This is a genomic window from Rhodanobacter sp. L36 (genome assembly GCF_009765755.1).
In the GTDB taxonomy this organism is placed as follows: Bacteria; Pseudomonadota; Gammaproteobacteria; order Xanthomonadales; family Rhodanobacteraceae; genus Rhodanobacter.
This window is the reverse complement of sequence record NZ_LMUV01000003.1, coordinates 258,402-316,072: the sequence shown is the minus strand read 5'-3', so window position 1 is coordinate 316,072 and position 57,671 is coordinate 258,402. Positions and strand designations below refer to the sequence as shown.

At 62.6% G+C, this 57,671-nt stretch carries 47 protein-coding genes (1 of these 47 only partly in view); 34 read left to right on the top strand and 13 right to left on the bottom strand.

From position 1 onward, the window contains the following. Window positions 1–2,476, bottom strand: the 5' portion of a protein-coding gene (glnD, locus tag GSQ73_RS06570) for a [protein-PII] uridylyltransferase (protein ID WP_158882252.1). The gene continues 197 nt to the left of window position 1, outside the view; 2,476 of the gene's 2,673 nt are visible here — the first part of the coding sequence; it begins with the start codon at window positions 2,474–2,476; the stop codon falls past the left edge of the window. 205 nt (window positions 2,477–2,681) lie between these two features. Between glnD and GSQ73_RS06565 the strand changes: the two genes are divergently transcribed. Next, entirely contained in the window at window positions 2,682–5,174 is a 2,493-nt protein-coding gene (locus GSQ73_RS06565) for a prolyl oligopeptidase family serine peptidase (protein WP_158882250.1), read from the top strand. 71 nt (window positions 5,175–5,245) lie between these two features. Here GSQ73_RS06565 and map read toward each other — a convergent pair whose 3' ends face one another. After that, window positions 5,246–6,010 (bottom strand): type I methionyl aminopeptidase, encoded by a 765-nt coding sequence (gene map / locus GSQ73_RS06560; RefSeq protein WP_158882248.1) that lies wholly within the window; start codon window positions 6,008–6,010, stop codon window positions 5,246–5,248. A 322-nt stretch (window positions 6,011–6,332) separates the two neighbouring features. On the opposite strand from map, the gene rpsB reads away from it, so the two are divergent. The 16 genes from rpsB (at window position 6,333) to dnaE (ending at window position 25,123) form a co-directional block, all read left to right on the top strand. After that, entirely contained in the window at window positions 6,333–7,208 is an 876-nt protein-coding gene (gene rpsB, locus GSQ73_RS06555) for a 30S ribosomal protein S2 (RefSeq protein ID WP_158882246.1), read from the top strand. A gap of 96 nt (window positions 7,209–7,304) precedes the next feature. Beyond that, window positions 7,305–8,183, top strand: a complete 879-nt coding sequence (tsf, locus tag GSQ73_RS06550) for a translation elongation factor Ts (protein WP_158882244.1) — start codon at window positions 7,305–7,307, stop codon at window positions 8,181–8,183. A 156-nt stretch (window positions 8,184–8,339) separates the two neighbouring features. Then, window positions 8,340–9,062, top strand: a complete 723-nt coding sequence (gene pyrH / locus GSQ73_RS06545) for a UMP kinase (RefSeq protein ID WP_158882242.1) — start codon at window positions 8,340–8,342, stop codon at window positions 9,060–9,062. A 68-nt stretch (window positions 9,063–9,130) separates the two neighbouring features. Beyond that, the gene (frr, locus tag GSQ73_RS06540; protein ID WP_158882240.1) at window positions 9,131–9,688 is read left to right on the top strand and encodes a ribosome recycling factor; all 558 of its coding nucleotides are present in this window, start codon (window positions 9,131–9,133) and stop codon (window positions 9,686–9,688) included. A 17-nt stretch (window positions 9,689–9,705) separates the two neighbouring features. Next, window positions 9,706–10,446 carry a polyprenyl diphosphate synthase gene (gene uppS, locus GSQ73_RS06535; RefSeq protein ID WP_158882238.1) on the top strand — a complete coding sequence of 247 codons (741 nt, stop codon included), beginning with the start codon at window positions 9,706–9,708 and terminating at the stop codon, window positions 10,444–10,446. Between the two features lie 8 nt (window positions 10,447–10,454). Continuing rightward, on the top strand, window positions 10,455–11,273 hold the full coding sequence (locus tag GSQ73_RS06530; protein WP_158882236.1) for a phosphatidate cytidylyltransferase: 819 nt from the start codon (window positions 10,455–10,457) through the stop codon (window positions 11,271–11,273). A gap of 1 nt (window position 11,274) precedes the next feature. Continuing rightward, window positions 11,275–12,450 (top strand): 1-deoxy-D-xylulose-5-phosphate reductoisomerase, encoded by a 1,176-nt coding sequence (locus GSQ73_RS06525; RefSeq protein WP_158882234.1) that lies wholly within the window; start codon window positions 11,275–11,277, stop codon window positions 12,448–12,450. 36 nt (window positions 12,451–12,486) lie between these two features. Next, on the top strand, window positions 12,487–13,833 hold the full coding sequence (gene rseP, locus GSQ73_RS06520) for an RIP metalloprotease RseP (protein WP_158882232.1): 1,347 nt from the start codon (window positions 12,487–12,489) through the stop codon (window positions 13,831–13,833). Between the two features lie 192 nt (window positions 13,834–14,025). Further along, window positions 14,026–16,491, top strand: a complete 2,466-nt coding sequence (gene bamA / locus GSQ73_RS06515) for an outer membrane protein assembly factor BamA (RefSeq protein WP_158882230.1) — start codon at window positions 14,026–14,028, stop codon at window positions 16,489–16,491. A gap of 160 nt (window positions 16,492–16,651) precedes the next feature. Beyond that, window positions 16,652–17,695: a UDP-3-O-(3-hydroxymyristoyl)glucosamine N-acyltransferase gene (gene lpxD, locus GSQ73_RS06510; RefSeq protein WP_158882228.1), complete on the top strand. Its 1,044-nt coding sequence runs from the start codon at window positions 16,652–16,654 to the stop codon at window positions 17,693–17,695. After that, window positions 17,688–18,161 carry a 3-hydroxyacyl-ACP dehydratase FabZ gene (gene fabZ / locus GSQ73_RS06505; RefSeq protein WP_158882226.1) on the top strand — a complete coding sequence of 158 codons (474 nt, stop codon included), beginning with the start codon at window positions 17,688–17,690 and terminating at the stop codon, window positions 18,159–18,161. The genes lpxD and fabZ overlap by 8 nt, the downstream gene beginning before the upstream one ends. Then, entirely contained in the window at window positions 18,158–18,946 is a 789-nt protein-coding gene (gene lpxA / locus GSQ73_RS06500) for an acyl-ACP--UDP-N-acetylglucosamine O-acyltransferase (protein WP_158882224.1), read from the top strand. The genes fabZ and lpxA overlap by 4 nt, the downstream gene beginning before the upstream one ends. Window positions 18,947–19,014: 68 nt before the next feature. Further along, window positions 19,015–20,220 (top strand): lipid-A-disaccharide synthase, encoded by a 1,206-nt coding sequence (gene lpxB / locus GSQ73_RS06495; protein ID WP_158882222.1) that lies wholly within the window; start codon window positions 19,015–19,017, stop codon window positions 20,218–20,220. Next, entirely contained in the window at window positions 20,210–20,857 is a 648-nt protein-coding gene (gene rnhB / locus GSQ73_RS06490) for a ribonuclease HII (RefSeq protein ID WP_216844735.1), read from the top strand. Before lpxB ends, rnhB begins: the two co-directional genes overlap by 11 nt. A gap of 68 nt (window positions 20,858–20,925) precedes the next feature. Further along, a complete protein-coding gene (locus tag GSQ73_RS06485) occupies window positions 20,926–21,462 on the top strand; it encodes a TlpA disulfide reductase family protein (RefSeq protein ID WP_158882217.1) in 537 nt (178 codons plus the stop codon). A 118-nt stretch (window positions 21,463–21,580) separates the two neighbouring features. Then, entirely contained in the window at window positions 21,581–25,123 is a 3,543-nt protein-coding gene (gene dnaE, locus GSQ73_RS06480) for a DNA polymerase III subunit alpha (RefSeq protein WP_158882215.1), read from the top strand. Between the two features lie 70 nt (window positions 25,124–25,193). On the opposite strand, the gene GSQ73_RS06475 is transcribed toward dnaE, so the two are convergent. Then, the gene (locus GSQ73_RS06475) at window positions 25,194–25,568 is read right to left on the bottom strand and encodes a YajD family HNH nuclease (RefSeq protein WP_158882214.1); all 375 of its coding nucleotides are present in this window, start codon (window positions 25,566–25,568) and stop codon (window positions 25,194–25,196) included. A 143-nt stretch (window positions 25,569–25,711) separates the two neighbouring features. Between GSQ73_RS06475 and GSQ73_RS06470 the strand changes: the two genes are divergently transcribed. The 6 genes from GSQ73_RS06470 to GSQ73_RS06445 are packed head-to-tail and all read left to right on the top strand — an operon-like array spanning window position 25,712 to window position 30,374. Then, window positions 25,712–26,668, top strand: coding sequence for an acetyl-CoA carboxylase carboxyltransferase subunit alpha (locus GSQ73_RS06470; protein ID WP_158882212.1), 957 nt, complete (start codon window positions 25,712–25,714; stop codon window positions 26,666–26,668). Window positions 26,669–26,686: 18 nt separating this feature from the next. Next, entirely contained in the window at window positions 26,687–27,082 is a 396-nt protein-coding gene (locus tag GSQ73_RS06465; protein ID WP_158882210.1) for a VOC family protein, read from the top strand. A gap of 46 nt (window positions 27,083–27,128) precedes the next feature. After that, a complete protein-coding gene (locus GSQ73_RS06460; RefSeq protein WP_158882208.1) occupies window positions 27,129–27,863 on the top strand; it encodes an NYN domain-containing protein in 735 nt (244 codons plus the stop codon). Between the two features lie 5 nt (window positions 27,864–27,868). After that, complete coding sequence (gene tilS / locus GSQ73_RS06455; protein ID WP_343160831.1) at window positions 27,869–29,203, top strand: tRNA lysidine(34) synthetase TilS; 1,335 nt, start codon at window positions 27,869–27,871, stop codon at window positions 29,201–29,203. A gap of 33 nt (window positions 29,204–29,236) precedes the next feature. Beyond that, entirely contained in the window at window positions 29,237–29,494 is a 258-nt protein-coding gene (locus GSQ73_RS06450; protein ID WP_158882204.1) for an exodeoxyribonuclease VII small subunit, read from the top strand. After that, window positions 29,478–30,374: a farnesyl diphosphate synthase gene (locus GSQ73_RS06445; protein ID WP_158882202.1), complete on the top strand. Its 897-nt coding sequence runs from the start codon at window positions 29,478–29,480 to the stop codon at window positions 30,372–30,374. Before GSQ73_RS06450 ends, GSQ73_RS06445 begins: the two co-directional genes overlap by 17 nt. Before the next feature lie 58 nt (window positions 30,375–30,432). Here GSQ73_RS06445 and GSQ73_RS06440 read toward each other — a convergent pair whose 3' ends face one another. The 3 genes from GSQ73_RS06440 to pmbA form a co-directional block, all read right to left on the bottom strand. Next, on the bottom strand, window positions 30,433–30,765 hold the full coding sequence (locus GSQ73_RS06440) for a DUF4870 domain-containing protein (RefSeq protein ID WP_254063303.1): 333 nt from the start codon (window positions 30,763–30,765) through the stop codon (window positions 30,433–30,435). 165 nt (window positions 30,766–30,930) lie between these two features. Beyond that, window positions 30,931–31,320 (bottom strand): DUF4870 domain-containing protein, encoded by a 390-nt coding sequence (locus GSQ73_RS06435; RefSeq protein ID WP_158882198.1) that lies wholly within the window; start codon window positions 31,318–31,320, stop codon window positions 30,931–30,933. Between the two features lie 87 nt (window positions 31,321–31,407). Next, window positions 31,408–32,790 (bottom strand): metalloprotease PmbA, encoded by a 1,383-nt coding sequence (pmbA, locus tag GSQ73_RS06430; RefSeq protein ID WP_158882196.1) that lies wholly within the window; start codon window positions 32,788–32,790, stop codon window positions 31,408–31,410. A gap of 106 nt (window positions 32,791–32,896) precedes the next feature. On the opposite strand from pmbA, the gene GSQ73_RS06425 reads away from it, so the two are divergent. From GSQ73_RS06425 to GSQ73_RS06395, 7 genes are all read left to right on the top strand, one after another. Continuing rightward, window positions 32,897–33,133, top strand: a complete 237-nt coding sequence (locus tag GSQ73_RS06425) for a DUF1653 domain-containing protein (protein WP_158882194.1) — start codon at window positions 32,897–32,899, stop codon at window positions 33,131–33,133. A 27-nt stretch (window positions 33,134–33,160) separates the two neighbouring features. After that, entirely contained in the window at window positions 33,161–33,754 is a 594-nt protein-coding gene (gene yjgA / locus GSQ73_RS06420; RefSeq protein WP_158882192.1) for a ribosome biogenesis factor YjgA, read from the top strand. A gap of 396 nt (window positions 33,755–34,150) precedes the next feature. Then, entirely contained in the window at window positions 34,151–35,917 is a 1,767-nt protein-coding gene (locus GSQ73_RS06415) for a tetratricopeptide repeat protein (RefSeq protein WP_158882190.1), read from the top strand. Then, the gene (locus GSQ73_RS06410; RefSeq protein WP_158882188.1) at window positions 35,914–38,031 is read left to right on the top strand and encodes a hypothetical protein; all 2,118 of its coding nucleotides are present in this window, start codon (window positions 35,914–35,916) and stop codon (window positions 38,029–38,031) included. Before GSQ73_RS06415 ends, GSQ73_RS06410 begins: the two co-directional genes overlap by 4 nt. 43 nt (window positions 38,032–38,074) lie before the next feature. After that, complete coding sequence (locus tag GSQ73_RS17910; protein ID WP_158882186.1) at window positions 38,075–40,114, top strand: hypothetical protein; 2,040 nt, start codon at window positions 38,075–38,077, stop codon at window positions 40,112–40,114. Between the two features lie 225 nt (window positions 40,115–40,339). Next, window positions 40,340–40,909 carry a YkvA family protein gene (locus GSQ73_RS06400; protein ID WP_158882185.1) on the top strand — a complete coding sequence of 190 codons (570 nt, stop codon included), beginning with the start codon at window positions 40,340–40,342 and terminating at the stop codon, window positions 40,907–40,909. A 292-nt stretch (window positions 40,910–41,201) separates the two neighbouring features. Further along, window positions 41,202–41,864: a hypothetical protein gene (locus GSQ73_RS06395; protein ID WP_216844733.1), complete on the top strand. Its 663-nt coding sequence runs from the start codon at window positions 41,202–41,204 to the stop codon at window positions 41,862–41,864. Between the two features lie 185 nt (window positions 41,865–42,049). Here GSQ73_RS06395 and tldD read toward each other — a convergent pair whose 3' ends face one another. Further along, window positions 42,050–43,489, bottom strand: a complete 1,440-nt coding sequence (gene tldD, locus GSQ73_RS06390; RefSeq protein ID WP_158882181.1) for a metalloprotease TldD — start codon at window positions 43,487–43,489, stop codon at window positions 42,050–42,052. Between the two features lie 122 nt (window positions 43,490–43,611). On the opposite strand from tldD, the gene GSQ73_RS06385 reads away from it, so the two are divergent. Next, window positions 43,612–44,823 carry a sterol desaturase family protein gene (locus GSQ73_RS06385; RefSeq protein WP_158882179.1) on the top strand — a complete coding sequence of 404 codons (1,212 nt, stop codon included), beginning with the start codon at window positions 43,612–43,614 and terminating at the stop codon, window positions 44,821–44,823. Here GSQ73_RS06385 and GSQ73_RS06380 read toward each other — a convergent pair whose 3' ends face one another. Further along, window positions 44,824–48,771, bottom strand: coding sequence for a YhdP family protein (locus tag GSQ73_RS06380; protein ID WP_158882177.1), 3,948 nt, complete (start codon window positions 48,769–48,771; stop codon window positions 44,824–44,826). It lies immediately after the preceding gene. 21 nt (window positions 48,772–48,792) lie between these two features. Continuing rightward, the gene (gene rng, locus GSQ73_RS06375; protein ID WP_158882175.1) at window positions 48,793–50,289 is read right to left on the bottom strand and encodes a ribonuclease G; all 1,497 of its coding nucleotides are present in this window, start codon (window positions 50,287–50,289) and stop codon (window positions 48,793–48,795) included. 162 nt (window positions 50,290–50,451) lie between these two features. Here rng and GSQ73_RS06370 point away from each other — a divergent pair, with 162 nt between their 5' ends. Both GSQ73_RS06370 and GSQ73_RS06365 read left to right on the top strand, forming a co-directional pair. Then, window positions 50,452–51,141 (top strand): ATP-binding protein, encoded by a 690-nt coding sequence (locus GSQ73_RS06370; RefSeq protein ID WP_158882173.1) that lies wholly within the window; start codon window positions 50,452–50,454, stop codon window positions 51,139–51,141. A gap of 11 nt (window positions 51,142–51,152) precedes the next feature. Next, the gene (locus GSQ73_RS06365) at window positions 51,153–51,659 is read left to right on the top strand and encodes a mismatch-specific DNA-glycosylase (protein ID WP_158882171.1); all 507 of its coding nucleotides are present in this window, start codon (window positions 51,153–51,155) and stop codon (window positions 51,657–51,659) included. A gap of 1 nt (window position 51,660) precedes the next feature. On the opposite strand, the gene GSQ73_RS06360 is transcribed toward GSQ73_RS06365, so the two are convergent. The 3 genes from GSQ73_RS06360 to GSQ73_RS06350 are packed head-to-tail and all read right to left on the bottom strand — an operon-like array spanning window position 51,661 to window position 54,438. Further along, window positions 51,661–52,386: a methyltransferase domain-containing protein gene (locus GSQ73_RS06360; RefSeq protein WP_254063302.1), complete on the bottom strand. Its 726-nt coding sequence runs from the start codon at window positions 52,384–52,386 to the stop codon at window positions 51,661–51,663. Window positions 52,387–52,405: 19 nt separating this feature from the next. Continuing rightward, window positions 52,406–53,692: a cytochrome c gene (locus tag GSQ73_RS06355; protein ID WP_158882169.1), complete on the bottom strand. Its 1,287-nt coding sequence runs from the start codon at window positions 53,690–53,692 to the stop codon at window positions 52,406–52,408. Further along, a complete protein-coding gene (locus GSQ73_RS06350) occupies window positions 53,689–54,438 on the bottom strand; it encodes a c-type cytochrome (RefSeq protein WP_158882167.1) in 750 nt (249 codons plus the stop codon). The genes GSQ73_RS06355 and GSQ73_RS06350 overlap by 4 nt, the downstream gene beginning before the upstream one ends. A gap of 100 nt (window positions 54,439–54,538) precedes the next feature. Here GSQ73_RS06350 and GSQ73_RS06345 point away from each other — a divergent pair, with 100 nt between their 5' ends. Further along, window positions 54,539–56,170, top strand: coding sequence for an amidase (locus GSQ73_RS06345; RefSeq protein ID WP_158882165.1), 1,632 nt, complete (start codon window positions 54,539–54,541; stop codon window positions 56,168–56,170). An 87-nt stretch (window positions 56,171–56,257) separates the two neighbouring features. Here the strand turns inward: GSQ73_RS06345 and GSQ73_RS06340 are convergent, their stop codons facing one another. Further along, entirely contained in the window at window positions 56,258–57,634 is a 1,377-nt protein-coding gene (locus tag GSQ73_RS06340) for a 3-deoxy-7-phosphoheptulonate synthase class II (RefSeq protein ID WP_158882162.1), read from the bottom strand. Window positions 57,635–57,671 lie beyond the last annotated feature (37 nt).

The window sequence follows — 57,671 nt, the reverse complement described above, 5'->3', positions numbered from 1 at the left end:
GATCGGTGCCGATCAATGCGAGCTGCGTGCGATCGCCCGCTGCGTGGAAACTGATTTGCGGCGCCATCTGGAAATGTTTCTGATGGCGCGACATGCCACGTCGACTCGGCTGCACGCCGGTGGACTGGGTCAGTGCGCGCTGCAGGCGTAGCTGCAATTCATCGGCGCGCTGCGCGGTGGCCGGCAATTGGGTGTCGGCTTCGAGCAACAGGAACGTATCCAGCGCCATGGCGGTCGGCGAACTCAGCACGCGCGATTCCATCACCGAGAAACGAAGCCGATCCAGCACGGCGGTCACAGTGGCAAACAAGCCATCACGATCGGGCGCGTAGATAAAGAGTTCGGTACTGCCGCGCACCGACAGCGGATGCACCGCGACCAGCGGCACCGCACCTTTGGCTTCGAGGATCGCAGCTGTCTGCCAGGCGATCTGTTCCGGTCGGTGACGTAGAAAACTGAGTTGCGGGAAATCGACCCAGGTGCGAACTATGTCGGTTTCGGCGAAGCCTTCGTTCATCAACAATGCCAATGCGTGTTCGGAACATTCGCGCACGCGGACGCCAGCATCCCGCGGCAGATCCACATCGCTGCGCAAGGCGTAGCGCGTCGCGGTGTAGAGATCGGCGAGCAGGCGATCTTTCCAGCTATTCCACAGACGCGGACTGGTGCCAATGATGTCCGCGATGGTCAGCAAATAGAGCTGGCCGAGTCGTTCGCGATCACCGACGACTTCAGCGAAACGATGCACCACGTCAGGATCGGTGATGTCCTGCCTCTGTGCTGTGGTGCTCATCAGCAAGTGCCAGCGCACCAGCCAGGCCACGCGCTCGATGTCGGCCGGCGGCAAGCCAATGCGCGTGCAGAATGCACGCGCATCTTCTTCGCCAAGCACCGAGTGATCTCCGCCGCGCCCCTTGGCGATGTCATGGAACAACGCTGCCAGCAGCATGATTTCCGGCGTCGGCAGCGAGCGCCATATTTCGCAGCCGAGCGAAAATTCGCGTTGTGCCGATGGGTCCGCGAACCGCGCCATGTTGCGCAGCACGCGCAGTGTGTGTTCGTCGACGGTATAGACGTGAAACAGGTCGTATTGCATGCGACCAAACACCTTGCCGAACGCAGGCAGGATCGCCGCGAGCAGGCCGTGTCGATTCATCCGCCACAGTGCTTCCACCGCCGGCGCGCCGCGCCGGAGCAGGTGCAGAAAAGCCGCCAGCACATCGGGATTTCCCGCCAGTGCATCGCCGTGCACCGCCGTGGCCTGATGCATGCGACGCATGGTGTCGGCACTAAAACCCAGCACGCCGGGCTGATCCAGACGCGCCATGAAAATTTCCACCAGCGCCGACGGACGCCGCATGAAAAGCTCCGGATCGCGCGTAGCCAAACGCGATCCATAGCGCAGAAATTCGTCGCCTACCGGTTCGGCACCACTCAGCGGTTCCAGCATTTCCTCGAAGCGTTCGGCGACCTGCACGCCTAACCGCTCGACCTGGCTGGCGGCACGGTAGTAGCCCTGCATGAACTGTTCGACGCCGAGATTTTTTGCGTGTTCATCCTCGAAACCCAGCCGCGCCGCGAGCGCGCGCTGGTAATCGAAAAGAAGCCGCTCTTCCGGTCGCCCAGCTTCCAGGTGCAACGCGTAGCGATATCGCCGCAGCGTGGCTTCGGACTGCTCCAGCGTGGCCTGTTCGGCGGGATCGAGCAGGCCTTCCACCACCATCTCGGACAGGTCGTTGGCGTGCGCGAGTCGTCGTCCGATCCAGCGCAGCGAGTCGAGCGTTCGCAATCCGCCGGGGCCGTCCTTAAGATTGGGTTCGAGGTTATATGCGGTGTCGTCGTAGCGGGCGTGGCGCGCATCACGCTCGGCCAGGCGTGCGGCGAGATACGCCTGTGGCGGCCACAGTTGCGGATCGTCGACGATGGCTCGCAGGCTCGCGTCCAGCGCGGGATCACCGGCCAGCCGACGCGCATCCAGCAGGCTGGTAAATACGCTGGCTTCCTGTGCAGCCAATGCCCGGCATTGCGCTGGATCGCGAACGGCATGACCGACTTTCAGACCGATGTCCCACAGCGTGGTGAAGAACTGTTCCAGCGCGCGCAGGCGCGGCGGCTGCGGTGCGATCACCAGTGCGAGCAGATCGACGTCGGAATACGGAAACAACAGTCCGCGACCAAAACCGCCGACCGCGAACAGGGTGGTGTCAGTGACCTCGCCCAGACAGGCCATCCACACGTGCGCCACGACGCGTTCAACCGATTCGCCGCGACGCCGTGCCAGCGCACTGGCATCGACACCATCGCGGAACGCCGTGGCCAGCGAGCGATCCACGTCGCCCAGCAATTGCCGCAACGCACGGCGCGCCTCGGTGGACACGCCGGAACGCGGCACCGCCACCGGCAAACGTGGAAGCGAGGGAAGGCTGGAGTTGGCGGTCACGGAAGACTGCGCCGCTTGCTGGGTCGGAATCGACATACCCCATTGTGGCCCAACCCATCGTGGCGCTGCATGCATGGAAGCGTCGGCATACCGGGGCCATCGCCAACATGCGCAGCTCGACTGCCTGCGTCGTCACCTGACGTCTGGCCCGGTTCGTCGCCGATCGCAACTGCTAGAGTTTGGCGACGCATGGCTTCGGGTGCCTGTGCGCGCCAGCCACATCGAACGCAAGGGGAACAACATGCAGCTTCGTCGAAACTTCCACTCGTTGGCCTTCGTCGCGGCCGCCGCATTTTCACTGGTGAGTGCATCGGCGTTCGCCGCCTACGCCGTTCCACCGGCGAACTTGCTGAAGGTGCTGAAGGCACCGCCTCCGCCGGTGCCCAGCGTGGACCCGACTGGCCAATACCTGTTGCTCACGACGAGCCAGACCTATCCATCGATCGATCGCGTGGCGCAGCCTTATCTGAAACTGGCTGGCGTGCGACTGGAGCCGAAGAACCGCAGCCGTCACGACACCACCGGCGGTTACGGCATTCCTGCCTGCGTGAATGATTTCACTCTGGTGGACATCACTAGCGGCAAGGAAACAAGGGTGCAGCTGCCGGCCGGTGCTTGCCCGGGCATGGCGCTGTGGTCACCCGACGGTCAACATTTCGCGTTTCAGAACGTGGTGACCGATTCGATTGAACTGTGGATTGGCGACGCTGCCACCGGTCGCGTGCGCAAAGTGCCGGGCATCGCCCTGAATCAGATTTTCGGCAGCACTGTTCAATGGCTCGATGGCAGCAAGTCGCTGCTGGTGAAACGCGTCCCCGAGCATCAAGGGCCGCCACCGTCCGACAGCAATGCGCCGAGCGGGCCGGATATCCAGGAATCACTCGGCGGCAAGGGCGAAAGCAGCACGTATGAAGCGCGCGATACGCTGACCAGCGCGCTCGACGAACAGCGCTTCGTTTACTACGGCACTTCGCAGCTGGCGCTGGTCGAGGCCGACTCAGGCGCCGTGCACGATGTCGGCAAACCGGCGATCTACAACGACGTCAACGGCGCGCCCGATGGCGTCCATGTGCTGACCGAAGCGATCAAGCCGCCGTATTCGCATGCAGTGACCTATCAGCGCTTCGCCCACGATGTGGCAGTGCTCGATGTCGGCCGGAACACGTCCACACCCATCGCCAGCTTGCCGCTGGCCGATCGCGTGCCGGTGCAAGGCGTGCCGGAAGGCCCGATCAATTTCGACTGGCGCGCGACCGAGCCGGCGACCCTGGTTTGGTCCGAAGCTCTGGACAAAGGTGACTGGAACGTCGAGGTACCCGCGCGCGATCGCGTAATGATGTTGAAGGCGCCCTTCACTGCCAAACCAACCGAGATCGCCCGCACCAAACAGCGTTTTGCCGGTTACGCGTGGAGTCCGAAGCCCGATCTCGCCTTTCTCTATGAGATCGATGAGAACCGCCACTGGCTGACCACGCGCATCGTCGACATTGACAAGCCGGGCGATACCGGCCGCGTGCTTTGGGACATGTCCAGTGACGAGCTGTACAAGAATCCCGGCGATTTTGTCCTGCGCGTATTGCCCAATGGCGCGCGCGTCGTTCGCATGGACGGTGACGCGGTGTTTCTTCACGGCGATGGCGCCTCGACCAAGGGGGATCGTCCGTTCCTCGATCGGCTGAATGTGCGATCGCTCACCGCCGAGCGTCTGTTCCGCAGCGGCGTAGATGACTACGATCAGTTTCTGGGTTTTGCCGGCGAGCAGGGCAAATACCTGACTTGGCACCAGTCCGTGATGGACCCGCCAAACGCTTTCGTTCATGTGCTGGGCGACCACACGACGGACACCGTTGCAGGTGAAGCGCAGTACACCTCGTCGGGTCATCAGCTCACCCGCGTGGCCGATCCCACACCCGAGGTGCGGCAGATCAAGAAGCGTTTGGTCACCTACAAGCGTGCGGACGGCCTGGATCTTTCCTTCACGCTCTACACGCCGCCGGGTTACAAGGAAGGCACGCGCGTGCCGGCGGTTTTGTATGCCTACCCGGCCGACTTCGCCAGCAGCGCGCAAGCGGGCCAGGTATCGGGTTCGCAGCAGACCTTCACCCGCTTGCCCTACTACCGGCTGATGCTGCTGGCCGGCTACGCGATCATCGACGATGCTTCGTTCCCGATCGTCGGCGATCCCAAGACCGCCTATGACACCTACCTCGATCAGTTGACGGCTGACGCCAAGGCGGCAGTGGACAAGGCCGTGGACCTTGGCGTGGTGGATCGCAACCGCATCGGCGTCACCGGTCACAGTCATGGCGCGTTGATGACCGCCAACCTGATCGCCCATACCGATCTATTTCGCGCCGGAGTGGCAACCAGCGGCTCCTACAACAAGACGCTGACGCCGTTCGGTTTCCAGAATGAGCGCCGCTCGGTGTGGCAGGCGCGCGATGTCTACCTCAAGGCTTCGCCGTTCTTCTTCGCCGACAAGATCAAGCTGCCGCTACTGCTCGTACACGGCGAGGACGACGCTAACCCGGGCACCGAACCGATCCAGTCGCAAAAGCTCTTTCAGGCGATCCGCGGCAACGGCGGCACCGCGCGCCTGGTGATGCTGCCGCACGAACCGCATTGGTATACCGCGCTGGAATCCAACGAACAGGTGGTAGCCGAAATGCTGAACTGGTTCGACCGCTACGTGAAAAACGCGGCGCCGCTCAAAGCGGCATCTGCGAATCACTGAGGCTTGGCAGAAGCGCCGCTTTCGCGGCGCTTGTCACTTGCTCGCGGAGTGCGATCGATGGACGCCTGAGGTCAGGCATCCGGCCAGGCGGTCAGGACTTCGAAGCCATCGTCAGTCACGGCGATGGTGTGTTCCCACTGCGCGGACAACGAATGATCCTTGGTGACCACGGTCCAGCCATCGGGCAACTGCTTGGTCTGCGGCTTGCCAGCGTTGATCATCGGCTCGATGGTGAAGGTCATGCCTTTCCTCAACTCGACGCCAGTGCCCGACTTGCCGTAGTGCAGTACCTGCGGCTCGTCGTGATAGACCTTGCCGATGCCGTGCCCACAATACTCGCGCACCACGCTGAAACCGGCGGCTTCCGCATGCTGCTGGATGGCGTGGCCGACATCGCCCAGCGTGGCGCCGGGACGCACCGCCTGGATGCCGCGCATCATCGCTTCGAACGTGGTGTCCACCAGCCGTTTCGCGAGCACCGACGGCGTGCCGACGAAATACATGCGGCTGGTGTCGCCGTGCCAGCCATCCTTGATGACAGTGACATCGAGATTGACGATGTCGCCATCCTTGAGCACCTTGCCGGGGCTCGGGATGCCGTGGCAAATCACGTGATTGACCGAACTGCACAACGTCTTGGGAAAACCGTTGTAGCCCACGTTGGCCGGGATCGCGCCCTGCACGTTCACGATGTGATCGTAGGCCAGCTGGTCGAGCTCCTCGGTGGTGACGCCGGGCTTGACGTGATCCTTGAGCATCGCCAGCACTTCGGCGGCGAGGCGACCGGCGACGCGCATGCCGGCAAGATCTTCGGAAGTTTTGAGAGTTATTGCCATGATCCAGCCCAGATGGCGCCGTCAGTGCCGCGGATCAACCCAATCCACCGGCAACTTGCCGCGCTGCCGGCGCACCGGCTATAATTTCGGAGTTTTGCTGACCTGACGCGACGGTTTTGCCCGTCGATGCAGCGCAAAGCGAACCGGGATTGTAACCGCCCCGCGGTGCAACACCCAAACCAACGCCACACACGTATCGGCACCGCCTTCGGGGTGCTGCGCCTTGCCCTCCAAAGAAAATGGGCACGTCGCGGTCGAAGTCGGGGATGCGTGGAGGTCCCAACCCCCAGGCCCTTCAAGGGCCATTGCAGGAGTTACACCCATGGCACAAGTCACCATGCGTCAGATGCTGGAAGCCGGCGTCCATTTCGGTCACCAGACCCGTTACTGGAACCCCAAGATGGCTCCGTACATCTTTGGCGCCCGCGGCAAGATCCACATTATCAATCTCGAAAAGACCCTTCCGCTGTTCACCGACGCGATGAATTTCCTGTCGGGTCTGGCGCAGAAGCGCGGCACCGTGTTGTTCGTCGGCACCAAGCGTTCGGCCCGTGAGCCGTTGGCCGAGGAAGCCGCACGCGCCGGCATGCCTTTCGTCACCTCGCGCTGGCTCGGCGGCATGCTGACCAACTTCCGCACGGTCAAGCAGTCCGTTTCGCGCCTGAAGGAGCTGGAAGCGGCCGAGACCGATGGCAGCTTCGAGAAGCTGGTCAAGCACGAAGTACTGGCTCGTCGCCGTGAGCGCGACAAGCTGCAGGCCTCGCTGGGCGGCATCAAGGACATGAATCGTCTGCCTGACGCGCTGTTCGTGATCGATATCGGCCACGAAGACATCGCCGTGCAGGAAGCCAAGAAGCTCGGCATTCCAGTGATCGCGGTGGTCGACACCAACTACAACCCGGAACTGGTCGACTACGCCATCCCGGGCAACGACGACGCGATCCGCGCGATCCAGCTGTACGCCCGTGCCGCCGCCGACTCGATCCTGGAAGGCAAGGCTGCTGCGCCGGCCGCTGCACAGGGCGACGCCAATGACTTCGTCGAACTGGACGAGGAAGGCAACCCGGTCGCCAAGATCGATCGCAAGCCTGCCCCGCGTCGCGATGCCGCGCCGCGCAAGAGCGCACCGCGCCGTGACGGTGGTCGCGACGGCGCCGCACGCGGCCCGCGTAACGACGGCGCCCCCGCCGCCAAGTAAGCCACGACGACGGCACGCGCCGTCGGGCTGAAGCGATAAACGCGCGCCATGGCCATCGACGGCCATGGCGCCATCAAAGAATTCAGAGGACTGACGATGAGCAATATTTCCGCCCAACTGGTCAAGGATCTGCGTGAGCGTTCCGGCGCCGGCATGATGGAATGCAAGAAAGCGCTGGTCGAAAACAACGGCGACATCGAAGTGGCGATGGAGTGGCTGCGCAAGTCCGGCCTCGCCAAGGCCGACAAGAAAGCCAGCCGCATCGCCGCCGAAGGCCGCATCGTGACCGCGCAGGCTGCCGGCAAGGCCGTGCTGGTCGAGATCAACTGCGAAACCGACTTCGTCGCCAAGGACGCCAGCTTCCTGAAGTTCAGCGATACCGTCGCTGACGTCGCGCTGAACTCCGGCGCCGCTGATATCGACGCGCTGAAGGCCGCCGCGTATCCGGGCGCCAGCAATGTCGAAGAGGCTGCCAAGACCCTGATCGCCACCATCGGCGAGAAGATCGACGTGCGCCGCATGGCCCGCGTGCAGAGTGACGGCACCATCGGAAGCTACGTGCACGGTGGCCGTATCGGCGTGCTGGTGGCGCTGAAAGGTGGCTCGGAAGATCTGGCCCGCGGCATCGCCATGCATGTTGCTGCGATGAATCCCGCGCACATCCGTGCCGAAGATGTCCCGGCCGATTTCCTGGCCAAGGAAAAGGACATCGCGCTGAGCCAGATGTCCGAAAAGGAAAAGGCCAAGCCGGCCGAGATCCTCGAAAAGATCATCTCGGGCAAGATTCAGAAGATCGTTTCCGAAGTCACCCTGCTCGGCCAGCCCTACGTGCTGGACACCAACGTCACCGTGGCTGACGCCTTGAAGAAGGAAGGCGCGGAGGTTGTATCGGTCGCGCGTCTGGCGGTCGGCGAAGGCATCGAGAAAGTGCAGGAAGATTATCTGGCCGAAGTCGCCAAGGCGATGCAGGGCTAAGCGATTTCGAAAGTCATCGCGTTGGAAAAAAAAGCCGCAGAACATCGCGGCTTTTTCATGGGCGCGGCATCAGCAAACAAATTTGCGCACGACGTTACCCGACTCGCAAGCTGACGCTACAATGCACCGGTTTGGCCCACACAATCCGGAGATGACATGAGCGACCAGCACAAGTATCAACGCATCCTGCTCAAGCTCTCCGGTGAAGCATTGATGGGCGAAGCCGACTACGGCATCGACCCGAAGATGATCGGCCGGCTCGCCGACGAAATCATCGAAGTCCAGCGCGCCGGCATACAGATCGGCGTGGTCATCGGCGGCGGAAACATCTTCCGCGGCGCAGGTCTGGCCGCTGCCGGCATGGATCGCGTCACCGGCGACCACATGGGCATGCTGGCGACCGTGATCAACGCGTTGGCGATGCAGGATGCGATCGAGAAGCGCGGCGGTTTCGCGCGTGTGATGAGCGCCCTGCCGATTCATGATGTCGCCGAAGATTTCATCCGCCGGCGCGCCATCCGGCACATCGAGAAGGGCCGCATTGTGCTGTTCGCGGCCGGCATCGGCAATCCCTTCTTCACCACCGATTCCGCCGCCGCGCTGCGCGCCGTCGAAATGAATGCCGACGTGCTGCTGAAAGCCACCAAAGTGGATGGCATCTACACCGCCGATCCTGCCAAGGACGCAACCGCCACGCGCTACGACAAGCTCAGCTACGACGAGGTGATCGAGCGCAAGCTCGCAGTGATGGACACCGCCGCGATCGCGCTGTGCCGCGACGACCGCATGCCGATGCGCATCTACGACATGACCGTGCCCGGCAACCTGATGCGGATCATGCACGGCGAACCCATCGGCACGCTGGTCAGCGCAGACTGAGCGAGGCCGACGGCACACGCCTCGCTTGCTATAATCGAACGCTTTCCAGATTCATCGGGATACGCCACATGCTCAACGACATCAAGACCGATGCCCAGACCCGCATGGGCAAGAGCATCGACTCGCTCAAGCACGACCTGACCCGTGTCCGCACCGGGCGCGCCAGCACCTCACTCGTCGACAACATCAAGGTGCCCTATTACGGCGCCGACATGCCGCTTTCACAGGTGGCGTCGGTGTCGTTGGCCGATGCGCGCACGATCATCGTCACTCCGTGGGAAAAAACCATGGTGGCGCCGATCGAAAAAGCGCTGATGGCATCGGACCTCGGCATCACGCCGACCACCGCCGGAACCGTGATTCGCCTCAACATGCCCCCGCTCACCGAAGAGCGCCGCCGCGAACTGGCCAAGCACGTGGGGCACGAAGGCGAGAACGCCAAGATCGCCATCCGCAACGTGCGCCGCGATGCCTTGCAGCAGGTCAAGGATCTGCTCAAGGAAAAGCTGATCACCGAAGACGACGACCGTCGCATCGATGATGAAATCCAGAAGCTCACCGACCGTGCCGTGAAGGACGTCGATGCCGTGGTAAAGGCGAAGGAAGAGGAGCTGATGGCGCTCTGAGCGCCGTCGAAGCTCGCATGCCCGGCGCACAAGCTGCAGGAGTTCCGCGCCATATCGCCATCGTGATGGATGGCAACGGTCGCTGGGCCAAGGCGCGTCACCGGCCACGCAGCTTTGGTCACAATGCAGGCAGAAAGGCCGTTCGTGCCGTCATCGAGGCATGCATGCGCGAGGGCGTCCAGGCACTGACGCTGTTCGCGTTCTCCAGCGAAAACTGGCATCGACCCCAGGACGAAGTCGGCGCGTTGATGGATTTGTTTCTGCGCGCCCTCGACCGGGAAGTGGAAGAACTGCACGGCCACGGTGTTCGATTGCGTTTCGTCGGCGAACTCGATGCTTTCGACCAGCCTCTGCGCCGTCGCATGCAGGCCTCGATGACGCGCACCGAGGGCAACGACAAGCTGTTGGTGAACATCGCCGTGAATTACGGAGGTCGCTGGGATATCGTGCGTGCCGCGCGCCGGGCTGCCGAGGCTGTCGCAAATGGCGAGTTGCGCGTGGATCAGATCGACGAATCGCGGCTCGATCAATGGACAAGCCTCGCGGAACTCCCGCCGCTGGACCTTTTCATCCGCACCGGCGGCGAATACCGACTCAGCAACTTCCTGTTGTGGCAAGCCGCCTACGCCGAACTCTATTTTACCGATACCCTGTGGCCTGATTTCGACGAGGCCTGCCTGCGTCGCGCCATCGAAGACTATGCCCGCCGCGAGCGCCGATATGGCCGCACAGGCGAGCAGGTCGCCACGAACGTCTGAGGATTTCCATGCTGCGACAGCGCGTTCTCACTGCCATCTTCCTCGTGCCGATGGCGTTGCTCATCATCCTGTGGCCGAATACGGCGGTGTTCGCCGTGATCTGCGCCGCGACCTTTCTTGCGGCGTTGTGGGAATGGATGCTGCTGAGCGGATTGAAAAATTTCGCGGCACGCGTCGCGCTATTGGTCGTGGCGGCCGCGATTTTCGGCGCACTGTGGTACGGACACACTACGCTGCTGATGCCGATGATGCTGGCCGTCGGTGCCGCATGGTGGTTGCTCGCATGCCTGTGGTTGCGGCATTTCGCATTCGCCGCCGCGCCGACCGCCGAGAACCGCAGCCTGAAAACAATCGCCGGCGCGTTCGTGCTCTTTCCCGCGTGGATGGCTGCACTCAGTCTGCACGAACGGTTGCCGCACGGCCATTGGTGGACTTTGCTCGCGTTGGTCATCGTGTGGTGTGCGGACATCGGCGCCTATTTCAGCGGCCGTGTTTTCGGAAAGCTCAAGCTCGCGCCGCAGATCAGCCCGGGCAAGACCTGGGCCGGCGCTTATGGCGCGCTGGTTGCCGGCACTTTGATTGCACTGCTCGGCGGCTGGTTGCTGCATGTGCGTGGCGCGCAGTTGCTTGGACTGGCAGTGCTGGGCTCGCTCACGGTGGCGATCTCAATCGTCGGAGACTTGATCGAGAGCCTGATGAAACGCCACGCAATGGTGAAGGATTCCGGCAGCATTTTCCCAGGTCACGGCGGCCTGATGGATCGCATGGACAGCGTGTTCGCGGCGCTGCCGATATTCGCAGCCGGCCTGTTGCTTCTTGGTGTCTGAGATGAAAAACGTCGCCGTTCTCGGTGCCACCGGCTCCATCGGCGGCAACACGCTCGACGTCATCGCGCGTCATCCCGATCGCTTCCGCGCCACGGTGTTGACGGCCTATCGTCAGGTCGAGGCGCTGGTCGAGTTGTGCGTCCGTCATCGGCCGGAACTGGCGGTGATCGCGGACCCCGCACTTGAGGGCGAACTGTCGCGGAGGCTTGCTGCTGCCGGGGTTCGTTGCGAAGTCGCCAGTGGACACGATGCACTCACCGCTTCCGCCAGCGGCAATCAGTGCGACACCGTGGTCGCTGCCATTGTCGGCGCTGCCGGCCTCGAGTCCACGCTCGCTGCGGCACGCGCAGGCAAGCGGCTCTTGCTGGCGAACAAGGAAGCGATCGTCATGGCCGGGCCGCTGCTGCTGGATGCGGTGGCCGCCGGCGGCGCCACCTTGATTCCGGTCGATTCCGAACACAACGCGATCTTCCAGTGTCTGCCCGGCGGCAGGCCCGACCTCGGGCGCAGCGGTGTGCGCCGATTGATCCTCACTGCGTCCGGTGGTCCGTTCCGCGGCCGCACTCGCGCAGAACTTGGCGACATCACGCCGGACCAGGCCTGCAAACATCCGAAGTGGTCGATGGGTCGCAAGATTTCGGTCGATTCGGCCACGCTGATGAACAAGGGGCTGGAAGTGATCGAGGCGCACCATCTGTTTGGCGCACCGGCGGACGCCATCGAAGTGGTCGTGCATCCGCAAAGTCTGGTTCACTCGATGGTCGAATACGTCGACGGTTCGGTGCTGGCGCAACTGGGCAACCCCGACATGCGCACGGCCATCGCGTGTGCGCTGGCGTGGCCCGAACGCGTCGACGCCGGCGTGACGCCGCTGAACCTCGCGGCCTGCGAGCCGCTGGCGTTCGAATCTCCCGATCTCATCACCTTCCGTTGTCTGGCGCTGGCATTTCAGGCGTTGCGTGCCGGTGGTGACGCGCCAGCAATCCTGAATGCCGCGAACGAGGTGGCCGTGGAGTCGTTCCTGGCCGGCGCGCTACCGTTTCTGTCAATCGCCGACGTGGTGGAAACGGTACTTGCGGAACTGCCGGCGCAACCCGTGGTCGATGTTCAGACCCTTTGTGAACGGGACCGGGGCGCTCGCGAAGCGGCGCGCCGGGTTCTTCGCAATGCTTGCTGATATTCTTGCGCTGATGACTTGCCCCAACGGTACTTGATGACTTCCTTCTTCGGCTCGGTGTTCTGGTTACTGGTCACGCTTGGCGTGCTGGTGACCTTCCACGAATTCGGCCATTACTGGGTCGCGCGCCGCTGTGGCGTCAAGGTGTTGCGCTTTTCCGTCGGTTTCGGTAATGCGATCTGGAAGCGCACCGCTCGCAACGGCACCGAATATCGCATCGGCACCATTCCGCTCGGCGGCTACGTCAAGATGCTTGACGCGCGCGAAGGCGAAGTCGACCCCGCGTTGCGCGATCAGGAATTCACCGGCAAGCCGGTATGGCAACGCATCGCCATCGTGGCCGCAGGACCGGGTTTCAATCTGATCTTCACCATCGCTGCGTTCTGGCTGATGTTTTTGATTGGACGTCCCGACGCCGCACCGGTGATCACCGCGGCTCCGCAAAGCATGGCGGCGCAGGCGGGCGTACGTGCAGGCGATCGGTTGCTGAGCGTGGGTGGCGCGGAGGTCTATACCTTTACCGATGCGATGAACGACATCGCTTCCGGCCTGCTCAGCCGGGAACCGCTTCCAGTGAGTGTTCGTGGTACAGACGGCCGCCAGCGCCAGCTCACGTTGCCGCTCGACAAACTGCCAGCTGGACAGGATGTCGGTCAGTACCTCGACACCTTGGGAATCGACCTCAATCCACCGCCCCCCATCGCGGCCACGGTGATGCCTGAGAAACCGGCTGCGCAAGCGGGCATGCTGAGCGGCGACCGCATGGTCAGCATCAACGGGCAAGCCGTTGCGGATTACACGCAGTTCCAGAAGCTGGTTCGGCAGTTCGCCGCAAAATCACCGTCCTTGCACGTGGTTGTCGAACGACAGGGCCGCGCAGTGCCGCTGACCATCGTGGCGCGCCAGGAATCCCTGGAAGGGCAACCGACCACCTGGATCATCGGCGTCTCTTCCCAGAAGGGCGAACTCGCCACCCGGCGTTACGGCCCAATCGATGCATTCGGCATGGCCGTCAGCACGACCTGGGGCAATGCCTCGCAAACGTTCAACATGATTGGCCAGTTGCTGACCGGCAAGGCATCCACCAAGAATCTTTCCGGCGTGATCGGCATCGCCCAGGTTGCCAATGCGTCGGCGAGCATGGGGCCTGCGTGGTTCCTCAATTTCCTCGCGATGGTTTCGTTGAGTCTTGCGATCGTCAACCTGCTGCCGATTCCCGTCTTGGACGGGGGTCACCTGCTGTATTATCTTGTCGAGTTAGTCAAAGGCAGTCCGGTCAGCGAGCAGGCGATGGCTGTCGGCCAGTACATCGGCCTGATGCTGCTGCTGACATTGATGGGATTAGCGTTCTACAACGATATTCATCGCATGCTGCCTACATGACGTCGGCCGGCCTGCGCTGCATCTCTGCAGAACGCTTCCTTGCGACAGCGGCGTCAAAGCGCGCTGGCGAGCCACACGATGTACTCCTGCGGAGTGCGGATTGTTTTTTCGAGACAGGGGTTTCCCTGTTTCATGCATTGATCGGGGCGGCCATGCTGGCTGCTCCATCGAAATAACCCAACGGAACCGACGATGAAGCGTATCGCCGCGCTGATCCTGCTTGCCTCCCTCTCCGCCAATGCGTTTGCCTTCGATCCGTTCGTGGTGTCGGACATCCGCATCGACGGTCTCAGCCGAATTTCCGCGGGAACGGTCTACAACTACCTGCCAATCAACAAGGGCGACCAGCTGACCAACGACGAGGCCCAGAGGGCGATTCGCGCGTTGTACCAGACGAAGTTCTTCAGCGACGTGGAGCTTGAGCGCGAGGGAAACATCCTGGTGGTCAAGGTGACGGAGCGTCCCTCGATCGCCAAGTTGTCGATCCGCGGCAACCATGACATCAAGACCGACGACCTGAAGAAAGGCCTGAAGGATATCGGCCTGTCCGAGGGCGAGACTTTCGATCGTCTTGCGGTGGACAACGTGCAACAGGAACTGATTCGTCAGTACTACAACCGTGGCAAGTACAACGTGTCGGTGCTTCCGCACGTCACCACGCTGGATCGCAATCGCGTGGCGGTCGACATCGAAATCCGCGAAGGCAAGGTCGCCAAGATCAAGGAGTTCAACATCCTTGGCAACCACGCTTTCAGCGACAAGGACATCAAGGACGGCTTCGAACTCAGCACCACCAACCTGATGTCGTGGTATTCGAAGAACGACCAGTACTCGCGCGAAAAACTCTCCGGTGATTTGGAGAAGCTGCAGTCGTACTACATGAATCGCGGCTACGCGGATTTCGGCGTCGACTCCACTCAGGTGACGATCGCGCCGGACAAGCGCGCGATGTACATCGATGCCGGGGTGAAGGAAGGCGACATCTACAAGATTTCCGACATCAAGCTTCTCGGCACGTTGATCCTGCCGGAGAAAACCCTGCGTCTGTTCGTGTTCTCCAAGCCGGGCGACACCTTCAATCGCGGCGCGATCGAGGAAAGCACCAAGGCGATCAAGGCTGTTCTGGCGAACATCGGTTATGCATACGCCAAGGTCACGCCGATCCCGAAGCTCGACAAGGAAAAGCGCACCGTCGACGTGACGCTGTACATCGAGCCTGGCCAGCGCGTCTACGTGCGCCGGGTGGTGTTCCAGGGCAACACGCGTACCGAGGACAACGTGATGCGTCGCGAGACGCGTCAGCTCGAGGGTTCGTGGTACGTGCAGAATGCGCTGGACCGCACCAAGACGCGCCTGATGAAACTCGGGTATTTCAAGACCGTCGATATCGACAAGAAGCTGGTTCCCGGCACGCAGGATCAGGTCGACGTGACCGTCAAGGTCGAGGAGCAATCCGCCGGCAACGTGCAGTTCGGCGTCGGCTATTCGCAGTACTCCGGCATCATCATCAATGCCTCGTTGTCGCAGAACAATTTGTTCGGCACCGGCGACAGCTTTTCGATCAGCGGTGAGCGCAGCAGCTACTACACCAACTTCGGCGTCAACTATTACAACCCGTACCTCACGGACAACAACGTCGGTATCGGTTACAGCGCCACGTATTCGAAGACCGATTACGGCGACACCGATTTTGCGAACTACTCCACCAGTGCAAAGAGTTTCTCGTCGTATCTGGGCCTGCCTATTTCCGAAACGGACGGTGTTCGCCTCGGACTCGGCATCAGCAGCAACAAGGTCAACCTGATCCAGGGTTTCAGCCCGCAGGTGCTGATCGATTACCAGAACCAGATCGGTCATCAGACGGTTCATTCCTGGATCGGCACGCTCGGCTGGAACCACGACACGCGCAACGGTTACTGGGCACCGACACGCGGCGGCTTGCTGTCCGCATCGGTCGATGTCGCCCTGCCCGGTTCCACCGTGCAGTACTGGAAACTGACCACCGAAGCCAACCACTACTGGCCGATCGGCCTCGGTTTCGTGCTGTATGTGGATGGCCAGGTTGGCTACGGCAAGGCATACGGCAACAACGGCATCAGCGACGACGCCTTCGCTGCATTGAAAGCGCAGACGGACAAGAACCTGACCATCCCGGCGGTTCCGGCGACGGCAACGACCGCGGCAGTCCCTGCCATTCCGTATGACATGCAGGATCTGCGCGACCAATTCCCGTTCTGGCAGAACTTCTACTCCGGCGGTGTGCGTGATGTCCGTGGCTTCCAGGACAACACGCTCGGCCCGCGCATCTGTATCGACGGCAGCACGCCCGAGAAGAACGGCCTGTGCGATGGCGGTTACTACTCGCAGCCGATCGGTGGTGCGTTCAAGGTTCTCGGCACGGCGGAACTCTATCTGCCGCTGCCGTTTCTGAAGGACATCAACACTGCGCGCGTGTCGCTGTTCACCGACGTCGGCAACGCGTATGCGAGCTATCGGGATTTCAACGCCAGCACCTTGCGCGCGTCCGCCGGTATCTCGCTGCACTGGCAGGCACCGATCGGTCCGCTGATCATCAGTCTGGCGGTGCCGTTCCGCACGCAGCAGGAAGACAGTCACTACGAAGAGCGCATCCAGTTCACCTTCGGCAGCCAGTTCTGACGACGAGTCTGGATTCGACCGCCTAAGCCGTGCATCGCTGTGGCAACAAAAGAAAGCGCGGCGATGCCGCGCTTTCTTTTGTCCGCATGCAACGATCCCGCAGTAGCAAAGCGATGAACAAGTGTACGCCCTACAATGCGTGGAACGTTCCGGAGTTCGCATGAGCACGATCAACTACACCGTGGCCGAGCTTGCCGAGCGGTTCGGCCTCGAATGGAAAGGCGACGGTTCGCGCGTCATCACCGGCGTGTCGACGCTCGCGGCGGCAACCCGCGATCAACTCGGTTTTCTCTCCAACAATAAGTACGCGACACAACTGAGCACCACTTCGGCGGGCGTGGTCGTGCTGCGGGAGGAACACGTCGCGACCTGTCCGACGTCCGCACTCGTGGCCAAGGATCCCTACGTCGCCTATGCGCGCATCGCCGCGCTGTTCGAACGGATGCCCGCCACGTCGCCAGGCATCCACCCCAGCGCCGTCGTTGCGGCGAGCGCACGCGTCAGCGCGAGCGCGAGTATCGGGCCCTGCTGCGTGATCGAAAACGGCGCCGTGATCGAGGACGGCGTGGTGCTCGGTCCGCATTGCATCATCGGCGAGGAGTGCACGGTCGGTGCGCAATCGCGCCTAGTTGCACGCGTAACGCTGGTCATCCGCGTCACGCTCGGCAAACGAGTGCTGGTGCACCCGGGCGCAGTGATCGGTTCGGACGGATTCGGCAACGCCTTCGATCGCGACGGGCCCGGACATGGCTGCTGGGTGAAGCTGCCGCAACTCGGTGGCGTGTGCATCGGCGACGATTGCGAGATCGGCGCCAACACCACGATCGATCGCGGCGCGCTCGACGATACCGTACTTGAGGAAGACGTGCGCCTGGACAACCAGATCCAGATCGCCCACAACGTTCACATCGGCGCACATACGGCGATGGCCGGCTGTGCCGCGGTCGCGGGCACCGCGAAGATCGGCCGTTACTGCATGATCGGTGGCAACGCCGGCGTGCTGGGTCATCTGGAACTGGCCGACGGAGTTACCATTACCGCCAAGAGCCTGGTCACGCACTCGATTCGCGAACCCGGTGAATATTCTTCCGGCGTGCCGTTGCAGGAAAACCGCCTCTGGCGGAAGAACGCGGCGCGCTTCAAGCATCTGGATGAGTACGCGCGTCGTTTGTCGGCGCTGGAGAAGGACAGCAACCATGAGTGATACCAAAGAACCCCTGACCCTGCCAATCAACGTCGAGCAGATCCAGGAACTGCTGCCGCATCGCTATCCGTTCCTGCTGGTGGATCGGGTGATCGACATCGTGCCGGACGTCAGCGTCGTCGGCATCAAGAACGTGACGATCAACGAACCGTTTTTCCAGGGACATTTTCCCGGCCACCCGGTGATGCCCGGCGTGCTGATCGTCGAGGCCATGGCGCAAACCGCCGGCTTGCTGACGCAGATTTCCCGTCGCATCAATGGCGACAAAGGCAGCCCGCTGTTCTACCTCGTCAAAATAGACAACGCGCGTTTCAACGCGCCGGTGGTTCCCGGCGACCAGTTGCGAATCGAGGTCACTTTGAAACGCCTGATGCGGGGCATGGGTCTGTTCTCCGCGCGCACGCTGGTCGGCGGCAAAGAAGTGGCGAGCTGTGACCTGATGTGTGCAGCCAGGGCCGACAAATGAGCAGCTCCGCATTGATCCACGCCACGGCGCTGATCGAACCTTCGGCCGTCATCGGCGACAACGTCAGCATCGGCGCCTATAGCGTGATCGGTGCCGAAGTGGAAATCGGCGAAGGCACGATCATCGGCCCGCACGTGGTGATCGAAGGCCCGACGCGCATCGGCCGCGACAATCGCATCACCCAGTTCGCTTCACTCGGCGGCGCGCCGCAGGACAAGAAATTCGGCGGCGAACGCACCGAGCTGGTGATCGGCGATCGCAACCTCATCCGCGAGTTCGTCACCGTCAATCGTGGCACCGGCGATGGCGGCGGCGCCACGCGCATCGGCAATGACAACTGGCTGCTGGCGTACGTGCACATCGCGCACGACTGCCATCTCGGCAACAACACCATCTTCTCCAATTACGCCGCGCTGGCCGGTCATGTGGAAGTGGGCGACTGGACCGTGTTCGCCGGCTATTCCGGCGCGCATCAGTTCTGCAAGATCGGCGCGCACGCATTCATCGCGATGGGCTGCCTGGTCGGACACGACGTGCCGCCTTTCGTGACGATGGCGAATGAACAGCAAGGTCGCCCCCGCGGCATCAACAGCGAAGGCCTCAAGCGTCGGGGTTTCGACGCGACGCGAATCGCCGCGATCAAGCGCGCGTATCGCACGCTTTACATGGGCGGCCTCACCTTGCCCGAAGCGCGCGAAAAACTGGTAGCGCAGGCGCAGGAGAGCGATGACGTGCGTTCCATGCTGCAGTTTATCGATCGCAGCGAACGGTCGCTCGCACGATAAGTGCGCAGCGCGTATCGTGAAATCAAACACTGCTTTGCTCTGCTTCTGAAGTGAGCGGGACGCATCCCATGCAATCCAGCACAACTTCACCGCTCATCGCCATCATCGCCGGCGAAGATTCCGGCGACCAGCTCGGCGCAGATCTCATCATCTCGCTGCGCCAGCATTATCCGCAGGCGCGCTTCGTCGGCATCGGCGGCGCACGCATGCTGGCCGAAGGCTTCGAATCCTGGTTCGACATCCACGAGCTTTCGCTCTTCGGCTTCAGCGAAGTGATCTCGCATTTGCCTCGTCTTCTGCAATTGCGCACGCAACTGGTCAAACGATTACTCGCGTTGCAGCCGGCAGTAGTGATCGGTATCGACGCGCCCGATTTCAATCTCGGCGTGGAAAAACGATTGAAGCAGGCAGGACTGCTCACCGTGCATTACGTCAGCCCGTCGGTCTGGGCATGGCGCGAGAAACGCGCCGCGAAAATCGGACAGAGCGCGCATCGCGTGCTGTGCCTCTTCCCTATGGAACCGGAAATTTACGCGCGCCACGGCATCGACGCACGCTTCGTCGGCCATCCCCTCGCCGATCGCTTCGCACTGGTTTCCGATCGCGTCGGCGCGCGCGAGATTCTGCAGCTGCCGCAGCAGGTGCCGGTGCTCGCCGTGTTGCCCGGCAGCCGGCTGTCGGAACTGGCACGACTGGGGCCGATCTTCATCGAGGCCGCGAAGCGTGTCGCTGCGGCGGTACCCGGACTGCGCGTCGTGATCCCGGCAGCCAATCCCAAGGTGCGCCTCAAGCTCGAAGCGCTGCTTGCCGGCAGCAAGCACGACGAGTCGCGCCCAATGCTGATGGATGGCCACGCGCACGAAGCGATGCTCGCCGCCGATATCGTGCTGCTCGCGTCGGGCACGGCGACGCTTGAGGCGATGCTGGCCAAGCGTCCGATGGTGGTGGGTTACCGCGTCGCTCCACTGAGTTATCGCATGGCACGCGCCATGAGGATGCTGAAAACGGACGTCTATTCATTACCCAACATTCTTGCGCGTGCAGCTGGCGTGGGCGATCCGTTGCCGGTTCCCGAATTCATGCAGGACGAATGCACCGCGGCCAACCTGGCACAGGCCACGCTGGCGCTTTTCCGCGACAGCGATCGCCGCGGCCAGATCGTGTCCACATTCGAACATTTGCATCGCGCCTTGCGCGGCGATCTCGAAGGCCAGGCCGGTCATCGCGCAGCCATGGCGATCGCCGAATTGATGGATGAACGTCATGCGCGTTGATCGATCCGCCTTCAACATCCGCGCCGCGACACGCGCGCGCCGCAAGGAAGCCGGAGACATCATCGTTGCCGGCGTCGACGAAGCAGGCCGCGGTCCGTTGGCAGGTCCGCTGGCAGTTGCCGCGGTCATCCTCGACCCGGCGCGACGCATCCGGGGACTCGATGATTCCAAGAAGCTCACCGAAGCGAAACGCGAAGCGCTTTATCCGAGGATTGTCGAGCGCGCACTCGCCTATTGCGTCGTGCTGATCGAAGTGGACGAGATCGATCGCATCAATATCTTCCAGGCCACCATGGCCGGCATGAGTCGTGCCGTGGCCGGGCTCGGGCTTGCCGCGCACGAGGCGTGGATCGACGGCAACCACATGCCGAAGAATTTGCCTTGCCGCGGTCGCGCGATCATCGGCGGCGACGCTCTGGAACCGGCCATCAGCGCCGCATCGATCCTCGCCAAGGTGACGCGCGATCGCCTCATGGTCGCAATGGACGCTATCCATCCGGGCTACGGTTTCGCTGCGCACAAAGGCTACTCCACGCCACAACATCTCGAATCGCTGCAACGACTCGGCCCCTGCGGCCAGCATCGACGCAGCTTTGCGCCCGTACGCGTGCTGCTGGACCAGCTCACGCTTTTCTGATCGGCGCGGGCAGATGCCATGCGACGTGCCGCTGGATTACGCTGCACGAAATCGGAAGGGGAATCCGCATGCGCAGAATCACCATCGCTTTATTTGCCACGCTGTTTTGCATCTCGGCGAGCGCCATGATCAAACCCGGCGACGTTCCGCCGAACGATCTCGGCAGAACCCGCGACAACCAGTCGATCACCGTGAGTTCGCTGCACGGCAAGGTCGTGGTGATCAGCTTCTGGGCGACCTGGTGCGGCTACTGCATGAAGGAAATGCCGGTACTGGCGAACCTGCAGGAGTTGGCCACGCAGAAGAACCTCGCGCTGCAGGTCGTATCCGTCGATTCGAAGGAGGACCGCAAGATCTTCGCCAACGCCGCACGTGTCCTGCATCCCGGTTTGCCCGATCTGCTGCTGACATGGGACCGCTACGGCAGAATCGGCGAGCCCTATGGCGCCAGCAAGGGCATTCCGGTGATGGTGATGCTGCATCGGGACGGCACCGTGGCGCACGTACATGTGGGCTACGGCGAAGACATGCTCGACAGTTTGGTGTCAGAGATCAACGCGCTGCTTGCCGAGCCCGTGCCCGCGACGGTCGCCATCGCGCACTGATCGACCCCGATCGGCGCCATGGCAAGCGCCATGCGGCTTCGCGCAAACCGCACGCAAGTCAATCTTGCCGCTGGGCGGGACGGCGGGTAGCCTGCACTGATTCATTGCACGCGCCCGCATGACCATTCGCTACACCCACCTCCACTTGCACAGCGAGTATTCGCTGGTCGATTCGACCATCCGCATCAAGGCGCTGGTCGAGGCCTGCGTGCGCGCGCAGATGCCGGCCGTCGCGCTCACCGACGACAGCAACATGTTCGCGCTGGTGAAGTTCTACAAGGCGTGCAGCGCCGCGGGCGTCAAGCCGATCTGCGGATGCGACCTACGTATTTCCGCATTGGATGATCCGCGCCCGTGGCGGCTTACTCTGCTTTGCCAGAATCGCAGCGGCTACCTCAATCTCTCGCGCCTGGTATCGCGCGCATGGCGCGATGGACAGCACGGCGGCCATGCCCTGGTCGACGCGGGCTGGCTGGATGCCTCTTCGACGGAAGGCTTGATCGCGCTGCTTGGCCGCGACAGCGATATCGGTCGCATCGCGATGAACCAGGGACACGACGCCGCACTGGCGAAGCTGCGTCCGTTGACGCGTTTGTTTCCCGATCGCCTGTATCTGGAACTCACACGTTGTGGTCGCGATGGCGAAGAAAACTGGAACACCAGTGCGCTTTCGCTGGCTGCGGAACTGCAACTGCCGGTGGTGGCAAGCAACGATGTGCGCTTTCTGAAGCAGGAAGATTTCGAAGCGCACGAGGCGCGCGTCTGCATCAATCAAGGCCGCGTGCTCGCCGACCCGAAACGTCCGCGCGACTACAGCGACCAGCAATACCTCAAGACGCTCGACGAGATGGCGGCGTTGTTCGCCGACCTGCCCGAAGCGTTGGAAAATTCGGTCGAACTGGCCAAGCGTTGCAACCTCGCGCTGGAATTCGGCAAATACTTTCTGCCGGATTTTCCGGTGCCGCCGGGCCACGATCTCGCCAGCTACATCCGCGAGCTTTCGCGCGACGGTTTGAAAGATCGCCTCAAAGCAGCACCGCTCGCCGAAGGGCGCACGCTGGAGGAATACAAGGCGCGACTGGAACGCGAACTCGACGTCATCATCGAGATGGGTTTTCCCGGCTACTTCCTGATCGTTGCGGACTTCATCAACTGGGGTAAACAGAACGGCATTCCGGTCGGCCCAGGTCGCGGCTCTGGCGCCGGTTCGCTGGCCGCCTGGGCGCTGAAGATCACCGATCTCGACCCGCTGCAGTTCAACCTGCTGTTCGAGCGATTCCTCAATCCCGAACGCGTGTCGATGCCCGACTTCGACATCGACTTCTGCATGGATCGCCGCGACGAAGTCATTGACTACGTGTCGCGCAAATACGGCCGTGATCGCGTCAGTCAGATCATCACTTACGGTTCGATGGCGGCGAAAGCGGTGCTGCGCGATTCCGGACGCGTGCTCAGCATGGGCTACGGCCAGGTCGACAAGCTGGCCAAGATGGTGCCGCCGCGTCCGCTCGACCTCACGTTGTCCGATGCGCTCGGCCGTTCGGAAAAATCGAAGAAAGAAACCGATCGCGTCGTCAAGGAATTCTGCGAAGCATATGAGCACGACGAAGACGCACGCGCGCTGATCGACCTCGCGCTGAAGCTTGAAAACATCACGCGCAATGCCGGCAAGCACGCCGGCGGCGTGGTGATCGCGCCGACCGCACTGACTGATTTCGCGCCGCTGTATTGCGAGCCCGGCGGCGGCGGCGTGGTGACGCAATACGACAAAGATGACGTGGAAGCCGTCGGCCTGGTGAAGTTCGACTTCCTCGGCTTGCGCACGCTTACGATCATCGACTGGGCAGTGAAGGCGATCAACGCGCGTCGCGCGCAAGGCGGCGAAGAACCGCTGGATATTTCCAAGTTGCCGCTGGACGATGCACGCACCTACGCCGATATTTTCGCCAAGGCGAAAACCGTCGCGATCTTCCAGTTCGAATCCGCCGGCATGCAACGCATGCTCAAGGACGCCAGGCCCGATCGCTTCGAGGACATCATCGCGCTCGGTGCGCTGTATCGCCCTGGCCCGATGGATCTGATTCCCAGCTTCGTGGCGCGCAAGCATGGCCGCGAAGATGTCGAGTATCCCGACCCCCGCGTCGAGCCCGTTCTGCAAGAGACCTACGGCATCATGGTCTACCAGGAACAGGTGATGCAGATGGCGCAGATCGTCGGCGGTTACACGCTCGGCGGCGCCGATCTCTTGCGTCGCGCGATGGGCAAGAAAGACGTCAAGAAGATGGCCGAGGAGCGCGCCAAGTTTCGCGAAGGCGCGGCGAAGGACGGGCTCGCGGCATCCAAGGCCGATACCATCTTCGACTTGATGGAAAAATTCGCCGGCTACGGTTTCAACAAATCGCACGCTGCCGCCTATGCACTGGTGTCGTACCAGACCGCATGGTTGAAAGCGCACTACCCCGCCGAGTTCATGGCCGCGACGATCTCCTCGGACATGGACAACACCGACAAGGCGGTGACGTTTCTCGATGAGTCACGCGCGATCGACATCATCGTGCAGCCACCGGATGTCAACGCCTCGCAGTACATGTTCGTCGCAGTCGAGCCGAATAAAATCCAGTACGGCCTCGGCGCGATCAAGGGTGTCGGCCAGGGCGTGTGTGAATCCATCGTTGCCGAACGCGTGTACGGGCCGTACACCGATCTCGCCGACTTCTGTCGGCGTGTGGACCCGGCCAAGCTCAACCGGCGCGTACTCGAAGCGCTGATCCTTTCAGGCGCACTGGATGCGTTGGCGCCCACGCGCGCCAGTCTGATGCTGCAATTGCCGGATGCGATCAAGGCTGCGGAACAACATCTGCGCGACAAGCAGTCCGGCCAGAACGACATGTTCGGCGCCGCGTCGGGCGCGATGACACCCGTGGTGCACATCGATCTGCCGACCGCGCCGGAGTGGCCGCTGGAACAGGTACTGCAGGGCGAGCGCGATACGCTCGGGCACTATCTGTCAGGTCACCCCACCGATCCTTGGAAAGACGAGCTTGCGCAGCTTTCCACCTGTCCACTCGGCGAAATCGTTGATCGTTACCAGCCGCCCAAGCCGCGCAAGAACGACAACGACGACGGCAACCGTTTCCGTCGCGGCCCGGATACACCGTGGACCGTCGCCGGCATGGTCGCGGCCGTGCGCAAGCGTGGCGATAGCGACGCATTCGTGCGACTCGAAGACGGCAGCGGCAGCATCGAGGTGAGTTTCTTCGGCGAGCTCTACCAGCAGATCGCACCGCTGCTGACTCGCGACCAGATCCTGATTGTCGAAGGCGGGTTGCGTATCGACGATTTCTCCGGCGGCGGTTTCCAGGTGCGCGCGCGCAGCGTCATATCGCTGGCCGATGCCTGCCGCAAACATGCACGTCTGCTGCAGCTGAAGTTGAACGGCATCGGCCCGAGTTTCGTCACGCAACTGCAGCAGACGCTGGCCGGATATCGCGGCGGCCGCGCCACCGTCACGCTCCACGGTTATCACAACCAGCAAGCACAAGCCGATCTTGAGCTCGGCGAAGACTGGCGCGTGGACGCCATTCCCGATCTGCTGCGCGCCGTCCGCGCATTGCCCGGTGTAAAGGCCGCGCGGCTGCGTATCGTGAAGCAGCAGGACTGAGCCGCAGGAGCGCACCCTGTGCGCGAAGCACTTTGTCACGTCCCGAAGGCATCGCGCACAGGGTGCGCTCCTACTTGCCGCGCTCCATCATCGCCTTGAGATCCGCGAAGGGATTGCCGGTCGCCGCCGGCGCATCCTCCACCTCCATGACGCCGCCGCGCACGTGGTCTATATGCCGCGAATGCTCGTTGTCGTGGCAGTACACACACAGCAGTTCCCAGTTGCTGCCATCGGGCGGATTGAAATCGTGATCGTGGTTGCGGTGATGAACCGTCAACTCCTGCAGGTTGGTGCGCGTGAATTCGCGTGCGCAACGTCCGCAGATCCACGGATACATCTTGAGCGCGCGTTCGCGATATCCCAGCTCGCGCTGTTCGGCGTTACGTCGCGCCTCGGCCACGATACGATCGAGCCTGGCGTTGTCGATGGGTGGTTGAGTCGGCATGGGTGATCCGCAGATGGTCGCAATGGCGCGGACGATAGCGCAATCCGCGGTGCCTGGAATGCTCCCGCGGCCATACGGCGCCGTTCTCGTCTTTTCGTGCGGGACGGTATACTGAGATGCTTCAGTGCCATGAAATGTAGCGAATGAACCCCAACTTCCTCGATTTCGAACAACCGATCGCCGAACTGGACGCGAAGATCGAAGAGCTTCGCCACGCCAGCAACGGTCAGGCGTTCAATATCGATGAGGAAGTCGGCCGGCTTCGCGAGAAGCTGAAAATCAAAACGGCGGAGATTTTTCGCAACCTCAACTCATGGCAGATGACGCAGCTGTCGCGTCATCCGGGCCGGCCGTACACGCTCGACTACATCGGCGTGATCTGCGAGGAATTCCACGAATTGGCCGGCGACCGCATGTACGCCGAGGACGCCGCGATCGTCGGCGGTATCGGGCGCATCAACGGCAAGTCGGTGGTGATCATCGGCCACCAGAAAGGTCGCGACACCAAGACCAAGGTCCGCCGCAACTTCGGCATGCCGCGTCCTGAAGGCTATCGCAAGGCGCTGCGGCTGATGAAAATGGCCGAGCGTTTCCACCTGCCGCTGCTCACCCTCATCGACACGCCGGGAGCCTATCCGGGCGTCGGCGCCGAAGAGCGTGGCCAGAGCGAAGCCATCGCCCGCAACCTGCTTGAGATGGCCGAACTGAAAGTGCCGATCATCTGCACCGTCATCGGCGAAGGCGGTTCCGGTGGCGCGTTGGCCATCGGCGTCGGCGACCGCACGGTGATGTTGCAGTACTCCACGTATTCGGTGATTACGCCCGAAGGCTGCGCCTCGATTTTGTGGAAAAGCGCGGACAAGGCAAAGGACGCCGCCGAAGCGATGGGCATGACCGCGCCGCGACTGCTGGAGCTCGGCCTGATCGACAAGATTGTGCGCGAGCCGCTCGGTGGCGCACATCGCAGCCCACGCTCAATGGCTATCCGCTTGAAAGCCGTGCTGATGAACGAGCTGGAAAAGCTCGAGGCGATGCCCGTCACCGATCTGCTCGAACAGCGCTACAAACGCCTGCGCAGTTACGGCGCGTATCAGGAATAACGGCGAAGGAACAATCGCATGACCGGTGTGCGCGGACTCGATCACGTCAACCTGCGCGCACCTGCCGACATTATCGAGAAAGTGCGCGTGTTCTACATCGATGTCATCGGCCTGCGTGAAGGTCCGCGCCCGGCGTTTCGATCAGGCTCGCATGGCTACTGGCTCTATGCCGGCGACACCGCGTTGCTGCACTTGAGCATCGGCCCGCCCATCGAATCCACGGAACGATCCAACGGCTATTTGAACCACTACGCCCTGGCCTGCAGCGACCTTGCCGGCGCTCGCGCGCGACTCGATGCCGGCGGCGTCCGCTACAGCATCGAGACGATCGCCGAACGCAATCAGGTGCAGATTTTCGCAACCGATCCGGCAGGCGTCGTCGTCGAACTGGACTTCCATCTGGACGAACCCTGAGCGGTTCGCGGCGCTACCATCGCATCAACCTTCAAGGGGAACGTCCATGGCTCACGACAAGCTCGCGGTGTTGATCGATGCCGACAATGCGCGACCGGCGATTGTCGAGGGTCTGCTCACGGAAATCGCGAAGTACGGCACCGCGCACGTCAAGCGCATCTACGGCGACTGGACCAAGCCTGACCTCAATGGATGGAAGGAGGCGCTGTTGCGCTACTCGATCCAGCCAATGCAGCAGTTCCGCTACACCGTCGGCAAGAACGCGACGGATTCGGCAATGATCATCGATGCGATGGACCTGCTTTACACCGAACGCTTCGATGGTTTCTGCATTGTTTCCAGCGACAGCGATTTCACCCGGCTCGCTTCGCGCATCCGTGAATCCGGTCGCATCGTCTACGGATTTGGCGAACGAAAAACACCGGAGCCTTTTCGTACCGCCTGCGATAAATTCATCTATACCGAAGTGCTCGCCGGGGCGACAGAGGCAGAAACTTCTGCCGCATCGAAACCGCGACCCGCGAAGGAATTACGTGGCGATACCAAACTTCTCAACCTGTTGCGCAACGCGATTGATGCTGCATCCGACGATACGGGTTGGGCCGGCCTCGGGCCGATCGGCAGCAACATCAACAAGCAGTCGCCCGAATTCGATTCGCGCAACTACGGCTACGCCAAGCTCAGCGGGCTAATCAAAGGCATCGGCCAGTTCGACACCGAAGAGCGTCACATCGGCAACGGCAAGCACATCTTCGTGCGTCCGCAAACCGGCAAGAAATGAAAGACATGTTGCAGGCACATTTGCGCGCCGTTCTGACGGAAGCGCCAGCGACATCCTTGTGCGTCGCCTTCAGCGGCGGCCCCGATTCCACTGCGCTGCTTCACGCACTCGCGCAGCTTCCCGAGGCACGCGAACGCGGGCTGCGTGCGCTGCATGTCGACCACGGCATGCATGCCAAGAGTTCGACATGGGCGGATCACTGCCGACACTTCTGCGAAGAACTTGAGCTGCCTTGCGAGGTGTTGCGCGTGCATCTTGAAACCGGTCGCGGCGAAGGCATCGAAGCCGCCGCGCGTCGCGCACGCTACGACGCATTCACTGCGCAGTTGCGCGAAGGCGAATGGCTGTTGCTGGCACATCATCGCGATGACCAGGCTGAGACGGTGTTGCTGAAACTCCTGCGCGGCGCCGGTCCCGAAGGACTCGGCGGCATGCGCGAGTTGCGCCCGTTCGCACGCGGGCAGCTTTGGCGTCCGTTGTTGTCGATGTCGCGCGCGCAACTGCGCGCGTACGTCGATCAGCATCAGCTGCATTGCATCGCCGATCCCAGCAACGACGACACGCGACTGGCGCGCAATCATCTGCGTCACGAAATTCTGCCGCGCCTTACAGCGCACTGGCCGCAGGCAGTCGACTCGATCGTGCACAGCGCGTCGCTCAGCCGGGCCGCAGCGAATGCATTGCAGGTGCAATGGATGGCGGAGATGGAAAATCTCCATGACCAAAACACCGGCAGCCTGCACGCAGCCGGCTGGCTGGCGCTTGCACCGGCGTTGCGTGAGCCATTGCTCGATCACTGGCTGCACTCGCGCGGACTCGCTGCACCGACCGCCGCGCAACGTCGCGAGATCGAAAAACAATGCCACGCACGCGCCGGCCAATTGCCATGCGTCCGCTGGACGGGCGTCGAGCTGCACGTATGGAAGGGACGGCTGTGGAGTCTGGCGCCGCAACCGGAGATCGACGCCACTTGGACATCGTCATGGACCGGTGAGCCGTTGTTGCTGCCCGACGGCAGCGTGCTTTCACTCCGCCAAGCAGATGTCCGATTCGACGAACCACTGCAGGTCGGACTGCGTCGTGGCGGCGAACGCATCAAGCCGGCGGGCGATGCACACACGCGCGAATTGCGCGACCTGTTCCAGCACACGCTGATGCCGCCCTGGCAACGTGGCGCCTGCCCGCTGATCCATATCGATGGCGAATTGATCGGCGTCGCCGATCGATGGCTCACCTCGCGCGGCGCGGCGTTTTTCGAGCAGGCCGGTTCGCTTCCGGCTTGGCGTTCTGCAGACGCTGCGCAGCCGCCCGCGACGTCGCCGGAACCACATGCCGATTGATTCCACACGGGCGCTGCGTTAGCGTTGCGGCCCATGGCCAAGACCGCTCCCGCAACCGCGAACACTCCGCCCGTCGTCGATTTCGAGCACTCCCTCGACGAGCTGGAACAACTGGTCGCGAAGATGGAAGGCGGCGAGTTGAGTCTCGACGAATCACTGGCTTCGTTCGAGCGCGGCATCGGCCTGTATCGCCACTGCCAGCAATCGCTGCAGCAAGCCGAACTCCGCGTGCGCCTGCTGCTCGATCCCGATGCCCCCGAAAGCGCCGAACCGTTTGAACCCGAACTCTGAGCTGGGCCCGGCACTTCAGGCACTGACCGCACGCGCTGAAGAAGCGCTCAGACGCTGCCTGCCTCCCGCCGAACAATCTCCCGCCGAACTGCACCGCGCGATGCGCTACGCAGTGCTGGGCGGCGGCAAGCGTTTGCGCCCGCTGCTTGTATACGCCGTGGCGGATGCTTTTGGATCACGCGGTATGTCGCTCGACCCGGCCGCTTGCGCCGTCGAATTGATCCACGCTTATTCGCTGGTGCATGACGACCTGCCTGCGATGGACGACGACGCATTGCGACGCGGCCGTCCGACCTGCCACATCGTGTTTGGCGAGGCGATGGCGATCCTCGCAGGCGACGCGCTGCAGGCGCTGGCGTTCGAGATACTTGCCGGCGACGACGCAGATGTGGATTCGAACACGTCCATCCGCATGCTGCGCGTGCTCGGCCGCGCGTGCGGCGCCGAAGGCATGGCCGGTGGCCAGGCGCTGGATCTCGCGGCGACGGGCCGCAAGCTCTCGCTGGCGGAACTCGAACACATGCATGCGTGCAAGACCGGCGCGTTGATTCGCGCGGCAGTGCGCCTGGGTGCCTTGGTTGCGGGTGCGGACGATGAGGCCATGCAGGCGCTGGATCGCTACGCGCATGCAGTCGGTCTGGCCTTCCAGGTGCGCGACGACATTCTTGATGTGGAAGGCGAATCCGCAATCATCGGCAAGACCGCCGGCAAAGACGCGGCTGCAGACAAACCGACCTTCCCTTCGATCATCGGGCTCGATGCATCGCGCAAGCGCCTTGCCGAACTGACTGACGACGCGCTTGGGGCGATCGCGTCGCTTGGCGAGCGAGCGTTGTTATTGCAGGAGCTGGCGCATTACGCAGCGCATCGCGCGTACTGAACGCCCAAAGAAAAAGGCGGCTCGCGCCGCCTTTCCTTACTCCGTGATCTCGCCGGAATTACTTGATGAGGCGCAGCGAGAACGGATAGCGATAACTCTCGCCCTTGCCGGCGGCTCCCGCCGCCATGATGCTCAGCACGAGCTGCACGATCCAAAGCGCAAGGCTCAGGATTCCCAGCATCGGAATCATGCGTGTCAGCACGGAAAGAATCACGAAACCGATACCCGTGGTGATGCCGAAGTTGAGCGCTTCGGTCGTCTGGTCTTTCGCGAAGCTGCCCTTGTCCTTCCACACCAGCCAGCCGATCAGCGCACCAAGCCAGCTGAAGATGCCGGTGATGATGTAAGTGGTGCGCGCGCCGGTTCGTTCTTCCTGTGTAGCACTTGCCATGTTCATTCGATAAGCCTCCATGTTCCGATGTGAAAGTGCTGCGCGCCTCGTTCGGGCACGCCCGCTAGGCTAGCCTGCCGTTTCACGGATGACCATAGCGGTGCAGTGGAAGCCGAAAAATAAAAGCCCGCATGCGCGGGCTTCCATTCTGCGAGCACCGATCGGTCAGCTGATCAGGCGCAACGCAAACGGATAGCGATACGTGCCGGTCGAACTCACCTGCACCGCAGCGATGATGCACAACACGAGGTTGGCGATCCACAACAGCCACGTGAGAAACACGCCGATGATGATGACGGTGAGGATGCCGCAGATCACGAAGCCGATCAGCACAGTGATCTGGAAGTTCAGCGCCTCTTTCGCCTCACGCACCAGATACGCTTTTTCCGGTCGGTCCTTGTGCATCAGCCAGACGATGAGCGGCACGATGAAGCTCAGCAGAAACCCCGACAGATGGGTGAGCATGGCGAGGTTGCGATCGTCGGTGGAAGACTGCACGACAACCGGTTCCGATGGCGGCACGGACGGTGGAATCTGATCGGACGGTGTACTCATGGATCATGATCTCCTCAGGTGGTGTGTCGCGGAAACAACGGCACCATCTTCCGGCTTGCCGCAAGAACCCGCAAGCTGACGTCCGACCTACTCGCCCGCCACGGTCATGCGCTCCAGCAGGATCGACCCGGTCAGCAGATGGGAGCGGCGATCGACATCCGCGCCCACGGCCGCGATGCCGTTGAACATGTCGCGCAGGTTTGCCGCGATGGTGATCTCCTCGACGGGATACGCAATCTGGCCGTTCTCGACCCAGAAACCCGCCGCGCCGCGCGAGTAGTCGCCGGTCACGGTGGACACACCCTGTCCCATCACTTCGGTCACCAGCAACCCGGTGCCGAGACGCCGGAGCATGCCGGCGAAATCCTCACGCGCGTGCTCGGCGCTGCCGGCTTCGACGATCAGGTTGTGGATGCCACCGGCATTGCCGGTGGACTGCAACCCGAGCTTGCGCGCGGAGTAACTGCCGAGCACGTAGCGCGCGAGCACGCCGTTTTCCACCAGTGCCCTGTCGCTGGTGGTCACGCCTTCCGCATCGAAATTACCCGAGCCCTGCCCGCGTGGAATGCGCGGCTGCTCGACGATGTTGAGCCACGCCGGCATCACCTGCTTGCCGACGTGATCGAGCAGAAAACTCGCCTGTCGATACAGCGAACCGCCACTCACGGCACCGAGCAGATGACCGATGAGGCCGCGCGCGATCTCCGGCGAAAACAGGACCGGGCACTGTCGCGTCGATAGACTGCGCGCGCCCATGCGCGCCAGCGTGCGCTCGGCCGCCTTGTCGCCCAGCGCTTTCGCGCTCATGAAATCGCCCGCGGCACGCACGCTGTCGTACCAGTAATCGCGCTGCATGCCGTCTTCGTCGCCAGCGATGAGCGCCAGTGACAACGAATGCCGCGTACCGCGCTCGCGGCCGACGAAGCCGTGCGAATTCGCATACACCGACAGACCCTGTCCGGCCTGCACGCTCGCGCCGTCGGAATTGCTGATGCCGTGATGCGCGCGACCGGCGTCCTCGATGGCGATGCCCAGTTCGATCGCCTGCGCGGTGTCGATGTCCCACGGATGCCACAGATCAAGATCGGGAAACGACGTCGCCATGCGCGATGCATCCGCGAGCCCGGCAGCGGGATCTTCCTCGGTGAAGCGCGCAATGGCGCACGCTTGGTCGAGCGTGGCCTGGATCGAATCCGGGTGCAGGTCTGCGGTGCTCGCCGAACCCTTGCGCTGGCCGAAGTACACGGTGAGGCCGAAGCCACGATCGCGCGTGTGCTCGACCGTCTCCACTTCGCCCAACCGCACATTCACGCTCAGACCGGTGTCGATGCTGGCGGCGACTTCGGCCTGGCTGGCGCCGGCGGCGCGCGCGCGACGGATCACGTCCTCGGCGAGGCCGGCCAGGCGATCGAGTTCGGCGTGGCTGGAATTTTTCGGATTGGAACCGTGGCTGACGACAACTTGGCTCACGTGGGGCTTCCTGATGGGTTGAACGAGTAGAATAAGCGGTTCACCACCGCCCGATCGCCTGAAATGGGGTCATCGCGGCGCAATGAAAGAGCAGCGGAGCCAAGCCATGCAGCCTGTCGCCGGCATCTACCGTCACTACAAAGGCCAGCGTTATCGCGTGTTGGGCACGGCCCATCACAGCGAAACGATGGAACCGCTGGTGGTCTATCAGGCGTTGTATGGCGAACACGGCCTGTGGGTGCGTCCTTCGGCGATGTTCTGCGAAACCATCGAGCTCGATGGTGAACCGATCGCCCGTTTCGTGCTTGAACAGACCGACCCCGGCGACGAACCGCGCGCCTGATCCACATCGCATTCTGGAAATGAAACCGTGAGCCCGAGCCGCAGCCGCAACCAGACCGAACTCGACGAAGCCGACTACGGCCCCAGCCGCACGCAGCAGCGTCGCGAAGCACTCGCCGTGCTGGCGCTTGCCAGCCAGCTGGTCGAGATGCAGCCGAGCCGTCTGGCCAAGCTCGAATTGCCCGACGAAGTGCGCGAGGAAATCACCCGCACGCGCAATATCACCGCGCATATCGCGCGCAAGCGGCAGCTCGCGTTTCTGGCCAAGGTCATGCGCCGCTACGAAGAGGAAATCTTCGCCTCGGTGCGTGCCGAGCTTGGAGAAAACCGCGAGAAGCAGCGGCAGGAAAACGCCGCCATGCATCGGCTGGAAGCAACGCGCGAGCGTTTGATCAGCGAGGACGAAACCGCGTTCTCGGAACTCATCAACGACAATCCGCAGGTCGATCGCCAACATCTTCGCTCGCTGATCCGCAAGGCACGGCTCGAAAAAGAAACGCCGAACAAGCCGCCGCGCGCGTATCGAGAGATCTTCCAGTTGCTGAAGGACTTGGCCGCAATCAGGGTAGACGTTGCCGACGACGGCGAAGACCACAGCAACAGCGAAAGCGAACGGCGCTGAGCTCCGGTCAACGGTGTGGTTGCCTGTCGCAACCACACCGATGCGATCCATGGTCTCCCTGCGGTTGTCGCTTGAATGGAAAGTCGCGATGACATACGGGAATGAAGAGCAAGGCTTTATCGCGCGATGCGAATGCGCGAATCTCTTCGTCCACCACCACATCCATGACACCCTGCTGAAAAATCGCTAATCTGGCGCAGTACAAGCCGTCAGGGGGACGCTTCATGCGTGCACGGCGACACCTTTCGGTGTTGGATAAACCACAAGACCTGCATGACATATCGGTGCGATCGACCGGTGTTTCATTCATTCCCGTCTCGTCACCGCGATGACCATCACCACGCTATTTGCCCTGGTGCTTCGTCGAAATACGCCCATCGAAGCGCGCATCCGCCAATGAAGATCTTCGCCGAACTCAAACGTCGCAACGTGCTGCGTGCGGGCGTGCTGTATGCGGGCGCGGTATGGGCGCTGGCGCAAGGCATCGCGCAGCTCGGCCCTTCGCTCGGCCTGCCCGACTGGACGACGCGATGGTTCCTGGTCGCCGCGGTGATCGGCTTTCCGCTCTGGTTGACGTTCGCCTGGTTCTACGAGTTCACGCCGAGTGGCCTGAAGCGCGAAAGCGACATCGCTTCGGATGATTCCACTGCGCATTCCAACGGTCGCAAGCTGGACTTCTGGATCATCGGCGTGCTCGCCGCCGCGGTGGTGTTGCTGCTGACCGATCGCTTCGTCGTTCGTCCGAACACGGGCGTTGCGTCTCCCTCCAATCCGTCCATCGCCGTGCTGCCACTCAGCAACGAGAGCGGCGATCCCGCGCAGCAATATTTTTCCGATGGCCTGTCCGAAGACCTGATCAACGCGTTGTCGCAATTCAACGGCCTGAAAGTGATCAGCCGCAATTCGTCGTTCCAGTTCCGCGACAGCAAGGACGATGCAAAGGCCATCGGCGCGAAACTCGGCGTGGCACATCTGCTGGAAGGCAGCGTGCGGCGCGCGGGCGACGAAGTGCGCATCAGCGCGGAACTGGTGAACGCCGACGACGGCAGCACGCTGTGGTCGCAGCAATACGACCGGCCGTATGCCGACCTGTTCAAGCTGCAGGACGAAATCACCCAGGCCGTTGCCGACGAACTCAAGACCCGATTGCTGGCCGACGACCATGCCGCGCAGGCCGACCGTCCACGCAGCGGCAATCTCGCGGCCTACAACGCCTACCTGCAAGGCAAATTTTATTTCGCGCGCGGCACCGAGGTCGACTGGCGCAAGGCCATCGACTCTTACACCACTGCGACACGCCTTGATCCGGACTATGCGCTGGCCTGGTCCGAGCTTTCGGCTGCGTGGGCCGGTGTTGCCGGTGGATACCTCGGCGGCACGCAGGCGCAGCAGGCCTATGCACAATCGCGTGCGGCAGTGACCACGGCGCTGGCGCTGCAGCCGAATCTGGCGGCGGCGCATGCAGCGCATGGCCATCTGCTCATCTGGGCTGATTTCGATTTGGCCGGCGCGCAAATCGAGTATCGCCGTGCGCTGCAACTGACACCCACCGATGGCGTGGCGCTGTTCAACCTGGGCTTTCTGCAGGCAACGCTGGGTCAACCTGAGCAGGCCGTCGCGCTGACGCGACGGGCGCTGGTGACCAACCCGTTGAATGCGGACTTTCACGTCTCGCTCGGTGGCTACCTTTCCGGCCTCGGCCGTCCTGACGAAGCCGAACCGGCAGTTCGCAAGGCGATCGAGTTGCAACCCGCGGCGGTCACATTCCACGTCACATTGACGACCATCGAGATTCAGCGTGGCGACGCGAAGGCTGCACTCACCGCCGCGCGGCAGGAACCGCCGGGCGACTGGCAGGACGTCGCACTGGCACTCGCGCAGCAGGTCGGCGGTGATCACACGGCAGCCGATGCCGCATTGAAAAACCTGATCGACAAGGACGCCACCCAGGCGCCGTACCAGATTGCCGACGTGTATGCCTTGCGCCGCGATGCGGACCATACTTTCGCCTGGCTGGATCGTGCATGGGCCGTGCGCGATCCGGGCGTCGCCGGTCTGCTGGTTGATCCATACATCCTGCGTTACCGCGACGACCCGCGCTTCGCCGCGTTCTGCAAGAAAGTCGGATTGCCGATCACGACCGAAGCCAAGGCGCTGCCGTGAGCATCGGGCGCTCATTCTTCGACGAACTCAAACGTCGTAACGTGATCCGCGTTGCCGGGCTGTATCTCGTTGCGGCGTGGCTCGTCACGCAAGTGATCGGCACGGTGCTGCCGATGTTCGGCGCGCCGGAGTGGATCGCGCGCAGTGTGGTGATCGTGCTGGCAATCGGCTTCGTTCCAGCGCTGATCCTCGCCTGGATATTCGAGCGCACGCCGCAAGGACTGCAGCACGACGACGGCGAGGTTCAAGCGCAACCTGCAACGACACAGATCCACACCGCTACGCGAATGAATCGCGCGATTGTCGCGGTGCTGGTGCTGGCGGTGCTGTATTTCGGCGTCGACAAGTTTCTGTTGACGCCGCATCGTGCTGCCGCCCACGACGTCGCGGACATGCCCGCGAATGCTTCGTCGGTCAGCGCAACACCGTTGGCCGCACCCTCCAAATCCATCGCCGTGCTGCCGTTCGAGAATCTGTCCGCCGAAAAGGACAACGCGTACTTCGCCAGCGGCATGCAGGACATGATCCTGACCAAGCTGGCCGAGATCGGCGATCTCAAGGTGATCTCGCGCACCTCCACTTTGGAGTACGGCAGCAAACCGGAAAACCTCAAACTGATCGCGCAGCAACTGGACGTGGCGAGCGTGCTGGAAGGCAGCGTGCAGAAATCCGGCAATCAGGTCTTGATCAACGTGCAGCTGATCGATGCGCAAACCGACAACCATCTCTGGGCCGAAAGCTACCAGCGCTCGCTCGACAACATCTTCGGCGTCGAAGGCGAGGTCGCGGTCAAGATTGCCGACGCGCTGCAGGCCAGGCTGTCGCCGAAAGAAGCTGCCGCAGTAGCCAGGGCGCCGACGACCAATCCCGATGCCTACGCGTTGTATCTCAAAGCCAACGACGAGATCGAGCGGTTCTATCAAGGCGATGCCCGGCCCGAGCGTGCGGAACAGGCCATTGCCTATCTGCAACAGGCGGTCGCGGACGATCCGCAATTTGCACTGGCTTACGCGACGCTGGCGAAAATGCAGAACGCGCTGGTGATGAATCAGATGATCGACACGCCACAGCTGCGTGGCGGCGCGCTGGACAATGTGCACAAGGCTTTGCAACTGCAACCCGAACTTGCCGAAGCGCACAAGACATTCGGGTTGATCATGCTCGCGCAAGGCAAGAACGATCAGGCACTGGAACAGTTCGGCATCGCGCGACAACTCGCACCGAACGACGCTGACCTTGCGGAAAAACTGGCGCAGGATTTTGCTGCCGCCGGCGATTGGAGTCGGGCTGCCAGCGAAGCAAGACGTTCGATGCAGCTGGATCCCCGCAACAGCCATCACTATCAATGGTCCGCCAGCATCGATGCGGCGAACCGTCGATATGCCGATGCCGCGAATACCGCACAGGCTGGCCTTGTCATCAACCCTCGCGACTTGGTGGTGCGCAATGTGCTGTCGAATATTTTCGAAATCCAGGGACAGCTGGACGCGTCACAGCAACAACTGGAATTGATGGTCGCGCAGGACCCGATCAGGGGCACGGACCTCGCGTATTTTTTCCTGTACTCCCGACGTGATCCGGCGTCGGCGTTGCGAGTGCTGCAAGACACGCCCACGGATACCAGTTACGCCTCTGCGGGAGGTCGCGATGTGATCATCGGCATCGCGCAACTGGGTGCGGGCCGCAAGGCCCAAGGTCAGGCGTCCTTGCAGCACGCACGTGAACTAGTGTTCGCGGCATTGCAGGTGCACCCGAGTACCGCGCGCCTTTACATGCGGCTCGCGCAGATCGAAATGAACCTGGGCGATCAGGCCGCGGCGCTGCAGGCAGCCGACAAGACACTGGCATTGGCCGCAACGTCATCGAGTTTGCTGGATCACTATCGGCTACCCGTCTACATCGTCAACAAGGCACAGGTATTCGCACACTTCGGCAACGCTGCGCAAGCCACGGCCTTGCTGCAGAAACTTCTGCAGGCTCCGGGTAGCGGTCTGGCCATCAGCCCGGCGTTGCTGCGACAGCATGCGGCATGGGATCCGATTCGCAACGATCCGTCATTCGTGGCGCTACTGGCCGCATCTGCTGAGCTTCCACAGGCCGGAACCACGCCATGACTCGCGCTCCGATGCACGACGCATTTTCAAAAGGCCGGCATCGATGACAACGCTCTGGCAACGATTGAAGCAACGCAAGATGGTGCAGTGGACGCTGGCCTACGTGGCGGCGGCATTCGCGTTGCTGCAGGGCGTCGACATCGTGGCGCAACGATTTGGATGGCCAGATGCGATCGAGCGCATTTTGATCATCGTCATCTGCATCGGCTTCGTCATCACGCTGCTGCTGGCCTGGTATCACGGCGAACAGGCACGCCAGCGCGTGACGGGCACGGAGCTGGTGATCATTGCGCTGGTGCTCGGCTTTGGTGCGGTGCTGCTGTGGCGCGTAGCTGGCACGTCATCGAAAGCGACCATGGCTTCGGGCAGTTCCGCCACACCGGATATCGTCGCCGCGTCGTCGGCAGCCGTCGTCAACAGCATCCCCGCGAAATCCATTGCCGTCCTGCCATTCGAGAATCTCAGCGAGGACAAGGGCAACCAGTATTTCGCCGACGGCATGCAGGATCTGATCCTGACCAGGCTGGCGGACATCGGCGAGCTCAAGGTGATATCGCGCACCTCGACGATGAAGTATGCGAGCCACCCGGACGACTTGAAAATCATCGCGCAACAACTCGGCGTGGCGGCGATTCTCGAAGGCAGCGTGCAGAAGGCCGGCAACTCGGTGTTGATCAACGTGCAGCTGATCGACGCGCGCACCGACAACCACCTGTGGGCCGAAAGTTACCAGCGCACGCTCGAAAACATTTTCGGCGTCGAGGGCGAAGTCGCCGGGAAAATCGCCAGCGCGCTCAAGGCCACACTGTCGCCATCGCAGGCGGAGGCAGTGATCGCCGTGCCCACACGCAACCCGAAAGCGTATGACGCTTACCTCTGGGCCAAGCACACGCAGGACACCGACAACAATCATGAGGACGCCAGTCCCGAAGCGATTGCCGGTTTCCAGCAGGCCGTGGCGCTCGATCCGCAATTCGCGCTCGCCTGGGCAGACCTCGCCTGGGCGCAACTGTGGGCGTGGCGTGACGAAACTCAGCCCACTACGTTTGGCCAGTCCGCCACGTTGCAGGCGGCGCAGCAGAATGCGCAGCGCGCGCTGACCTTGCAGCCCGACCTGCCCGAGGCGCACCTGGCCATGTCGGTGATCGATCTGTACGGCGTGTTCGATGTGGATGGCGCGCGCACGCATGCACAACGCGCGCTGGATTTGCGCCCCAACGATGCTTACGCCTATCGCCTGCTGGCCGATGTCGATCAGAACCAGGGTGATTTCGTGTCCGGCGCGACGCAGATGGAACGCGCACTGACGCTCAAGCCCAACGATGCCGTGCTGTCCCGGTTGGTTGCGCTGGCGCATGCGGCCAATGGCGATTACGCCGGCGCGCGCGAAGCCGTTCGCCGCGCACTGGCGATCAAGCCGGACGATCTCACCACGTACGCGTTGATGAGCAGCATCGAGCTGTGGGACAGCGGCAATGCGGCCACCGCGCTCGGCGTTCTGGAATCGATTCCGCTCAACGTGCCGAACCGCGCCACCATCGATGCGAGGCGCGTGCCGTTGCTGCTGATGCAGCGCGACTACGCCACCGCGCGCACGCTGGTGGCCGGCATGCACGGCGGCAATGACGCGGAAAAAATCGCCATCACGCGGCTGCAGGCCGACGTCGAATACGCAGCCGGCGGTGTGGAAAAGGCCAGGCCCTACCTGCTCATGCTGGATGCATGGTCGCGCCGGTCGATGGGCAACCCCGAGTTGAGCGGCAAGGCGGATTTCCATTCCGACTGGGCGCTGGTACTCGCGCGGCTGGGCCGCAGCGACGACGCCTTGCAGCAGATGGACGCCGCCATGAAGCTGCTGCCACGCGCCGCGGTGAAATCGCGCTCGCTTTACCGCGGCGCCGTGGTTCAGCTGACGCTGGGCCAGCAGGACGCCGCCCTCGCCACCCTGCAGAAAGTCTTCGCGACGCCCGGCCACGGGATCGTCATCTCGCAGGCCGTGCTGAAAACGGACCCGCTGTGGGATCCGTTGCGCCAGGACCCACGCTTCCAGCAGCTGCTGGTCGCCGACACAAACGGTGGTTGATCGCAACCGCTGGTGGTTGATGGCCGCGGCACACGACGCTCCGCGACAGCCGTCTGCACAGCCAAACGCTCAGTGTCGTGTCGCGACACCGTTGCGAGCCACGCGCGCCATCGTTTCAAGCTGCTAAATACGCACCAAACAGCCGCGCAAGCCGCGCCGCAATTGACGGCCATGCCTTGCCTGACATAGGCTTTCCCATTCCACGACACCTGCGAGTTGCCAACCATGAGCTTGGATATCTGCATCAACCTGAGTGACTCCGATCTCAAGCTTTTCGTCGACCACATGAAGGCCGCGCAGAAGAAGGTCGACAAGATCGACGCCGTCAGCGTGGTCGGTGCCGCCCGCGAGTTGCTGGACACCTGCGACAAGAACCTGCCCGATTTCATCGCCACGCGCCTGAAGCAGCTGGAGACCATGATCCAGCTTGTCGAAGACGCCGGCTTCGGCCTTCCCGACGAAGATCGCGACAACGTGCTGGCTGCCCTCACCTACTTCGCCAGCCCGGACGACATCGTGCCGGACGACGTGCCGGTGCTCGGTTTCCTCGACGACGCGATCATGATCGAGTTGTGCGTGCGCGACCTGAAACACGAAATCGAGGCCTACCGCGATTTCCGCGCCTGGCGCGACAACGAAGCCACGCGTCACCACGAAAACCCCGCCCAGCTCATGCTCACCCGCGTCGACTGGGCCGAAGCCCGCCGCGTGGAAACCATCGAACTCATGCACCGCCGCCGCCGCGAGTCCTACGCCGGTGGCAGCTGGTCACCGGTGCTGTTCAAGGTTCACTGATCTCGTTCGACATAATCGGTACGGAATGAGATGAAGGGCGCCTCGGCGCCCTTCTTCGTTTCAGTCGGAGGCGTGCATATTCGTTCCTTGATGGACGCGTGTTCTTGCGCCATCACCACCGATGAGCTCGGGTATAGGATACGACTCGCGACGATGATCACGAGGCAACACCAAGGCTGCAGCAAGCGAATTCGCCAAAACCCGATGGGCTTCCATCGCAGGCATATTGTTGTGTTGCTGCGGGTGGAATGTCGGTGCCACCGACCGCTTCAGTTCAATGCCCAACGAGACCGTGACGGATTCCACCCGCGGTTACCTGCCGGCCAAATATTACGAACGCATCGCACTGGACGCCATGCGCCGCAAAGACTATGAAGGCGCAGTCAGCGCGTACGAGAGTGCTGGTTACTGGGCCAACAAGGTGGCGCAATTCGATCTTGGCGAAATCTATTTTCACGGCATGGGAAGTATTCCCGCGGACCGCGCGCGTGGTGTCGCCTGGCTTGGTATTGCTGCTGAAGAACACAATCCGGACTACGACAAGGCATTGGTCAACGCATACGCGGACCTGACGCCGGAAGAACGCCGTCGCGCAGACGGCATCTGGAAAGAATTGCAGGCGGTCTATGGCGACAAGCTCACCCTCGCGCGCGCGACCCAGATTTTCGAGAGAGACCACCGCGCCGAACGTCTCGGATCCGCGACCACGGAAAACGACACGACCGTGCATACCTTTTCGACCAGCGGTTACAACCCCGCCAAAACAACCCTCGACAACGCAGCCATGATTTCGGAGTTGAACACGACGAGCATGCGGACCCAGGCATCGACCGTGGCGGATATCTGGTCCGCGCGAAAACAGGAATTCGACGCGACCATCTCCAGTCATTTCGCCCACGTCGACGTCGGCCCGATTGAACAGGTGCCGTCGGCGGAAAAGAAACCCGTGCCCTGAGGGCGATATCGTTACCTGACGGCCCGAAACGTCTTGTGGCTGGCGATCAGCCTTCTTTTCGGCTTGCCTCTCTTAGCTGCCCAAGACAAGGGCGATTCGACCATTGGCAGGCACATGAAAATTTTTCGACGAAGACCAAAACGCAGAAATGGTTCCAGCCTTCGCCGTAATGACGTGACGAGAGCTTAAGACGCCGTCCCGCCCACCGTCATCGAATCAATCTTCAATGTCGGCTGGCCAACGCCCACCGGCACGCTCTGACCGTCCTTGCCGCACACGCCCACGCCTTCATCCAGCGCCAGGTCATTGCCGATCATCGACACGCGGTTGAGCACTTCCGGCCCGGAGCCGATCAGCGTGGCGCCTTTCACGGGACGGGTGATCTTGCCGTCCTCGATCAGATACGCCTCACTCGCGGAGAACACGAATTTGCCGTTGGTGATGTCGACTTGGCCGCCGCCGAAGTTCGGCGCGTACAGGCCTTTCTTCACCGAGCGGATGATCTCGGCCGGATCGTGCTGGCCGGCGAGCATGTAGGTGTTGGTCATGCGCGGCATCGGCAGCGCAGTGAACGATTCACGGCGGCCGTTGCCGGTGGGCGCCATGCCCATCAGGCGTGCGTTGAGCTTGTCCTGCATGTAGCCCTTGAGGATGCCGTCCTCGATCAGGGTCGTGCATTCGGTCGGCGTCCCCTCGTCGTCGATGCTGAGCGAACCGCGGCGGCCCTGCAGCGTGCCGTCGTCGACGATGGTGACTCCCTTGGCGGCGACGCGCTGACCGATGCGGCCGGAGAACGCCGAACTGCCTTTGCGATTGAAGTCGCCTTCGAGCCCGTGGCCGATGGCTTCGTGCAGCAACACGCCAGGCCAGCCCGGGCCGAGCACCACGGTCATCTGGCCGGCCGGTGCATCGACGGATTCGAGGTTGACCAATGCCTGACGCACGGCTTCATCGGCGAACGCGAGTGCGCGACCGTTCTCCATCAGTTCGCGATAACCGTAGCGACCACCACCGCCGGCGTGGCCTTGTTCGCGGCGGCCGTTCTGTTCGGCGATGACCTGCACGTTGAGGCGCACCAGCGGGCGCACATCGGCAGCGAGTGTGCCGTCGGATGCGGCGATCAGGATGGTGTCGATGGTCGCGGCGATGCTGACGATCACCTGCTTGATGCGCGGATCGCGCGAGCGCGCATACGCATCGACTTCGCGCAGCAAGGCGATCTTTTCGGGGTTGGGCAGGCTCTCGACTGGATCGATCGCCGGATACAACTGACGCGCACCGTTCAACGCCAGCGGCTTGCCGGCGCCGTTGCCGTCGTGCGCGATCGCGCGCGCGGCTTTCGATGCCTCGAGCAACTGCGGCAGCACGATCTCGTCGGAATAGGCGAAGCCGGTTTTCTCGCCGCTGATCGCGCGCACACCGACGCCCTGTTCAATCGAATGGCTGCCGTCCTTGACGATGCCTTCTTCCAGCAACCACGACTCGCTGCGCGAATGCTGGAAGTACAGGTCGGCCGCATCGATCGACGGACCCATCAACTGGGAGAACACGCGGTCGAGATCGCCGGTGGCGATGCCGCCGGGCGAGAGCAGTTTGTTTTCGGCGAGTGCGAGCAAGGAATCCATGGTGTCTCGTGGGTGTCGGTCGATTCGGAACTATCCCACATGGGGCTTTGTCGCGGCGCTTTAAAGCCGCAGCGGTGGCGACTGGGCTACCATCCCCGCCATCGTCAATGTGAAGGATCGCCATGGCTGAGCCATCGAAACGAAAGGTATCGCGCCAGATTCTGGGGCGCGCGGTGATCGCGCCGGTCGAGGACACCCGCGCACTGCTGCATGACAGCGGCGAGATGACGCCGGGCTCGGGTTGGATCACGAGCATCATCGCTTTGTCGCTGGGTTTTCTGTGCCTGCTGGCGGTGCTGGCGTTTCACTTTCCGCAATACCTGACCACGCCGGATCTGCGGCATAAATATTCGGTCGATACGCTGCGCCAGGTGCTGCTGGTCGGGTTGCTGGTGGCAGGCGCCATGTCGCTGGGAAACCTGATACTCAACCGCCAGCGCAACCTCAACATCGTCGCGTTTCTGCTGGTGTTTGCGGCCGTCGCACTGGGCGGCTCGCGCGTGCCGGTGGGCAACTTTCCTGATCACACGCCGTACATCGGGCTGGACTGGTTCATCCTCGACCTGCTCGGCTCGACACTGATTTTCGTGGTGATCGAGAAACTGTTTCCGCTGTACAAGGGCCAGGCGATTTTTCGCAGGGAATGGCAGACCGACCTGAAGCATTTCGCGGTGAATCATTTCATCGTCGGGCTCGCGCTGCTGACGGTGAATTTCCTGCTGCATCATTTGTTCGGCTGGCTGGTGAGCAGCCATTTCCAGCAGACGGTGCGCAACATTCCGTTCCTGCCGCAGCTGCTGCTGTGCGTGCTGGTGGCGGACATGGCGCAGTACTGGACGCATCGCGCATATCACGAGGTGCCGTTCCTGTGGCGCTTTCATTCCGTGCATCACAGCGTGAAAACGATGGACTGGCTGGCCGGTTCGCGCCAGCACATGCTGGAGCTGATCTTCACGCGGGTGTGCGTGCTGGCGCCGCTGTACATCCTCGGCTTCAGCGAGGCGGCGATGAACGGCTACATCCTGATCGTTGGTTTCCAGGCGGTGTTCAATCACGCCAACGTGCACCTGCCGTGGGGACCGCTGAAATACGTGCTGGTGACGCCGAATTTTCACCATTGGCATCACGCGTCCGACGACGAGGCAATCGACAAGAATTACGCCGCGCATTACGCGTTCCTCGATTATCTGTTCGGCACTGCGGTGAAGTCGAAAAACAAGTTTCCGGAGAGCTACGGCGTGGTCGGCGATTACATGCCGGACGGCTTCATCCGCCAGCAGTTGTTCCCGTTTCGCGGCAGCACCAAGCCGGTCGAGCCATCGGCCGGCCCGTGATCAATGGGCCGCAGAGCTTGCCGCGGCGGGCGCTGAAGTTGCGGCCGGTGCAGGCACAACGCCCGGCGCATACGGCGTACTGACCGCAGGCGGTGGTGTCGCTACCACGCCGTGTTTTTCGACCAGAGTCATCACCGGCTTGTCCCAGCTGCCGGTGATCTTGTAGCGCGCCGTCGCGACCTTGTTGAGGCCCTTGCCGAGCAAGCCCTGCACTGCGAAGCCGGCGGCCGCACCGATCGGGCCACCGACCACCGCACCGACGATGGGCAGGCTGTTGCCGAGATGCGGTACCACCCTCACCTGCTGATCGAAATCCTTCGCGCGCAAACCCGCGCGACCGGTGATGGTGATGTTGGCCGAGGGGCCATCAATGTGCAGGTTGTCGGTGGTCGCGTTGCCATCGGCGAGATGAAAATCGCCGGCGATCGAATCGAACGCAAGGCCCTTGCCGAACACGTCGCCGAAATCGAGCGTGAGCCTTCGCGGCAATTCCGCCAGTGACACGAGACCGAGAAAACGTCCCGCACCCGGCGAGGTCGCCTCGGGAATGCGCCCGTCGTTGACCTTGATGTTGAGCGTGCCATCCATGTTGGCCAGTGACAGCGCACTCGGCGAGCCAGGCCAGGTGGCGTCGAGCTGATCGTTGGTCTTGCCGCCGTTGACCAGGCCGGTGAATCCGAACGCGCCGAGCATGCGGCCGAGATCATCGGAGGCGAAGCTGATGCGCATGTGCGTGTGGCTGTCGGTGGCGTTGCCATCCCACGCGCCGCTCGCGTTGATCTGCACCTGCTTGGACAACGCACGCAGTTGTTCGATGTGCATGCCGTTCGCAGTCGGCCAGGTTTCCAGGCGCGCCTCGCCCAGCTTCGCATCGCCCAGCCGGAGGTCGCCGATCCACAGATGGAACGGCGGCAACGCCGCGGGATTGATGCCCGTATTGGCCGGATTCTCGGTCGGCGCAAGAGGCGTTGTTGCAGCCGTGCTCGCGGCTGGCGCAGACGTCGATGCAGTGCTCACGGGTCCATCGGGATGATGCGTGGACGCCGGATCTTTCGGCCAGTACAGCCGCTTCAATCGCGCAGTGACGCCGCGCTTGGTCATGTCCTGCGTGGGCACGGTGAAATTGCCGGACATCGCGGTGCCGTCGACATCGATGTTGAGCTGATCCGGCTGCGGCATTGCCTTGATCGCGATGCCGCCGAGCGAATGGCCAAACCATTTTGCGTCATCGGCACTGACGTCGATGCTTTCCAGTCCAGGACCGTCTCCGCCCTTGCCGCCACCCGCCACACGCGCGACCCAGCCCGTGACATCGAGCTGCGACGTGTGACCGAGAATGCGCAAGTCGTGCGCGGGCAACGTCTGCGGCATCTCGCTGCCGAACGCCAGCGTCGCCGCAAGCGGCTGCTGTGCGGTGGCGAGACGAAAGCGCGCACGCACCGCATCACCGAGCGCGATCTGCAAATCGGCGCCGCTGATCGGCAAGCCGACGCTGAGGTGCAAGGGCAGGCTTTCCTCGGCGGCCTTGTGCAGCGGCACGGGCATGTCGAGAGCAATGCCGGCAAGTGACGAATCCACGCTCAATGCCTGTGCCATCACGTCGCTGCCTGCGGCATGCGCAATCGCAAAACCGATGGTGAAATCGCTGCGGCCATCGGCTGTCTTGCCGATCCAGTTGAGCGACGAATAATCCTGCAGCAATTCGTCGATGCGATAGCTGCCCTGCAACTGCGCAGAGAACACCGTGTTCGGGTCGGTGTTGGCACCCGCCACGGCAAGCTCGAGTTTGGACGGCTGTCCGCGAACCACGGTTTCCAGCGGCCCGCCCTGCATGCCATGCAGGTTGAACGTCAACGGACCAGTGAGCTTGTCGAATTTCAGGTTCCAGTCCGGTGCGGTGACATCGACGTCCTGCAGTTGTGCGGTGCCATCGAGTTGCGCGTCTTCGGATTTCTTCAGCGGCATCGCGAGATGAAAGCCAAACGTGCCGCTGCCATCGAGATTCAACTTCCCCAGCGTATCGGCCTGGCGCATGCCGATGGGACTCTTGCGCACGAACGTCATCAGGTCGGCGCCTGCGCCGCTGCCGGTGACATTGAGATCGAGCAAGCCGTCGGCGAAATCGGGAATCTGTGCAACGGCCTTCTCGACCTTCACGCCGAGCGACCGGCCGGCGCTGGCTTCCACCAGCATGCCGTTATTGATGAAGTTGGCGACCGCGTCGACGCCTTCGGCATGCGGCCAGTCCTTGCCGTAGTCGAGGGTCAGGTCGCTGATCATCGCGCGCGCCTCGAAGCGACCTTCGTTGTGACGGAACGGCCAGTCCGCGAGGTCGCCGCGCACCAGCACCTGCGCTTCGTCAAGGTTGCCGCTGATCAACCCGCGATCCAGCCAGGCGACGGTTTGCGGCGACATGGTGGTCGGCCAGAAAAGCTTGGCTGCCGTGATGTCGGTGTGGTCGATCGTCGCGTAGAGATCGACGAACGGCCGCGCGCCCTGCTGCGCCGGCAACGTGACTTCGCCGCGCGCTTCGCCGGCGAAACCCGCGCCGGTGAAATCGAGCGCGTCGGCGCCGATGTGCCAGTCGCCGTTGTCGGGCCAGAACGCCAGCGTGCCGCCGAGCCGTGACATCACGAAGGGCTGGCGGAACGCGCCCGGAAACGAAACCGTGGTCGGCTGGTCCGGTAGCTCCAACGACAGCGCGGATGCATCGCCGCGCACCTCGCCGCGCAGGCTGGTGAGCCCTGGCAACTTGTCCACCGGATCGATGCCCAGGTCGTGGAACGTCACGTTGATCGCCTGCAGACCGTCGCTGCGTTTCCAGTGCAATGCCACGTGATCCAGCTCGCCATGCGGATGACCGCTGCCGACCCACTTCGCCAGGGCCGGACCGATGTCCGGCGTCAACGCCAGCCATGGCACCAGCGGTGCAAGTTGCAGGTTGCTGGCGGCGACGCCGAGCGAATCCACGGCGACCGTGGATTGGTGCAGGCTCAGCGCGAGCGCGCTGCCGTCGTCGCCGGCGTAACGCACATCGTAACCGTCCTTTGTCTGCCGCAAGCCGGCCGTGCCGTGCAAGGTCGCCACGTTTGCATGGGCGCCGCCCGCAGCGGTTATCGCGAGTCGGTCGAGATCGAAACGGATCAGGCTGCTGCCGACCTTGCCGTTTCGCCAGTCAAGCCATGCGGACAAGTGTCCATGGCCCTGTTCGGCCGTATAGCCGTCCATATCGATACCGTCGAGCAGCGGCTGAAGATCGACGTTGTCGACACCTACCCAGAGACGCCCCGTACTGCCATCGTCGCGAAAGCGCCCGGCGACGCGCAGCACGGCGTTCACGCCATCGCGCTGCAACAGCCCGCCGAGCTGGATATGCGTGCCGCGATGGCTCAGGCGCAACTGGCTGGCCTGGAATGCGTAGCGACGATGGAGCACCGCATCGGAAACCACGAGGCGCAGGTCTTCCAGCCACAGGTCCACCGACAAGCCGCGAAGCGACAGCGGCTGGCGATTGGCCCCACCGGCGACGCCGATGCCGTCGACATGCCAACCGTTCACATCGTGCGCAAGATCGATCTGCAGCCCACGCGCGCGCAGGTTCAACACGTGTCGCGACGGCAGCAACCAGCCGCCGAAATCGAGCTTCATTTCCGCTTCGGGAATCTGCAGCGGCGTGCCTGCCTGACCCGCCGGCATACCGACAGTGACGCCGTGCATGACGAACAGCGGACCGGAACCGGTCCAGTGACCTTCGAGCGACTGGAAGCTGACCGGCCGTTGCAGATGCTGACTCAGTTTCGCCGCCATCCATTGCGGGTGGCGACCGAGCAACGGCAACAACAATTGCGTCAACGCCATCAGCACGGCCAGCACGATCACCGCGATGCCAGCCGTCCAGCCCAGCGCGCGGGCACAGCGATGCAGCCAACGCTGCCACAACGGTTTCACGCGCAACGACCCGGGCCGGATTTACAGCAACACGACATCAAACTGTTCCTGCGAGTAATGCTCTTCGGCCTGAAAGCGTATGCTTTTGGAGATGAACTCTTCCAGTTCGGCCACCGCGCTGGATTCCTCTTCAAGGATCCGCGCGACCACCATGGGGTTGGCCATCACCAGCAGTTTCTCGGCGTTGAACTGCCGCACGGCACGGGTGATTTCGCGGAATATTTCGTAGGTCACCGTTTCGGCGGTTTTCAGCTGGCCGCGACCGTTGCAGGTGGCGCACGGCTCGCACAACTGGCGCGCGAGGCTTTCGGTGGTGCGCTTGCGGGTCATCTCCACCAAACCCAGTGCCGACATCGGATAGACCGTGGTTTTGGCGTGATCACGCGCCAGCCCCTTGCTGAGCATGCGCAGCACCTGGCGCTTGTGCTCCTCATCGTTCATGTCGATGAAGTCGATGATGATGATGCCGCCGAGATTGCGCAGCCGCAGCTGGCGCGAGGCCGCCTGCGCGGCTTCGAGGTTGGTGCGGTACACCGTTTCCTCGAGGTTGCGCGTGCCCAAGTAGGCGCCGGTATTGACGTCGATGGTGGTCATCGCTTCGGTCTGATCGACGATCAGATAACCACCCGATTTCAACGGCACCTCTTTCTTCAGCGCGCGCTGCATTTCGTCTTCGGCGCCGTACAGGTCGAAGATCGGCCGCTCGCCGTCGTAGTGCTCGATGCGATCGTCCAGGCTCGGCATGAACTTGTGCACGAACTTGACCACGTTGTCGTACGTTGTGCGTGAATCCACGCGCACTTTTTCGATGTCCTCGTTGAGCATGTCGCGCAGGCTGCGCAGCGGCAGCGCGAGTTCCTCGTAGACACGCTCGCCGACCTTGGCCTTGGCGATGTTCTCCTGCACCACGCGCCAGACCTTGGTGAGGTAGGCGACATCGAACGCCAGCGATTCGGCGCTCTGCCCTTCGGCGTTGGTGCGCACGATGTAGCCCAGTGGGTTGTCGCCGATCAGCGGCGAAAGCACGTCTTTCAGTCGCTGTCGCTCGGCCTCGTCCTCGATGCGCGCGGAGATTCCCAAGGTGCGCGCATACGGCAGCAGCACGAGATAGCGCGAAGGAATCGACAGATGCGCAGACAAGCGCGCGCCCTTGGTGCTGATCGGGTCTTTCACGACCTGCACCACGATTTCCTGGCCTTCGTGCACCAATTCGCTGATCGACGGCACGTGGCCATTACCGTTGCCATTGCCATTGCCGTTCGGCTCGGCGCCTTCCACCGCGACCGGCGTCGGCCGCACGATATCGGACGCGTGCAGAAACGCCGCGCGATCCAGCCCGATTTCCACAAACACCGCCTGCATGCCGGGCATCACCCGTTGCACCCGACCCTTGTAGACATTGCCGACGTAACCGCGTTTGGATGCACGCTCCACGTGCACTTCCTGCAGCATTCCGTTTTCGACCACGCCGACTCGCGTCTCGCGCGGGGTCACGTTGATCAGTATTTCCTCGCTCACCGCATACTCCCCCAGACAGACCATCTTTATAGCGGCTGCGAATGCAAACTGTCGATGACAGCATTTCATTACGGCGACCTGGACGTGATCGCGCGGAACACGCAACCCGCACGCGCCTCGCGTTATCTTCACTTGGCGAGATGACGCAGGAGCCAGAACCCGATGACAACCCCGATTCTGCTGGCCTGGAGTGGCGGCAAGGACTGCCTGATGGCCTTGCAACGGTTGCTGGCCGATCCGCAATGGCAGGTGGTCGGGCTGCTCACCACGGTCAATCGCAATTACCAGCGGATCGCCATGCACGGCGTGCAGCGCGAGGTGCTGCTCGCGCAAACCGCCGCCCTCGGACTGCCGCTGCTGGAAGTGCCGCTGGATTGGCCCGGCAGCAACGAAGCCTATGAGCAGGCACACACGCAGGCGCTGGTGGAGGCGCGCAGGCGCTGGCCGGGGATTCGCCACTGCGCATTTGGCGACCTGTTTCTGGAAGATGTTCGCGACTATCGCGTGCGTCAACTTGGCCGCGACAACTGGCGCGCGGTTTTCCCGTTGTGGGGCGAAGACACGACGGCGCTGGCTCGGCGATTCGTCGGCGAGGGTCATCGCGCGATGCTCTGCTGCGTGGACACCCAACAGCTGGGTGCGGACTTCTGCGGTCGCGCCTACGACGCGGCGTTGCTCGATGCCCTGCCCGCCGGCGTCGATGCGTGCGGCGAACGCGGCGAGTTCCACACGCTCAGCTACGCCGGCCCGATGTTCGCTCAACCACTGCGCTTGCGGCGCGGCGAATCGGTGCTGCGCGACAGTCGTTTCCAGTTCACCGATTTCATCCTCGACGACACGCCGTACCGATGAAGGCGGCGCCGATGACTGTGTTGTCGTCGCACGTCCTGCCCGACGTGTTGCAGCCCGAACTCGCACTGGTGTTTTGCGGCAGCGCCGCCGGCAAACGCTCGGCTCTCGAAGGCGCGTATTACGCGCATCCGGGCAATCTGTTCTGGCGTGTATTGCATCAGTCCGGCATCACGCCACGACAGTTCGCGCCCATGGAATTTCGTCGCCTGCCCGAACACGGCATCGGCCTCACCGATCTGGCGAAGCACCACGCAGGTAACGATAAAGAACTGCCGCGCGACGCCTTCGACGTGCCCGCGCTGGTGACGAAGATCGAACAGCACGCACCGCGCATTCTCGCCTTCACCAGCAAGCACGCTGCACGCGCCGCACTGGGTCACGCGGTGGACTACGGATGGCAGATCGAACGAATCGTGCAAACGCGCTTGTTCGTGTTGCCCTCGCCGTCCGGCCAGGCACGCGGACACTGGGACATCGCGCCGTGGCAACAGCTCGGCGCCGCTTTGCGCGAGCGCTGAATCAGCGGAGAAGAAGCCCCGCTTCGAAGATCACCGAACACGGCACGCCGGTTTGCGGATGCATTGGCTCATGCATCGCGCGCAACTGGAAACCTTCATCCGCCAGCAACGCGAGCCAGCCTTCGAGCGAGCGCGAGTACCAGGGCGCGGCGCGGCCGAATGCACTATCGCAACCGGCCCACGATCCAGGCTGCCAACTCTCCGCGCGGATCGGCTCGGCGCTGGCGAACAAGGGATGCAATGTCTGAATGAGCAGCGTGCCGTGTGCAGGCAAAAGCGCTGCTGTACGACGAATCACGCCACGCGTGGCCGCATCGCCGAGCAGCGAGAAGTTGCAGATGGCCAGATCGATGGCAGGCATTGACGCGCCTGCGGCGAACGTTTCATACGACATCACTTCGAAACGTCCGCCGCCGGCAGCTTGCGCAGCCGCGACCAGTTCGGGCACCACATCGAAACCATGCACGCGCACGTCGAACGATGCGAGCTCGCGAGCGAGCCAGCCTTCGCCGCAACCGATGTCCAGCACGCTCGTCGGCTGCAGCCGGCGTATCGCCGAAACGATCGCATCGTTGGTCACCAGCTTCCGGCTGGCGATGGCACCGCTGCGTACGGCGTGAATCCACGGCGCGGCGTTTTCCTGCCACGCGCTCACGATCGCTTCGTCGTTGAGGTCGTCGGTCATCGTCATCACGCCCTGCGAATCGGCGGAGCCTATCGCATGCATGGCATCGCAGCCAACGCCGTCAATCGATGGGCGTTTGCCGGTATCGACTCACGTCCTCGGGCTTCACCGCAGTCGCGTGGTTGCTCCAGCCGCGGCGAATGTAGCTGACCACGGCCGAGACATCGCTGTCATTGAGTTGCTGCGCGTATGGCGGCATCGAATACGGCCGTGGATACGCGGCGGTCGATGGCGCGAATCCACCGAGCAGCACCGTGCGGATCGCATTGACGCCGGTGGGTTCGGTCACCGACGAATTGCCTTTCAATGGCGGATACACGCCGGTGACGCCCGTGCCGTCCTTGCCGTGGCAATCGGCGCAATGCTGCAGGTAGATTTTTTCGCCTTGCTGCGCGATGGCGTCGGCATCGAACAGTTCCGGCTCGGCCGACGCCATCTTGCGTGGCGGCAGCGACTGCAGATAGTTGGCGATGGCATGCAGATCGTCGTCGGTCATGTGCTGCGTGCTGGTGGCGACCACATCAGCCATCGGTCCGAATGCCGCACCTTTCGCCGACTGCCCGGTTTTCAGCAGGTCGACGATGTCCTGCGCGGCCCACCCATGCAGGCCTCCGTTCTGCTGCGTACTCAGATCCGGCGCGTACCAGTTCTGTTCGGGAATCTCGCCGCCGGTGAGGTGTTTGTCCTTCGGTGTTCCGCCGAGAGCATCGCGTGGTGCATGGCATTCGTTGCAATGTCCGAGACCTTGCACCAGGTACGCGCCGCGATTCCACTGCGGCGATCGCTTGCTGTCGGGTTGATAGACGCCCTCCCTGAAATACAGCGCGCGCCAGGCACCCAGGTTCCTGCGCACGCTGTAGGGAAACTTGAGCGCCAGCGGCATGGCCGGCCGATGCACCGCAGGCAGCGATCGCAGATAGGCGAAGATCGCCAGCGCATCGTCGTTGGTCACCTTCGTGTAGGAGGTGTACGAAAACGCGGGATACAGCCACTCGCCATGACGACCGGTGCCGGTGTGCAGCGCCTGCCAGAACGCGTTGAAGTTCCAGCTGCCCAGTCCAGTTTCCACATCGGGCGTGATGTTGGGCGCGGGAATGTCGCCGAACGGCGTGGCGACAGCGCTTCCGCCTGCAAACGGTTTGGCGCCCTGCGCGGTGTGGCAGCCGGCGCAGTCGGCGATGGTGGTGAGGTATGCGCCCTTGGCGATGAGCGCCGGATCGCGCAGCGTGGCATCGCTTACCGCTGCCTGATCGGACACTACGTCAGCGCGACCGAACCACCACCACGCGATCAGCAGCGCGCACGCCACCGCGACGATCCACCATAGCAGCGAACGTCGACGCGTCATGCGCCTTCTCCGGTGGCACCGAGTACGCCGCAACGCATGGACGGCGTCACCGATCCCGCAGGCTGCGCATGCGTATCCGGTGGCACGTCGTGATGGGCGAGCCACGATGCAACGGCGGTGATATCGGAGGGGTCCAGGCGCTTGGCGATGGTCGCCATGCAGTCCGGCGCTACCGTGCCGCGCGTATGCGTGCGCCACGATCCCAATTGCGAACTGAGATAGTCGTACGGCAACCCCACCAGCCCCGGTGTGGACGGCTCGACGCCGGTCAGCTCCTTGCCATGACAACTCATGCACGCCGGAACACCGCGTGATGCATCGCCCTGCGTGACCAGGAGAGCACCACGCTGAAGCACGGCTTCGGATACGACAGGTGCAGGCGAGCGCGCGTACGGAACTTGCTGCGCGGCGAAGTAATCGGCGATCTCGCGCATGTACGCGGGGCTCAATTGCCGCATGGTGTATTCCATCGGCGCGTACTTGCGCAGGCCGTTCTGGAAATCCTGCATCTGTCGCGCGAGGTAGGCCGCGGGCTTGCCTGCAAGGCGTGGGAAGAATCCGCTGCCCGGCGTGCCTTCGCCATGCACGCCATGGCAGGTGGTGCACGCGGCGATGCGCTGCGGCAAGGTATCGGGGATGCTCGGCGTATCGGCGGCGCTGCTCGACATGCCGGACAAAGCCGCGAGCACGAACAACATGCCGAGGCCGAAAAACCTTGCGGGAAATCGTCTGGCGTTCGTGTTCATCAGTGGATTATAGGCACGCGTGACATGACGGTCGGATCACGAGGCGAGATAAGCTTGCCCATCGCGACAACATGCCGCATTCGTCAAGAAGAGAGCCCTCATGCGTCGTTCCATTTTTTTTCTCGCCATCGTGATTGGCGCATCGGGTATCCAGGCGATAGCTGTTGATTCAGTGCAGCCATCTTCCGATGCCAGCTACGCATCAATCGCGCAACTGCAGCAGCGCATGGAGGCTGGCACACTCGACAGTCGCGAGCTGACCGCGCAGTTTCTCGATCGCATTCAACGAATCGATCGCAGCGGCCCTGCATTGCATGCCGTGCTGCAGACGAATCCGGATGCGCCTGCGCTGGCCGCGTCGCTCGACGCGAAACGCAGCGCCCGCAAGCACGGTGCGCTTTACGGCATTCCGGTTCTGTTGAAAGACAACATCGACACCGGCGACCGCATGCTGACCACGGCCGGTTCGCTGGCGATGATCGACGCGCCCGCACCGCACGATGCGGCTCTGGTCGAGCGACTGCGTGCGTCCGGCGCTTTGATTCTGGGCAAGGCCAACCTCAGCGAATGGGCCAACTATCGTTCTGGCCACGCCAGCAGCGGCTGGACCGGCGTCGGTGGACAGACCCGAAATCCGTACGTGCTCGATCGCAATCCTTGCGGCTCCAGCGCAGGCTCTGCGGCCGCCGTGGCTGCAGGTTTGGTCACAGTGGCGATCGGTTCGGAAACCGACGGATCGATCATCTGTCCGGCGACCATGAATGGCATCGTCGGCATCAAGCCGACGCTCGGCCTGGTCAGTCGCACCGGCATCGTGCCGATCAGCCATAGCCAGGACACTGCCGGCCCGATGGCGCGCAACGTGGCGGATGCCGCCGCGCTTCTTTCGGTGATCGCCGGCAGCGATGCGCGCGACGCGGCTACCGCGGATGCCGACCACCACGCCACCGACTACACGCGTTTCCTCGATGCCAACGGCCTGAAAGGAAAACGCATCGGCGTCGTGCGCCAGCTTGGCGGCGCCCAACCGGATGCCGATCGCGTGCTCGATCAATCCATCGCGCTGATGAGAGCGCAAGGCGCGATCATCATTGATCCCGTCACGCTGCCGCACCTGAGCGAACTGGGCGCGCCGGAGCAGGTGGTGCTGTCGTACGAATTCAAGCACGACATCAACGCGTATCTGGCTACGCGGCCGCCATTGAAAATGAAATCCCTTGCCGATCTGATCGCCTTCAATCAACACGAGGCATCGCGCGAAATGCTGTGGTTCGGTCAGGAGTTATTCGAGCAAGCGCAAAGGCGCGGGCCGTTGACGGACAAGAAGTACACCGACGCGCTGGCCAAGGCGAAGCGCCTGAGTGGACCGGAAGGCATCGATGCATCGCTCGCCGCGCAGCATCTGGATGCACTGCTGGCGCCATCGTGGGGGCCGGCGTTTGTCACCGACCCGGTACTGGGCGATCACATCGTCAGCGGCGACCCGACCGTGGGCGGTCCATCGCAACCGGCCGCCGTATCGGGCTATCCGTCGATCGCCGTGCCTGCAGGCTGGGCACACGGATTGCCGATCGGCATCGTGCTGTTCGGCGCGAAGTGGAGCGAGCCGACGCTAATCAGCATCGCCTACGGTTTCGAGCAGCACGAGAAGGCGTGGCAGGCGCCGAAGTTTCTGAATACGGTCGGCGGTTCGACGATCGCGCCGGGCGGAGCTGCGATCATCAACCGATAGCAGCGTGAAGCTGGCGGCGACGCTTGTGATGAAACGCGCTTTGGCCGTCCAAACGCGCCAAGGCGATTCAACATCAACAGGCGTCACTCAACCGATGTTCTGCGTCCCTACGGACTTGCGCACGATCAACATCGCCAGCTCGAGTGACTGCTCGTAATTCAAACGTGGGTCAACCATCGACTTGTACGCGCGATCCAGATCGGTTTCGGAAAGATCACGAGCGCCGCCCATGCATTCGGTGACATCTTCACCGGTCAACTCCAGATGCACGCCACCCAGCCGCGTGCCGGCCGCCGCGTGGATGTCGAACGCTTGGTCGAGCTCGCCGCGGATATTGTCGAAGCGACGCGTCTTGTAGCCGTTCGAGGTGCTTTCGGTATTGCCGTGCATCGGATCGGCGACCCACAGCACGCGGCGACCTTCGCTCTTCACCACTTCCAGCAAGGGCTGCAACGCGGTTGCGATTTTGCCGTTGCCCATGCGATGGATCAGCGTCAGTCGACCCGGCTCGTTGTCGGGATTGAGCGCATCGATCAGTGGCAACAACTGTTCCGACGTCACCGTCGGTCCGACTTTCACCGCGATGGGATTGCGGATGCCGCGGAAGTATTCCGCATGCGCGCCGTCCAGGGCCGCCGTGCGCATGCCGATCCACGGGAAGTGCGTGGAAAGGTTGAACCAGCCCGAATGTCGCGGCACCTGTCGCGTCAGCGCCTGTTCGTAGTGCAGCAGCAAGGCTTCGTGCGAGGTGAAAAAATCCACGCGAGAGAAGCCGGCGATCGGCCCGGCGAGCGTTTCCATGAAGCGGAGCGAGTCGCCGATATTGGCAACCATCTGCCGGTATTCCGCAGCGAGCGGCGAATGCTCGACCCACGCCAGATCCCAGTATTCCGGATGATGCAGATCGGCAAAGCCGCCATCGATCAGCGCGCGAACAAAGTTCATCGTCAGTGCGGAATGCGCATGCGCCTGGATGAGACGCTGCGGATCCGACCTGCGCGCTTCGGGAGTGAACTCCGGGCCGTTGATCACGTCGCCACGAAAACTCGGCAGGCTCACGCCGTCGCGAATTTCCTGATCGGTCGAACGCGGCTTCGCGTACTGGCCCGCAAAACGTCCCACGCGGAGTACCGGCTTTTTCAGGCCGTGCACCAACACCAGACTCATCTGCAAAAGCACTTTCAACCGATTGGAAATAACCGGGCTGGTGCAATCCGCAAAACTCTCCGCACAATCGCCACCTTGCAACAGAAAGCGATGACCTTCCTGCGCTTCGGCGAGCGCCTGCTTCAGCGCAAGCACTTCCCACGACGTCACCAGTGGTGGCAGGCGCGAGAGATGCCCGGTCGCAGCGGCAAGTTCTACTGCATCGTCGTAATGCGGCTGCTGCAAGGCCTCGCGTTGTTGCCAGGAATCGGGCGACCAGTCGATCGGCGCTTGCTTGTGGGATAGATCCTGGTTCATCTGCGCAACCCTGAAAATGTGTGAACGATTCATTTCG

Excerpts from the sequence above, each read along its gene's own strand:
- lpxD (WP_158882228.1), top strand. The coding sequence starts at position 16,652 with ATGAGCACGATCAACTACACCGTGGCCGAGCTTGCCGAGCGGTTCGGC.
- lpxB (WP_158882222.1), top strand. The coding sequence starts at position 19,015 with ATGCAATCCAGCACAACTTCACCGCTCATCGCCATCATCGCCGGCGAA.
- GSQ73_RS06370 (WP_158882173.1), top strand. The coding sequence starts at position 50,452 with ATGACAACCCCGATTCTGCTGGCCTGGAGTGGCGGCAAGGACTGCCTG.
- GSQ73_RS06385 (WP_158882179.1), top strand. The coding sequence starts at position 43,612 with ATGGCTGAGCCATCGAAACGAAAGGTATCGCGCCAGATTCTGGGGCGC.
- GSQ73_RS06355 (WP_158882169.1), bottom strand. The coding sequence starts at position 53,692 with ATGACGCGTCGACGTTCGCTGCTATGGTGGATCGTCGCGGTGGCGTGC.
- GSQ73_RS06345 (WP_158882165.1), top strand. The coding sequence starts at position 54,539 with ATGCGTCGTTCCATTTTTTTTCTCGCCATCGTGATTGGCGCATCGGGT.
- tldD (WP_158882181.1), bottom strand. The coding sequence starts at position 43,489 with ATGGATTCCTTGCTCGCACTCGCCGAAAACAAACTGCTCTCGCCCGGC.
- GSQ73_RS06460 (WP_158882208.1), top strand. The coding sequence starts at position 27,129 with ATGGCTCACGACAAGCTCGCGGTGTTGATCGATGCCGACAATGCGCGA.
- GSQ73_RS06360 (WP_254063302.1), bottom strand. The coding sequence starts at position 52,386 with ATGCATGCGATAGGCTCCGCCGATTCGCAGGGCGTGATGACGATGACC.
- tilS (WP_343160831.1), top strand. The coding sequence starts at position 27,869 with ATGTTGCAGGCACATTTGCGCGCCGTTCTGACGGAAGCGCCAGCGACA.
- GSQ73_RS06485 (WP_158882217.1), top strand. The coding sequence starts at position 20,926 with ATGCGCAGAATCACCATCGCTTTATTTGCCACGCTGTTTTGCATCTCG.
- frr (WP_158882240.1), top strand. The coding sequence starts at position 9,131 with ATGCTCAACGACATCAAGACCGATGCCCAGACCCGCATGGGCAAGAGC.
- pyrH (WP_158882242.1), top strand. The coding sequence starts at position 8,340 with ATGAGCGACCAGCACAAGTATCAACGCATCCTGCTCAAGCTCTCCGGT.
- GSQ73_RS06525 (WP_158882234.1), top strand. The coding sequence starts at position 11,275 with ATGAAAAACGTCGCCGTTCTCGGTGCCACCGGCTCCATCGGCGGCAAC.
- GSQ73_RS06465 (WP_158882210.1), top strand. The coding sequence starts at position 26,687 with ATGACCGGTGTGCGCGGACTCGATCACGTCAACCTGCGCGCACCTGCC.
- GSQ73_RS06440 (WP_254063303.1), bottom strand. The coding sequence starts at position 30,765 with ATGGCAAGTGCTACACAGGAAGAACGAACCGGCGCGCGCACCACTTAC.
- tsf (WP_158882244.1), top strand. The coding sequence starts at position 7,305 with ATGAGCAATATTTCCGCCCAACTGGTCAAGGATCTGCGTGAGCGTTCC.
- GSQ73_RS06425 (WP_158882194.1), top strand. The coding sequence starts at position 32,897 with ATGCAGCCTGTCGCCGGCATCTACCGTCACTACAAAGGCCAGCGTTAT.
- GSQ73_RS06340 (WP_158882162.1), bottom strand. The coding sequence starts at position 57,634 with ATGAACCAGGATCTATCCCACAAGCAAGCGCCGATCGACTGGTCGCCC.
- rpsB (WP_158882246.1), top strand. The coding sequence starts at position 6,333 with ATGGCACAAGTCACCATGCGTCAGATGCTGGAAGCCGGCGTCCATTTC.
- GSQ73_RS06415 (WP_158882190.1), top strand. The coding sequence starts at position 34,151 with ATGAAGATCTTCGCCGAACTCAAACGTCGCAACGTGCTGCGTGCGGGC.
- rseP (WP_158882232.1), top strand. The coding sequence starts at position 12,487 with ATGACTTCCTTCTTCGGCTCGGTGTTCTGGTTACTGGTCACGCTTGGC.
- GSQ73_RS06350 (WP_158882167.1), bottom strand. The coding sequence starts at position 54,438 with ATGAACACGAACGCCAGACGATTTCCCGCAAGGTTTTTCGGCCTCGGC.
- map (WP_158882248.1), bottom strand. The coding sequence starts at position 6,010 with ATGGCAATAACTCTCAAAACTTCCGAAGATCTTGCCGGCATGCGCGTC.
- GSQ73_RS06470 (WP_158882212.1), top strand. The coding sequence starts at position 25,712 with ATGAACCCCAACTTCCTCGATTTCGAACAACCGATCGCCGAACTGGAC.
- GSQ73_RS06530 (WP_158882236.1), top strand. The coding sequence starts at position 10,455 with ATGCTGCGACAGCGCGTTCTCACTGCCATCTTCCTCGTGCCGATGGCG.
- uppS (WP_158882238.1), top strand. The coding sequence starts at position 9,706 with ATGCCCGGCGCACAAGCTGCAGGAGTTCCGCGCCATATCGCCATCGTG.
- GSQ73_RS06475 (WP_158882214.1), bottom strand. The coding sequence starts at position 25,568 with ATGCCGACTCAACCACCCATCGACAACGCCAGGCTCGATCGTATCGTG.
- fabZ (WP_158882226.1), top strand. The coding sequence starts at position 17,688 with ATGAGTGATACCAAAGAACCCCTGACCCTGCCAATCAACGTCGAGCAG.
- rnhB (WP_216844735.1), top strand. The coding sequence starts at position 20,210 with ATGCGCGTTGATCGATCCGCCTTCAACATCCGCGCCGCGACACGCGCG.
- lpxA (WP_158882224.1), top strand. The coding sequence starts at position 18,158 with ATGAGCAGCTCCGCATTGATCCACGCCACGGCGCTGATCGAACCTTCG.
- GSQ73_RS06435 (WP_158882198.1), bottom strand. The coding sequence starts at position 31,320 with ATGAGTACACCGTCCGATCAGATTCCACCGTCCGTGCCGCCATCGGAA.
- dnaE (WP_158882215.1), top strand. The coding sequence starts at position 21,581 with ATGACCATTCGCTACACCCACCTCCACTTGCACAGCGAGTATTCGCTG.
- GSQ73_RS06565 (WP_158882250.1), top strand. The coding sequence starts at position 2,682 with ATGCAGCTTCGTCGAAACTTCCACTCGTTGGCCTTCGTCGCGGCCGCC.
- GSQ73_RS17910 (WP_158882186.1), top strand. The coding sequence starts at position 38,075 with ATGACAACGCTCTGGCAACGATTGAAGCAACGCAAGATGGTGCAGTGG.
- GSQ73_RS06365 (WP_158882171.1), top strand. The coding sequence starts at position 51,153 with ATGACTGTGTTGTCGTCGCACGTCCTGCCCGACGTGTTGCAGCCCGAA.
- bamA (WP_158882230.1), top strand. The coding sequence starts at position 14,026 with ATGAAGCGTATCGCCGCGCTGATCCTGCTTGCCTCCCTCTCCGCCAAT.
- GSQ73_RS06450 (WP_158882204.1), top strand. The coding sequence starts at position 29,237 with ATGGCCAAGACCGCTCCCGCAACCGCGAACACTCCGCCCGTCGTCGAT.
- GSQ73_RS06400 (WP_158882185.1), top strand. The coding sequence starts at position 40,340 with ATGAGCTTGGATATCTGCATCAACCTGAGTGACTCCGATCTCAAGCTT.